49 protein-coding genes, 1 tRNA gene and 1 riboswitch (2 of these 51 only partly in view) are annotated in these 57,671 nt (G+C 72.6%); of the genes, 31 read left to right on the plus strand and 19 right to left on the minus strand.

Annotated elements, in window-relative coordinates; translation table 11 throughout:
- Window positions 1-3,096, minus strand: the 5' portion of a protein-coding gene (locus tag ACN27G_RS21055) for an SNF2-related protein (protein ID WP_421494490.1). It extends 477 nt beyond the left edge of the window; the window shows 3,096 of its 3,573 coding nt (coding positions 1-3,096); its start codon is at window positions 3,094-3,096; its stop codon lies off the left edge, out of view.
- Between the two features lie 249 nt (window positions 3,097-3,345).
- Here ACN27G_RS21055 and ACN27G_RS21060 point away from each other — a divergent pair, with 249 nt between their 5' ends.
- The 4 genes from ACN27G_RS21060 (at window position 3,346) to ACN27G_RS21075 (ending at window position 5,317) form a co-directional block, all read left to right on the plus strand.
- Window positions 3,346-3,486 carry a zinc ribbon domain-containing protein gene (locus ACN27G_RS21060; RefSeq protein WP_421494491.1) on the plus strand — a complete coding sequence of 47 codons (141 nt, stop codon included), beginning with the start codon at window positions 3,346-3,348 and terminating at the stop codon, window positions 3,484-3,486.
- A 134-nt stretch (window positions 3,487-3,620) separates the two neighbouring features.
- Window positions 3,621-4,811: an ISAs1 family transposase gene (locus tag ACN27G_RS21065; RefSeq protein ID WP_421492187.1), complete on the plus strand. Its 1,191-nt coding sequence runs from the start codon at window positions 3,621-3,623 to the stop codon at window positions 4,809-4,811.
- Between the two features lie 46 nt (window positions 4,812-4,857).
- Window positions 4,858-5,025, plus strand: coding sequence for a hypothetical protein (locus ACN27G_RS21070; protein ID WP_421494492.1), 168 nt, complete (start codon window positions 4,858-4,860; stop codon window positions 5,023-5,025).
- Window positions 5,026-5,107: 82 nt separating this feature from the next.
- Complete coding sequence (locus ACN27G_RS21075; RefSeq protein ID WP_421494493.1) at window positions 5,108-5,317, plus strand: hypothetical protein; 210 nt, start codon at window positions 5,108-5,110, stop codon at window positions 5,315-5,317.
- Between the two features lie 59 nt (window positions 5,318-5,376).
- Here ACN27G_RS21075 and ACN27G_RS21080 read toward each other — a convergent pair whose 3' ends face one another.
- From ACN27G_RS21080 to ACN27G_RS21100, 5 genes are all read right to left on the minus strand, one after another.
- Window positions 5,377-6,075: a DUF4142 domain-containing protein gene (locus tag ACN27G_RS21080; RefSeq protein ID WP_421494494.1), complete on the minus strand. Its 699-nt coding sequence runs from the start codon at window positions 6,073-6,075 to the stop codon at window positions 5,377-5,379.
- A gap of 335 nt (window positions 6,076-6,410) precedes the next feature.
- Window positions 6,411-6,482, minus strand: a tRNA-Val gene (locus ACN27G_RS21085).
- A 74-nt stretch (window positions 6,483-6,556) separates the two neighbouring features.
- On the minus strand, window positions 6,557-7,021 hold the full coding sequence (locus tag ACN27G_RS21090; protein WP_421494495.1) for a peroxiredoxin: 465 nt from the start codon (window positions 7,019-7,021) through the stop codon (window positions 6,557-6,559).
- Between the two features lie 34 nt (window positions 7,022-7,055).
- Window positions 7,056-7,493 carry a DUF3052 domain-containing protein gene (locus ACN27G_RS21095; RefSeq protein WP_421494496.1) on the minus strand — a complete coding sequence of 146 codons (438 nt, stop codon included), beginning with the start codon at window positions 7,491-7,493 and terminating at the stop codon, window positions 7,056-7,058.
- A 111-nt stretch (window positions 7,494-7,604) separates the two neighbouring features.
- The gene (locus tag ACN27G_RS21100) at window positions 7,605-10,007 is read right to left on the minus strand and encodes a transketolase C-terminal domain-containing protein (RefSeq protein WP_421497409.1); all 2,403 of its coding nucleotides are present in this window, start codon (window positions 10,005-10,007) and stop codon (window positions 7,605-7,607) included.
- Window positions 10,008-10,192: 185 nt separating this feature from the next.
- Here ACN27G_RS21100 and ACN27G_RS21105 point away from each other — a divergent pair, with 185 nt between their 5' ends.
- From ACN27G_RS21105 to ACN27G_RS21120, 4 genes are all read left to right on the plus strand, one after another.
- The gene (locus ACN27G_RS21105) at window positions 10,193-10,675 is read left to right on the plus strand and encodes a GbsR/MarR family transcriptional regulator (RefSeq protein WP_421494497.1); all 483 of its coding nucleotides are present in this window, start codon (window positions 10,193-10,195) and stop codon (window positions 10,673-10,675) included.
- On the plus strand, window positions 10,668-11,579 hold the full coding sequence (locus tag ACN27G_RS21110; protein ID WP_421494498.1) for an ATP-binding cassette domain-containing protein: 912 nt from the start codon (window positions 10,668-10,670) through the stop codon (window positions 11,577-11,579). The genes ACN27G_RS21105 and ACN27G_RS21110 overlap by 8 nt, the downstream gene beginning before the upstream one ends.
- Window positions 11,566-12,363, plus strand: coding sequence for an ABC transporter permease (locus ACN27G_RS21115; protein ID WP_421494499.1), 798 nt, complete (start codon window positions 11,566-11,568; stop codon window positions 12,361-12,363). Before ACN27G_RS21110 ends, ACN27G_RS21115 begins: the two co-directional genes overlap by 14 nt.
- Before the next feature lie 123 nt (window positions 12,364-12,486).
- Entirely contained in the window at window positions 12,487-14,139 is a 1,653-nt protein-coding gene (locus ACN27G_RS21120; protein WP_421494500.1) for an alkaline phosphatase D family protein, read from the plus strand.
- 143 nt (window positions 14,140-14,282) lie between these two features.
- Here the strand turns inward: ACN27G_RS21120 and ACN27G_RS21125 are convergent, their stop codons facing one another.
- The gene (locus ACN27G_RS21125) at window positions 14,283-15,974 is read right to left on the minus strand and encodes a mucoidy inhibitor MuiA family protein (protein WP_421494501.1); all 1,692 of its coding nucleotides are present in this window, start codon (window positions 15,972-15,974) and stop codon (window positions 14,283-14,285) included.
- 96 nt (window positions 15,975-16,070) lie between these two features.
- Complete coding sequence (locus ACN27G_RS21130) at window positions 16,071-16,475, minus strand: YjbQ family protein (protein WP_421494502.1); 405 nt, start codon at window positions 16,473-16,475, stop codon at window positions 16,071-16,073.
- Window positions 16,476-16,711: 236 nt separating this feature from the next.
- Here ACN27G_RS21130 and aceE point away from each other — a divergent pair, with 236 nt between their 5' ends.
- The gene (aceE, locus tag ACN27G_RS21135) at window positions 16,712-19,468 is read left to right on the plus strand and encodes a pyruvate dehydrogenase (acetyl-transferring), homodimeric type (protein WP_421494503.1); all 2,757 of its coding nucleotides are present in this window, start codon (window positions 16,712-16,714) and stop codon (window positions 19,466-19,468) included.
- 89 nt (window positions 19,469-19,557) lie between these two features.
- Here aceE and ACN27G_RS21140 read toward each other — a convergent pair whose 3' ends face one another.
- Window positions 19,558-19,995, minus strand: a complete 438-nt coding sequence (locus ACN27G_RS21140) for an SRPBCC family protein (protein ID WP_421494504.1) — start codon at window positions 19,993-19,995, stop codon at window positions 19,558-19,560.
- Between the two features lie 275 nt (window positions 19,996-20,270).
- Here ACN27G_RS21140 and gltX point away from each other — a divergent pair, with 275 nt between their 5' ends.
- Together gltX and ACN27G_RS21150 are read left to right on the plus strand one after the other, a co-directional pair.
- Complete coding sequence (gene gltX, locus ACN27G_RS21145) at window positions 20,271-21,680, plus strand: glutamate--tRNA ligase (RefSeq protein ID WP_421494505.1); 1,410 nt, start codon at window positions 20,271-20,273, stop codon at window positions 21,678-21,680.
- Between the two features lie 406 nt (window positions 21,681-22,086).
- The gene (locus tag ACN27G_RS21150; RefSeq protein ID WP_421494506.1) at window positions 22,087-22,740 is read left to right on the plus strand and encodes a hypothetical protein; all 654 of its coding nucleotides are present in this window, start codon (window positions 22,087-22,089) and stop codon (window positions 22,738-22,740) included.
- Window positions 22,741-23,798: 1,058 nt separating this feature from the next.
- Here ACN27G_RS21150 and ACN27G_RS21155 read toward each other — a convergent pair.
- Entirely contained in the window at window positions 23,799-24,380 is a 582-nt protein-coding gene (locus ACN27G_RS21155; protein ID WP_421494507.1) for a hypothetical protein, read from the minus strand.
- A 239-nt stretch (window positions 24,381-24,619) separates the two neighbouring features.
- Between ACN27G_RS21155 and ACN27G_RS21160 the strand changes: the two genes are divergently transcribed.
- Both ACN27G_RS21160 and ACN27G_RS21165 read left to right on the plus strand, forming a co-directional pair.
- On the plus strand, window positions 24,620-26,020 hold the full coding sequence (locus ACN27G_RS21160) for a sensor histidine kinase (RefSeq protein WP_421494508.1): 1,401 nt from the start codon (window positions 24,620-24,622) through the stop codon (window positions 26,018-26,020).
- Complete coding sequence (locus ACN27G_RS21165; RefSeq protein ID WP_421494509.1) at window positions 26,017-26,667, plus strand: response regulator; 651 nt, start codon at window positions 26,017-26,019, stop codon at window positions 26,665-26,667. Before ACN27G_RS21160 ends, ACN27G_RS21165 begins: the two co-directional genes overlap by 4 nt.
- A 131-nt stretch (window positions 26,668-26,798) precedes the next feature.
- Here the strand turns inward: ACN27G_RS21165 and ACN27G_RS21170 are convergent, their stop codons facing one another.
- Window positions 26,799-27,461 carry a phosphatase PAP2 family protein gene (locus tag ACN27G_RS21170; RefSeq protein WP_421494510.1) on the minus strand — a complete coding sequence of 221 codons (663 nt, stop codon included), beginning with the start codon at window positions 27,459-27,461 and terminating at the stop codon, window positions 26,799-26,801.
- Between the two features lie 59 nt (window positions 27,462-27,520).
- On the opposite strand from ACN27G_RS21170, the gene ACN27G_RS21175 reads away from it, so the two are divergent.
- From ACN27G_RS21175 to ACN27G_RS21200, 6 genes are all read left to right on the plus strand, one after another.
- The gene (locus ACN27G_RS21175; RefSeq protein WP_421494511.1) at window positions 27,521-28,741 is read left to right on the plus strand and encodes a PucR family transcriptional regulator; all 1,221 of its coding nucleotides are present in this window, start codon (window positions 27,521-27,523) and stop codon (window positions 28,739-28,741) included.
- Window positions 28,742-28,875: 134 nt separating this feature from the next.
- Window positions 28,876-30,051, plus strand: coding sequence for an acyltransferase domain-containing protein (locus ACN27G_RS21180; RefSeq protein WP_421494512.1), 1,176 nt, complete (start codon window positions 28,876-28,878; stop codon window positions 30,049-30,051).
- 52 nt (window positions 30,052-30,103) lie between these two features.
- Window positions 30,104-31,033, plus strand: coding sequence for a beta-ketoacyl-ACP synthase III (locus ACN27G_RS21185; RefSeq protein ID WP_421497410.1), 930 nt, complete (start codon window positions 30,104-30,106; stop codon window positions 31,031-31,033).
- A 170-nt stretch (window positions 31,034-31,203) separates the two neighbouring features.
- Window positions 31,204-31,443 carry an acyl carrier protein gene (locus tag ACN27G_RS21190; protein WP_107261778.1) on the plus strand — a complete coding sequence of 80 codons (240 nt, stop codon included), beginning with the start codon at window positions 31,204-31,206 and terminating at the stop codon, window positions 31,441-31,443.
- Window positions 31,444-31,445: 2 nt separating this feature from the next.
- Complete coding sequence (gene fabF / locus ACN27G_RS21195; protein ID WP_421494513.1) at window positions 31,446-32,672, plus strand: beta-ketoacyl-ACP synthase II; 1,227 nt, start codon at window positions 31,446-31,448, stop codon at window positions 32,670-32,672.
- A gap of 152 nt (window positions 32,673-32,824) precedes the next feature.
- Window positions 32,825-33,541, plus strand: coding sequence for a class I SAM-dependent methyltransferase (locus tag ACN27G_RS21200; protein ID WP_421494514.1), 717 nt, complete (start codon window positions 32,825-32,827; stop codon window positions 33,539-33,541).
- Window positions 33,542-33,595: 54 nt separating this feature from the next.
- Here ACN27G_RS21200 and ACN27G_RS21205 read toward each other — a convergent pair whose 3' ends face one another.
- The gene (locus ACN27G_RS21205) at window positions 33,596-37,165 is read right to left on the minus strand and encodes a hypothetical protein (protein WP_421494515.1); all 3,570 of its coding nucleotides are present in this window, start codon (window positions 37,163-37,165) and stop codon (window positions 33,596-33,598) included.
- 411 nt (window positions 37,166-37,576) lie between these two features.
- On the opposite strand from ACN27G_RS21205, the gene ACN27G_RS21210 reads away from it, so the two are divergent.
- Both ACN27G_RS21210 and ACN27G_RS21215 read left to right on the plus strand, forming a co-directional pair.
- Window positions 37,577-38,095, plus strand: coding sequence for an RICIN domain-containing protein (locus ACN27G_RS21210; RefSeq protein ID WP_421494516.1), 519 nt, complete (start codon window positions 37,577-37,579; stop codon window positions 38,093-38,095).
- A 225-nt stretch (window positions 38,096-38,320) separates the two neighbouring features.
- Window positions 38,321-39,601 (plus strand): D-arabinono-1,4-lactone oxidase, encoded by a 1,281-nt coding sequence (locus tag ACN27G_RS21215; protein WP_421494517.1) that lies wholly within the window; start codon window positions 38,321-38,323, stop codon window positions 39,599-39,601.
- Between the two features lie 27 nt (window positions 39,602-39,628).
- Here the strand turns inward: ACN27G_RS21215 and ACN27G_RS21220 are convergent, their stop codons facing one another.
- The 4 genes from ACN27G_RS21220 to ACN27G_RS21235 form a co-directional block, all read right to left on the minus strand.
- The gene (locus ACN27G_RS21220; RefSeq protein ID WP_421494518.1) at window positions 39,629-41,887 is read right to left on the minus strand and encodes a hypothetical protein; all 2,259 of its coding nucleotides are present in this window, start codon (window positions 41,885-41,887) and stop codon (window positions 39,629-39,631) included.
- A gap of 17 nt (window positions 41,888-41,904) precedes the next feature.
- Window positions 41,905-43,050 carry a glycosyltransferase family 2 protein gene (locus ACN27G_RS21225; RefSeq protein ID WP_421494519.1) on the minus strand — a complete coding sequence of 382 codons (1,146 nt, stop codon included), beginning with the start codon at window positions 43,048-43,050 and terminating at the stop codon, window positions 41,905-41,907.
- A 129-nt stretch (window positions 43,051-43,179) separates the two neighbouring features.
- The gene (locus tag ACN27G_RS21230; RefSeq protein WP_421494520.1) at window positions 43,180-44,928 is read right to left on the minus strand and encodes a glycoside hydrolase family 3 protein; all 1,749 of its coding nucleotides are present in this window, start codon (window positions 44,926-44,928) and stop codon (window positions 43,180-43,182) included.
- Between the two features lie 125 nt (window positions 44,929-45,053).
- The gene (locus tag ACN27G_RS21235) at window positions 45,054-45,545 is read right to left on the minus strand and encodes a DUF3145 domain-containing protein (protein WP_421494521.1); all 492 of its coding nucleotides are present in this window, start codon (window positions 45,543-45,545) and stop codon (window positions 45,054-45,056) included.
- A 335-nt stretch (window positions 45,546-45,880) separates the two neighbouring features.
- Here ACN27G_RS21235 and ACN27G_RS21240 point away from each other — a divergent pair, with 335 nt between their 5' ends.
- From ACN27G_RS21240 to ACN27G_RS21255, 4 genes are all read left to right on the plus strand, one after another.
- A complete protein-coding gene (locus ACN27G_RS21240) occupies window positions 45,881-46,210 on the plus strand; it encodes a hypothetical protein (protein ID WP_421494522.1) in 330 nt (109 codons plus the stop codon).
- Window positions 46,211-46,435: 225 nt separating this feature from the next.
- Window positions 46,436-47,485 (plus strand): alpha/beta fold hydrolase, encoded by a 1,050-nt coding sequence (locus ACN27G_RS21245; RefSeq protein WP_421494523.1) that lies wholly within the window; start codon window positions 46,436-46,438, stop codon window positions 47,483-47,485.
- Window positions 47,486-47,639: 154 nt separating this feature from the next.
- Complete coding sequence (locus ACN27G_RS21250; protein WP_421494524.1) at window positions 47,640-49,775, plus strand: HelD family protein; 2,136 nt, start codon at window positions 47,640-47,642, stop codon at window positions 49,773-49,775.
- Window positions 49,776-50,025: 250 nt separating this feature from the next.
- Window positions 50,026-50,153, plus strand: a riboswitch (cyclic di-AMP (ydaO/yuaA leader).
- Window positions 50,154-50,261: 108 nt separating this feature from the next.
- Window positions 50,262-51,284, plus strand: coding sequence for a coiled-coil domain-containing protein (locus ACN27G_RS21255; RefSeq protein WP_421494525.1), 1,023 nt, complete (start codon window positions 50,262-50,264; stop codon window positions 51,282-51,284).
- 94 nt (window positions 51,285-51,378) lie between these two features.
- Here the strand turns inward: ACN27G_RS21255 and ACN27G_RS21260 are convergent, their stop codons facing one another.
- A complete protein-coding gene (locus ACN27G_RS21260) occupies window positions 51,379-52,593 on the minus strand; it encodes a cellulose-binding domain-containing protein (RefSeq protein WP_421494526.1) in 1,215 nt (404 codons plus the stop codon).
- A gap of 375 nt (window positions 52,594-52,968) precedes the next feature.
- Between ACN27G_RS21260 and ACN27G_RS21265 the strand changes: the two genes are divergently transcribed.
- From ACN27G_RS21265 to surE, 4 genes are all read left to right on the plus strand, one after another.
- Complete coding sequence (locus ACN27G_RS21265) at window positions 52,969-53,301, plus strand: YnfA family protein (RefSeq protein ID WP_421494527.1); 333 nt, start codon at window positions 52,969-52,971, stop codon at window positions 53,299-53,301.
- Window positions 53,302-53,434: 133 nt separating this feature from the next.
- Window positions 53,435-53,911, plus strand: coding sequence for a hypothetical protein (locus ACN27G_RS21270; protein ID WP_421494528.1), 477 nt, complete (start codon window positions 53,435-53,437; stop codon window positions 53,909-53,911).
- A gap of 28 nt (window positions 53,912-53,939) precedes the next feature.
- Window positions 53,940-54,917: a 1-phosphofructokinase family hexose kinase gene (locus ACN27G_RS21275; protein ID WP_421494529.1), complete on the plus strand. Its 978-nt coding sequence runs from the start codon at window positions 53,940-53,942 to the stop codon at window positions 54,915-54,917.
- Entirely contained in the window at window positions 54,914-55,741 is an 828-nt protein-coding gene (surE, locus tag ACN27G_RS21280; protein ID WP_421494530.1) for a 5'/3'-nucleotidase SurE, read from the plus strand. Before ACN27G_RS21275 ends, surE begins: the two co-directional genes overlap by 4 nt.
- Window positions 55,742-55,751: 10 nt before the next feature.
- Here surE and ACN27G_RS21285 read toward each other — a convergent pair whose 3' ends face one another.
- Entirely contained in the window at window positions 55,752-56,123 is a 372-nt protein-coding gene (locus ACN27G_RS21285; protein WP_421494531.1) for an STAS domain-containing protein, read from the minus strand.
- Window positions 56,124-56,565: 442 nt separating this feature from the next.
- On the opposite strand from ACN27G_RS21285, the gene ACN27G_RS21290 reads away from it, so the two are divergent.
- Together ACN27G_RS21290 and ACN27G_RS21295 are read left to right on the plus strand one after the other, a co-directional pair.
- Entirely contained in the window at window positions 56,566-56,709 is a 144-nt protein-coding gene (locus ACN27G_RS21290) for a hypothetical protein (RefSeq protein ID WP_421494532.1), read from the plus strand.
- A 198-nt stretch (window positions 56,710-56,907) separates the two neighbouring features.
- Entirely contained in the window at window positions 56,908-57,339 is a 432-nt protein-coding gene (locus tag ACN27G_RS21295) for a hypothetical protein (RefSeq protein WP_421494533.1), read from the plus strand.
- Window positions 57,340-57,452: 113 nt separating this feature from the next.
- Here ACN27G_RS21295 and ACN27G_RS21300 read toward each other — a convergent pair whose 3' ends face one another.
- A protein-coding gene (locus tag ACN27G_RS21300; protein ID WP_421494534.1) for a hypothetical protein crosses the window boundary here: on the minus strand, window positions 57,453-57,671 show its end. Its footprint extends 1,941 nt past the window's final position; 219 of the gene's 2,160 nt are visible here — the last part of the coding sequence; its start codon lies beyond the right edge, outside the window; it ends in the stop codon at window positions 57,453-57,455.

A 57,671-nucleotide genomic window follows, 5' to 3' on the forward strand; every position in this document is an offset into this window, starting at 1 on the left:
CTGGGTGAAGATCAGGGCCTTCTCCCCGGCCGCCAGCGCCTCGTCCAGGATCTCCTCCAGCCGGGCGAGCTTGCCGGAGCGGCCGGGCAGCGCCGAGCCGTCCCGGAGCACCTGCGCGGGGTGGTTGCAGACCTGCTTGAGCCGGGTCATGGTGGCCAGCACCAGCCCGCGCCGCTCGATGCCCTCGCTGGACTCGATCCTGGCCATCATGTCGTCGACCACGGCCTGGTAGAGCGACGCCTGCTCGCGGGTGAGGTTGCAGAGCACCTCCATCTCCAGTTTCTCCGGCAGGTCGGTGATGATCGACCTATCGGTCTTGACCCGGCGCAGCACGAAGGGACCGGTGATCCGGCGCAGCCGGGCGGCGGCCTCGTCGTCGCCGTGCCGCTCGATCGGCTCGGCGTAGCGCTTCTTGAAGGCCGAGGCGGCGCCGAGCAGGCCGGGGTTGGCGAACTCCATGATGGACCAGAGGTCGGCGAGGCGGTTCTCCACCGGCGTACCGGTGACCGCCACCCGGTGCCGGGCCGGCAGTGACCGGACCGCGGCGGCCTGCCGGGTCGCGGCGTTCTTGATCGACTGTGCCTCGTCGACCACGATCCGGTGCCAGTCGACCTCGCCGAGCGCGGCGGCGTCCCGGGCCGCCAGCGAGTAGGTGGTGAGCACCAGGTCCGCGTCCCGGACCGCCGCGGCGAACTCCGCCCCGCGCGGCCGCTCGGCACCATGGTGTACGTGCACCCGCAGCTCCGGCACGAACCGGGCCGCCTCCCGCTGCCAGTTGCCGACCAGCGACATCGGGCAGACCAGCAGGGTCGGGCCGCTGTCGGCGGGGTCACCGGCGAGCAGGGCGAGCAGCATGATCGTCTTGCCCAGCCCCATGTCGTCGGCGAGGATGCCGCCGAGGCCGAGCGACTGCAGGAACGCCAGCCAGGCCAGCCCACGCCGCTGGTACGGCCGCAGCGTCCCCCGGAACGACTCCGGCGCGTCCCGCGGGGTGAGGTGCCGCTCGGCCTGGCCGGCGAGCAGGTCCCCGAGCGGGCCGTCGGCACCGACCCCGAGCACCGGCAGCGCCTCCGGGTCGTCCTGGGCGGCCAGTCCCAGCCGGAGCAGGTCGCCCACGGTCAGCTCGCCGCCGCCGCGCAGCAGCTTGAGCCCGGCGGCGAGACGTTTCGCGTCCAACTCCACCCACTGCCCGCGGAGCCGGACCAGCGGCGTCTTCAGCCTGGCCAGCGCCCGCAGCTCGTCGGCGGAGAGCCGCTGGTCGCCGAGGGCCAGCTCCCACTCGTAGTCGACAAGCGCCTCCATGCCCAGCGCGCTGCGCGAGGCGACCGTCCCCGGCGCGGTCCGGGTCTTCGCCTGCAACCTGGCCCCGAGCCGGGCGCCGGGCCGCTGCCACCAGGAGGGCAGCAGCACCCCGAAGCCGGCGGAGTGCAGCACCGGTGCGCCCTCCCGGAGGAACCGGTGCGCTCCCTCGGTCTCCAGTTCCAGCGCCTCCGGCGCCGCCGTGCGCAGCGCGTCGTCCAGGTCCGGCCAGAGCCGGCTGGCCCGGCCCAGCTCGGTCAGGAGCGTCTCCTGCGGCGCCGCCAGGTGCCGGGCCAACGCCCGCAGCTCACCCCGGGCCGCCCAGATCCGGTCCGCCCCGACCACCAGGCTCGGCTCGTCGGCGGCCTGGAGCGCGAACTCCACCCGCCAGCGCCGCTGCGCCCCCGCCAGGCCGTCGGCGGCGTCCGGGGCGTCCAGGCGGTCGGCGGCCTCTGGTGCGCCCCGAGCGTCAACGGCGTCCGGATCGAGTACCACGGCGACGTCGGCCGGCACGGGCGGCTCGACCAGCCGGAAGCAGGCCCGTACCGGGCTGCCGACGGCATCCCGCTGCCAGGCGCGCAACTCGCGCTCCAGTTCGGCGACGGCCGCCGGCTCGGCGGTGAAGTCTCGCTGCCGCCCGGTCAGCGCCCGGAGCCAGGCTCGCACGGCGGCGTCTCCGGCGCCGGCCCCGATCAGGCGTACGCCCTCCAGGGGCGTCCGGGCGGCGGCGTCGGTGAGCGCGTCCAGGGCGTCGGCGACGGTGGCTGCCGCCGAGCCGCTCGCTCCGGCAGCGTCAACCGGCGGCGCCGCTCCCGGTCCGGTACGGGCGTTCTCCGGCCGGGTGGTTGCCGAGCCGCTGTCGGAGTCCGGGGCGGATGCCCCGGCCGCAGGCGGATCGAGCGCGGCGCGGGCCGCCGGCGGCAGTGCCATCGCCAGCGCTCGGGCCCAGCCGGCATCGGCCCCGGTGAGCAGCGGACGCCACACCGCCCGAACCGACCGCGCCGAGCCGCCGGGTCGGGCGGAGCCGCGCGTGCCACGGGAGCCGGCCGGAGCGCCGGGGCCGGCCAGGGCGGCACCCGACCTGCCGGCGGCATCGCCGGGCGTGGTCGGCAGGGCGAGGCCGGGCAGGGTGCGGCCACGCCGGACGAGCTCGACCGCGAACTCCGCCAGCCCGGCGAGGTGCCGCAGCGACGCACCCGGAACCGGCGGCCCCGACCCGTCGGCTTCGCTGCCACCGGCCGGCTCGCTGCCACCGAGCGGCTCACGGTCGGCAGCCGCTCCGCCGCCGACAGCCGCTCCGCCGCCGGCTGGCTGTTCGCGATCGGCAACCCGGCCGGCGGGTGACCGGCGCCGGCCGCGCCGATCCCGGCCGGACGGCTCCGGGCCGGACCGATCCCGGCCGGTGGGCGCCTCCCGGCCGCCGAACGACTCACCCCCGCCGAACGCGAGCAGCACCGGCAGCGCATGGTCGGCGTCGTACTCCAGGACCGGCACCCGCCACGCCGCGAGACCGACCGGTCCGCGGGCCGGCTCGACCGGCTCCGTCCGGACCAGTTCCGCCGAGTCGACCGGAGCACCGTCCCTGGTGGGCAGGGCGAGCAGGGCGCTGCCGGTGGTCGCCTTCGCGGCGAGTTCGCCGAGCGCGCCGGCCAGCGCGGGATGTCCGGCCGCGAACGGGTGCGGCCGGTGCCGGGGCGGGCGACCGGGCCGGCGCGGCGGCCGGGCGGGCAGCGCGGAGTCCTCCCCCCACACCGCGAGCCGACCGCCGGCCAGCCACATCCCGTGGACGACCAGCACGCACAGATCCCTTCTCGGCGGGAGACGTCAGCAGGCGGCTCCCTTTCTAGCACTCCCTCCGGCACCGCCGCCGGTCTCCTCGCCCGCGTCGCCGGTACGGCAGATAACCGCGAACGCCCGGCGAGCTTTCTGGCAATCTTTTTGCCTTTACCCAGTCACGAATCGAACAGTTGCGCCCCGGCGGCCGTACTAACGGTCAAGATGACGATAGGCATGGATGTGTCGGCGCCATGAGGCGAGGTGGTGATCATGGAGTTTCCCATCGTGCAGCGTGCCACGCCAGGGCGCTACCTGCTCCGCGGACTGCTCTCCTGCGGGCCGTGCGGCGAACTGCTGATCCCGTCCTTCTCCTCCAGCGGGCGGCGATACTACGGCAGGGTCTTTGCGTAGTCGATCGAGGTGCGTCTGACCTGGCTGTACGCGGTGCCGTGACCTGTGTGGAGGGTGATGCGGTACGGGTGCGGCCCGTCGGTGATCATCGTGTTGCTGAGACAACATGACACCGAGAAGGACCACACCCGCGCATGTCATCATCGCTGATCGACGTGATCCGCCGGCACGCCCCTACCCCGTCCGACAGCACGGCTGCCGGTCATGAGGCGTTTGGCCTGCTGGAGGCCCTGGCGCGGGTTCCTGACCCGCGTGACCCGCGAGGGATCCGCTATCCCCTGACCAGCGTGCTCGCGGTCGCGGTGTGCGCGGTGATGGCCGGGGCTTGCACGTTCGCCGCGATCGTCGACTGGGTTGATGATCTCGATGCGCCGGCGTGGGGCCGGCTCGGGTTCACCGGCCGGATACCGGTGCTGACCACGGTGTGGCGGCTGCTGGTCCGCGTCGACGCCGAGATGTTGACGGCGGTCCTGGCCGACTGGCTGTGCTCGCGGGTGTCGGCGCCGCCGCCGGTGCGGCGGGTCATCGCCGTTGATGGCAAGGTGCTGCGGGGCGCGGTTCTGCCCGAGGGACGGGTCCATCTGCTGTCGGCCTACGACACCTCGACCGGTGTGGTCCTGGCGCAGGTGCAGGTCGCGGCGAAGTCGAACGAAATCCCGGCGTTCGCCCCGCTGCTGGAACAGGTCACGGCACGGCTGGGCAGCCTGGCCGGGGTGGTGATCGTCGCGGACGCCCTGCACACACAGCTCGCCCACGCCCGAGCTGTCGCCGCTGCCGGCGGGGACCTGTACGTGTCGGTCAAGGCCAACCAGCCGACCTTGTACGCCCAGCTCAAGCAGTTGCCGTGGGCGCAGGTGCCGGTCGGGGACCAGCACCGCGACACCGGACACAGCCGCCACGAAACCCGCACCGTCAAGGCGCTGACCCTGCAGACTCCCGGCGGCATCGGCTTTCCTCATGCTCAGCAGGCGGTCCGGATCACCCGTACCCGCACCGTGGCTGGCAAGCGAACGCGGGAGACGGTCTATCTGGTGGCATCGTTACCCGCCGTCCACGCCCAGCCTGCTGACCTGCAGGAATGGGCCCGGCTGGAATGGCATATCGAGAACCGGCTGCACTGGGTCCGCGATGTGACTTTCGGCGAGGACTCCCACCGAGCCCGCACCGGCACCGGACCCGCCGTCGCGGCGGTCCTGCGAAACACCGCGATCGGATTCCATCGCGGCAACGGCGAGACCAACATCGCCCGAGCCACCCGACGCGCCAACCGCCGACCCCACGACCTCATCACCACCGTCACCAGCAGCTACCCGACTACGCAATGACCCTGGATACTACGGCTGCCCCCGCCGGCAGTGCCCGCGCCCCTGGGTGCCGGCCGAGCAGACCGAGCAGACCGTCTGGGCGCACGTCGCGTCGACGTACGGTCCGGCCGCCCGCGACGTCCCTCAGGAGCAGCGGCAGGCCCTGCTCACCACCGTACTGGCCCGGGTCAGCATCGGCGTCGGGCTCGCCGACCTGCACTACCAGTGGCGGTGACCCTGCACTACCGGTGGCGGTGACCGGGCGACGGCAACGGCGATCGGCTGCGCCGGGACCGCTCCGGCGGCAGGATGGCGACATGGAGGCCACCACGGAGATCCCGTTGGTCGGTGGTGCGGGCGACGGCGGCAGCGTGATCGTCGACCTCGACGTACACGGCCGGCCGCCGCTCACCCACCACCACCTGGCCGACGGCGGGCTCGCCCGCGCCGACATCTACGAACTGGAGGCGGTCCTCGGCGAGGGGCCGCCGTGGCTGTACCGGTGGCGGGGGCCGGCCCCCGCCTGAAGGCTCCTCGGATGGCCGGCCCCGCCCTGAGAAGGGGGCCCTTCGACGGCCGGGCCCGGCTACTTGCCCCGGAACACCCGGACGGTGGCGATGCCGCCGAGCGCCAGCGCACCGAGCAGTACCGCCCAGATGACCGTCGTGTTCAGGCCGACGCCGAACTCCGCGTTCGCCTTGGCGTTGGCGGCGAGCGAGTTGTCCACCGGCGCGGGGACCACCACCGGGGGCAGTTCGGCGTACCGGACCAGACCGGTGCTCTCCAGCAGGATCATGTGGTTCATCACGAAGTCGTTGGCCTGCTCGGCGAGCTTGCGGACGATCTCGTTCCGGGTGCCCGACCGGACCGCGCCGATGACCGGGAAGATCGCGCCGTGCGCCGCGCGCAGCCGGTCCACGAAGATCCGGTCGAACCGCGCCCCGGACGCGTTCGTCATCTCCGTGATCCAGCCCTTCTGCTGGTCGGTCGGCTCGGTGGGCAACTGGACGCCCAACTTGTTGGCCGCCTCGACGGTGAGCTGGTCCAACTCCACGTGCTGCTTGGCGATCTCGTCGCCGATCTGCCGGACGCGTTCGCTGTCGCCCTTCTCGGCCGCCATCTGCCCGGCCGGCATCTCCCAGAGCCCGGCCAGGCGGACGCCGCTCAGCAGCGCCATGTCGGCGGCGCCGAGCTGGGTCGGCCCGGCCGGCGCGGCTACCGCCACCCCGGGCAGCGCGAGCAATCCGACCACCAGGCCGGCCAGCAGAGCAGCCGTCCGGCGCATTGCCTTTACCGCAGATCGGGCCGTGGCCACGTAGTCAACCTCCCATAAAGCGACGCCAAAGTGGCAATGGAGTCATCGATCAGGACCGTATGGGTAGGCGCGCTTATGAGTCAATCTCGGACGGCCGAGGAGAGCGAAGCTTAGGCCACACTTAAAGGAAACCTATACCGGCGGGTAGCGACGGTCCGGGCGGAGCCCGCGGCGCGGGCGGGAAACCGGCCGACGGCGCGGTGGTGGGGGCGGCGTGGTGATGTGGGTCGGCGGCTCCCGTCCGGCCCGGAGGCGGCGGGGCGGGGTCGCACGCCAGGGTGGGACGACCTGTCGGGGTCGGTCGGTGGGCGCGGCAGGTTTCGAACCTGCGACCCCTCGCTTGTAAGGCGAGTGCTCTCCCACTGAGCTACGCGCCCGGAGTGCCCGCGCGGAGCCTACCGGCGGCGGCAAGCTTACCCTGCCGCCCCGGTGCCTGCTCCACCCAGTTCGCTCAGGTTAGCGCCGCGACCAGGGCCTTACGCCATCCTGCCTGGTCGCGCGGCTCGCCGGGCGGGTTCAGCTCGGCGAAGCGCACCGTACCGGCCCGGTCGACGACGAACGTGCCCCGGTCGGCAACCCCGGCGGCCTCGTTGAAGACGCCGTACGCCCGGGCCACCGCCCCGTGCGGCCAGAAGTCGGCCAGCAGCGGGAACGCGTAGCCCTCCCGGTCGGCCCACACCCTGTGCACGTAGACCGAGTCGACGCTGACCGTCAACACCTGCACGTCGCCGTTCTGGTATTCGTGGAGGTTCTCCTGCAGCTCACCCAGCTCGCCCTGGCAGGTGCCGGTGAACGCCAGCGGATAGAAGACCAGCAGCACGACCCGGCGCCCCCGCAGCTCCGCCAGGCGTACGAGTTGGTTGTTCTGGTCCTTCAGCACGAAGTCCGGCGCTTGCGCGCCGACGTCGATCGGCATGCGGGGCTCCCTGGTCGTGCGGCACCGGACCCGGCTACTTCTTGGCCTTGGCCCCCCGGCGGAGGACAAGTCGGGCTCCGCTCCAGTCCTTGCCGGCGTTCAGGGTCGACGTCTGCTGGAGGCCGGCGGTTACCGCCGTCTCGCTGACCTCGCTCGGCTCGACGTGCCCCTCCCGCCCGGCCTTGGGCGTCAGCAGCCACACCACACCGTTGTCGGCCAGCGGGCCGAGGGCGTCGACCAACAGTTCGAACAGGTCACCGTCGCCGTCCCGATACCAGAGCAGGACCGAGTCCACGACCTCGTCGGTGTCCTCGTCCACCAGCTCTCCGCAGCGATCGGTCAGGGCGTCCCGGAGATCCTGGTCGACGTCGTCGTCGTAGCCCATCTCCATGACGACCATCCCCGGCTCGATGCCGAACCGGTCCGCCAGACTCCGTACGCCGTCGGCGGCCTGACCAGCGGTCGCGCTCACTGTCACGTGCCTCCTCATCTCCACTGCCAGCGGCGCCGGTGCGACGCCGATGACGCAAAGTCCACACAGTTGTCCCGCCGCGCGCAAGTGGCGCACCGAGTCGAAGGGAATTTACCGTGCCAGCAGCGTCCGGGCACCCTGGGTAATGGCCTCCTCGGAGACCAGGACATGCCGGGCGGCCGGACCCAACGGGACGAAGGTATCGATAGAAGCTACCCTACGGGCAGAACCGACAAAACCGGCATCAACCAGCGCCGCCACCACGCCCTCACCGACCCCGCCGGAGCGGCGCGTCTCGTCCACGACCAGCACCCGGCCGGTCGCCTGGGCCTCCCGGATGATGTCCGCGACCGGCAGCGGGGCCAGCCAGCGCAGGTCCAGCACGCGGGTGCCGATCTCCTCCTCGGCCAGCTTGGCGGCGGCGCGCAGCGACATCCGTACGCCGTTACCGAACGTGATGATCGTGACGTCCTCGGCCGAGCCGACGCCGTAGACCCGGCCCCGGCCGATCGGCACGTGGCTCGCCGTCCAGCCGCCCGGACCGAGATAGGGCGCCAGCCACTCGTCGTCGCCGTCGGCGTGCAGGTCGCGGGTGTGGTAGAGCGCGATCGGCTCCAGGAAGACGCAGACGCTCCCGTCGACCGCCGCGCCCGCCAGGCAGGAACGCAGCATCGGCGCGGCGTCGTCGGCCCGGGACGGCACCGCGAGCACCAGGCCCGGCACGTCCCGGAGAACGGCGAGCGAGTTGTCGTTGTGGAAGTGCCCGCCGAACCCGTCCTGGTACGCCAGCCCGGCGATCCGGACCACCATCGGGTTGCGGTAGGCGCCCCGGGAGAAGTACTGCATGGTCGCCGCCTCGCCCCGGAGCTGGTCCTCGGCGTTGTGCAGGTAGGCCAGGTACTGGATCTCCGGCACCGGCAGCATCCCGCTCAGCCCGGCGCCGAGGCCGAGCCCGAGGATCGAGGTCTCGTCCAGCAGCGTGTCGAAGACCCGGGGAGCGCCGAACCGGTCCCGCAGGCCCTTGGTGACCCCGTAGACGCCGCCCTTGGCCGCCACGTCCTCGCCGAAGACGGTCATCTGCGGATAGTCGAGCAACCCGTCGGCGAGCGCGGCGTTGATGGTCTGGGCCAGGGTGAGCGGGCCGGCCTGCTCCGGCAGCTTGCCGTCGAAGGCGGCGCTCCGGGCCGCGGCGGCCGGCCCGGCGGCCCGGCCGGCGGCGTCGGTGACCGCCCGGGCGACCCGGACCGGGCGCCTCGGCGCCAGCGGCGCCACGACGTCCGCCGCGCTGGCCAGCTTGCGCTCGCCGAGCACCTCCTCGGCGACCTTGCGCACCTGCCAGCCGACCTCGTCGTAGCGGGCGATCAGCTCCTCCGGGGTGACCAGGCCGGCCCCGGCGAGCAGCCGGGCGGTGGCGACCAGCGGGTCGCGTTGCACGTCCCGGGCGATCTCGGCGGCGGTCCGGTACGCCACCTCGGCGTCCGCCCCCGCGTGCCCCATCAGCCGCACCATGGAGAGGTGCAGCACGGCCGGTCGCCGGTGCCGGCGCACCCAGGCGGCCGCCTCGACCGCCACGTCGTACGTCTCGACCAGGTCGCAGCCGTCGGCGGCGAAGTACCGGATGCCGGGCCTGGCGCGCAGCGTCTGCGCCACCCAGCCCTCCGGGGACTTGACGCTGATGCCGAGCCCGTTGTCCTCGCAGACGAAGAGCACCGGGATGCGCAGCCCGGTGTGGTCGCACCAGCCGGCGGTGTTGAACGCGGCGGCGGCGCTGGCGTGGTTGACCGAGGCGTCGCCGAAGGAGCAGACCACTATCGCGTCGCTCGGCCAGGGCGACTCGGCCTCGCCGCGCTGCCGCGCCGCACCGCCGGCCGCCCGGCGCCCGCCCGGCCGGCCCCGCCCGTCGCCGAGCCGGCGCAGCCGCTCGACCGCGAAGCCGATCCCGACCGCCCGGGGCAGGTGCGAGGCGATGGTCGAGGTGGTCGGCACGACCGCGACGGCGGCGTTGCCGAAGACCTTGTGCCGGCCGCCGGCGATCGGCTCGTCGGCGGAGGCCACCACCCCGCGCAGGACGTCCCGGGCCGCGCCGAGGACGGCGTCGGAGGCGCCCGCCCCGTCGGGGTCGCCCCGGTGCCCGTCCGCGCTCCCGTTGCCGTCGGGAGCCCGCATCGCCTCGGCCACCCGTTCGGTGACCCCGACCCGGTGCGCCGGGTCGTCGGTCCCGCCGGCGCCTCCGGACCCGGGCTGTGCCACCCGGGCGCAGTAGAAGGCGCCCGACCGGTAGTGCAGCAGGGCCGGGTCGGTGGGCCGGAGCGCCAGCGCGACCGCGGCGTTGCCCTCGTGTCCGGCGGAGCCGATGGTGTAGAACCCCTCACCGAAGCTGCGCAGCCAGCGGGCCGCAAGATCCAGGTGCCGGCTAACGAGTTGGGCGTCGAACAGATCCAGGGCGGTACGGCCGTCGAGGGTGCCGCCGTCCCGGACCGGTTCGTCGGCCGCACGCCCGGACGACGCCGGCACCTCGATGGCGCCGACCGCCTCCCGGAACCGCTCGTCGAGATCTTGGGGGGTGGTCACGTCCGACAGCATTACCGACGCCGGCCACCCGTGACCACTCAGACACCCGTAACCCCTTCTGTCACCCGGGCGAGCCGGTATAGACTGAAAGTTCAGAACTCCTTGAACGTTCGAACAGAAGAGGATCATTGGTACCCGAACTCTCCCCGGAGCGGCGCTACGCCGAGGAGGCAGCGGTCGTCCTGGCGGCCATCGGCCTGACCCCGGCCTACGGCAAGCTGCTCGGCTGGCTGCTGATCTGCGACCCGCCGCAGCAGACCAGCGGCGAGCTGGCCGCCGCGCTCGACCTCTCCAAGGGCTCGATCAGCACCGGGATGCGGATGCTGGAGCGCGGCGGTTTCGTCCGCCGGGTGCCGGTGCCGGGCCGGCGCGGGCATGCCTACGAGGTCGCGCCGGACGCCATCATCCGCAGCGTCGTCGAGCCGACGAGGTTCCGGATGTTCCGCGAGCTGATGGACCGGGGCGTGACCGTGGCCGGCGGCCCGGACTCGTCCCGGGCCGACCGGGTGCGGATCACCCGGGACTTCTACGCGTACGTGGAGCGGGAACTGCCCGTCATGGTCGAACGCTTCAAGGCCGAACACCTCGGGAAGGGAGAGGCCGATGGCTGACCCGGCCATCAGCACCGAGCAACTCGTCAAGCGGTACGGCCGCAACCGCGGCCTGGCCGGACTCGACCTGCGGGTCGAGCCCGGCGAGGTGTACGGCTTCCTCGGCCCGAACGGCGCCGGCAAGTCCACCACGATCCGGCTGCTGCTCGACCTGATCCGCCCGACCAGCGGCCGGGTCAGCGTGCTCGGCCACGATCCGCGGCGGCACGGGGTGGCGCTGCGGCGCCGGATCGGCTATCTCGCCGGCGACTTCGTCGTCGACGGCCGGCAGACCGGACGGGAGCTTCTCGGCTACCTGGCGAACCTGCGCGGCGGTGTGCCGCGTGGCCGGATCGAGGAGCTGGCCGAGCGGCTCGACCTCGACCTCGGCCGGCGGATCCGGAGCCTCTCCCGGGGCAACCGGCAGAAGGTCGGGGTGGTGCAGGCCTTCATGCACTCCCCCGAGCTGTTGATCCTCGACGAGCCGACCAGCGGGCTCGACCCGTTCCTGCAGCAGGAGTTCGTCGCGCTGGTCCGCCAGGCCCGCGACGCCGGGCAGACGGTCTTCATGTCGTCGCACGTGATGAGCGAGGTGCAGCAGACCGCCGACCGGGTCGGCATCGTCCGGGAGGGCCGGCTGGTCACCGTGGAACGGGTGGAGGAGCTGCGCGAACGCGCGGTCCGGCGAGTGGAGATCCACTTCGACGGTCCGGTCGAGCTGGCCGAGTTCGCCGCCCTCCCGGGGGTCAGCGACGCGACCCTGGAGCGTGGCACCCTGCGCTGCCGGCTGGACGGCCGGGCGGATGCGCTGGTCAAGGCGGCCGCCCGGCACTCCGTGGTGAGCCTGCTGTCGGAGGAGCCCGACCTGGAGGAGCTCTTCTTCGGCTACTACGCGACCGGGGAGGTCGAGCATGCTGCCGCGTAACCCGTTCACCAAGGCTCTCGTCGACACCCGGCGGTCCCTGCTGGGCTGGACCGTGGCGATCGCCGCCGTCGCCGCCATGTACGCCGCCTTCTGGCCGTCCATGCAGGCCCCGGAGATGCAGGAGGCGCTGGAAGCCTATCCGGAAGGGCTGATGGAGGCGTTCAACTACAGCGACCTGACCAGCGCCGCCGGCTATCTCGGCAGCGCGGTCTACGGGCTGCTGGTGCCGCTGCTGGTCACCGTCTTCGCGATCGCCGCCGGCACCAGGGTGGTGGCCGGGGACGAGGAGGCCGGCACCCTCGACCTGATCCTCGCGCATCCGGTCGGGCGGGTCAGGCTCGCCGTGCAGCGCTTCGCCGCGCTGCTGGTCGGGCTCGCCGTCATCACCGTGCTGCTCTGGCTGGTGATGCTGGCGCTGACCGGCCCGGCCCAGTTCGACGGGGTGAGCGCGGGCGAGTTCGGCGCGGCCAGCCTCCAGCTCGCACTGCTCGGCACGACCTTCGGCGCCCTGGCGTACGCGGTCGGCGCGGCAACCGGCAGGCGGGCCGTCGCGCTCGGCGTCAGCGCCGGGGTGGCCGTGCTGGCATACCTGGCCAACTCGGTCTTCCCGCAGGTCGAGGGGGCGGAGTGGGCAGCGGAACTCTCCCCGTTCCACTGGTACATGGGCGGTCAACCGCTGGTCAACGGGGTGCAGGCCGGCGGCTCGCTGCTGCTGCTCGGCACCTCGGCCCTGCTGGTCGCCGCCGGCACCTGGGCGTTCAGCCGGCGCGACGTCGCGGTCTGAACCGGGCAAGCCAGCTCTTTCTTTACTTTCTGTTCGGCAGGTGGCTATCGGGACGATCGACCCGGGGAACCGGTGCTCGCCAGGCTGCTCCCAGCCTGTCCACCGGATCCCCGGGAGATCTCGATGGCCCTGTCCCGCCGTACCCTCCTGCTCACCGGCGCCGCCGTCGGAGCCGCCGGCGCGGTGACCGGCCTGCCGGCCGCGGCCGCCGCCGCCCGCCCGCTGACCGCCGACCCGTTCACCCTCGGCGTCGCCTCCGGTGACCCGGACCCCGACGGCTTCGTCCTCTGGACCCGGCTGGCACCGACCCCGCTCGCCGAGGACGGCCTGGGCGGGATGCCGGACCGCATCGTGCCGGTGCGCTGGGAACTCGCCGCCGACGAACGGTTCCGGCACGTCGTACGCCGGGGCACCGCGCTGGCCCGGCCGCAGTCCGGGCACGCCGTGCACGTCGAACTGAACGGCCTGCTCCCCGGACGCGAGTACTTCTACCGGTTCCACGCCGAGCGGCACACGTCGCCGGTCGGCCGGACCCGCACCGCACCGCCGCTCTGGACGCTGGGCGGCGCCCTGACCATGGCCTTCGCCTCCTGCTCGCAGTTCGAGCACGGCTACTTCACCGCCTACCGGCGCCTGGCCGAGGAGCACCCGGACCTCGTCCTGCACCTCGGCGACTACCAGTACGAGTACGCGAAGGACTCGTACACGATCCCGGGCGGGAACCCGCGCGACCACGAGGGGCCGGAGACCGTCACCCTGGCCAACTACCGGCAGCGGCACGCCCAGTACAAGTCCGACCCGGACCTGCAGGCCGCGCACCAGGTCGCGCCCTGGGTGGTGGTCTGGGACGACCACGAGCTCGACAACAACTGGGCCGACGAGGTGTACGAGCGGCCCGAGACCCCGCAGCCGGACTTCCTGGCCCGGCGGGCGGCGGCCTTCCAGGCGTACTACGAGAACATGCCGCTGCGCCGCACCTCGATCCCGCACGGCATCGACATGCAGCTCTACCGCCGGCTCCGCTGGGGCCGGTTGGTCACCTTCCACATGCTCGACACCCGGCAGTACCGGGACGACCAGGCCTGCGGGGACGGCAACCGGGACTGCCCGGCCGCCTTCGACCCGGCCCGCTCGATCACCGGGGCGGAGCAGGAGCGCTGGCTGATCGACGGCTTCCGCCGCTCCGACGCCCGCTGGGACGTCCTCGGCCAGCAGGTCTTCTTCGGCCAGCGGGACAGCGACGCCGGCCCGGCCCGGTTCGGCTCGATGGACGCCTGGGACGGGTACGTCGCCTCCCGGGACCGGGTCACCCGGGGCTGGGTCGAGGCGAAGGTGCGCAACACCGTCGTGCTCACCGGTGACGTGCACGCGCACTGGGCCGACGACCTGTTGCTCGACTACGCCGACCCGACCTCCCGGACGGTCGGCAGCGAGCTGGTCTGCTCGTCGATCACCTCCGGCGGCAACGGCGCCGACTCGGTGACCGGCAGCCACCCGTACTTCCCGCACAACCCGCACCTGCGGTTCCACAACAACCAGCGGGGCTACGTGCTGACCAGGTTCACTCCCCGGGAACTGCGGGCCGACTTCAAGGTGCTGCCGTACGTGACCACGCCGGGCGCACCGGCGTACACCCGGGCGTCGTTCGTGGTCGAGGACCGGGTGCCGGGGCTGCACCAGACGTACGACCGGCCGGTGGACCCCGCCACCGCCACCACCCGGGCGACGGTGGACCTGGCCGCCGAGACCGCGGCCCGGGAGCACGCCCGGCCCTGAGCCCTCCCACCGCACCGGCCCGATGGTCCCGTCGGGTCGGCGGCGGTCCTGGCCGGCCCGGTTCGGGTCCGGGCCGGCCGGGACCGCGAGCCCCGTCTCCGGTTACGGGTGCAGGCTTCTCCGCCGTCGGTCGCCCGCCGGCCCTACTCGCGCCAGCCGAGCAGCTCGACCCCCTTGGCCAGCTCGACCCGCAGGCCGGTGACGATCTCCCGCGACCCGCCCGGTGGCAGCTCCATCCGCCAGATCAGCTCGCCGAGCGCGGCCCGCTCGTCCGGCTGCGGGTCCAGCCGCAGCTCCCGGACGGTGATGCCGTCGCTCTGCGAGACCGGAAGCTGGTCGAGCACGGTCAACCGGGCCGGCCGCGGGGTGTGGTTGGCCACGCTGATCCGGTACTCGACCTCGCGACGCCGGGTCGAGCCCAGCGTGGCCTTCGTGTCACTGCGCCGGATCAGTTCCCGCTTCACCCGGATCCGGTCGTCGAGGCCGAGGGCCACCTCGACCTCCTCGCCCGGCGCCCAGGTCGGCAGTTGCGTGCCGCCGACGAAGTCACCGCCGTGGAAGACCGACGCGGGACCGGGCAGCAGGGTGTGCGCGGAGCCGTTGACGGCGGTGGCCCGCAGGTGCACCCCTGCCGCGCGGACCGGCGCGGTGACGTGGTCGAGGGTGGCCGGGAGCTCCAGTACGGCGACGACGGCCCGGTGCGCGCCCCCGTCCGCCGGTACGGCCACCGGGCGGGCCGGCTCGTAGGTGGCGGCCTGCGCGCCCTGGGTCAGGGTCGCGGCCGGCTGCGCCACCCTGGGTCTCGGGCGGGGCGCGGCGGCGAACGCCGGGCCGCTGCCGGAGGCACCCGATGACCGCGGGGGGCCGCCCGCCGGGCTCGCGGCGACCGGCCCGGCGGCACGCATCCGGCCGACCTCCCGCTCCGCCACCGGGACCACCGGCTCCGCCTGCCGGAGATACCACGGGTCCAGTTCCGGCAGCGTGGTGCCGGTCGCCGGGCGGGCGGTGGAGAGCCGCAGCTCGCACTCGGGCCAGTCCTCCCCGGTCCGCTGGGTGACCAGCCCGAACCAGGTGAGCGTCAGGGTCTCGTCGACGAGCCGGAGGTCGTACGAGGAGGTCCAACCCGCGCCCTCCACCACGTACGACAGTTCGAGCTGGACCTCGGCGTCCCCGGCCTCCCCGCCGGAACCCCCGACCGGGCCGGCCTCCCCGACCGGACCGGCGGCACCGCCGGGCTCCGACGCGTCCGGCGCGACCCGCAGGGTCACCTCGGCGATCACCCGGTCCGGCGACCGCTGGGCGGCCAGTGCGGCGATCTCCCGCTCGAGCGCGGCCAGCCGCTCCTGGGCCTCCTCCTGGCGGCGGCCCAGCTCCCGACGCCGGGCCTGGCTCGCGGCGGTCTGCTCGGCCACCGACTCGGCGAATCCGGCGACGTCGCCCGGCGACGCCTCGCCGGCCGCCAGCGCCCGCGCGTAGCTGGCGCCGGCCCGCTGGGTGAGCATCGTCAGGAAGTCGGCGCGCTGCCCCTCGACCGTCTCCGCGTCGGCCAGCTCCGCCAGCTCGGCGTGCAGGTCACGGCGCCGCTGCGCGAGCTCGGCGGCAGCTCCGTCGATGACCCGGGGCCGCACCTCGGTCGAGGAGTCCACGCCGAGCACCGTCGCCGGGCCGTGCCCGCCGACCCGCAGCGAGTCGCGGAGCAGGCCGAGCGGCAACGGTCCGATCCGGACCCGGTGCTCCCCGGGCGGCAGGCGGAGTGCGGTCCGGCGGGTCACCCTGGCCCGGTCCGGGTAGACCGTCACGGCGACGATCGGCGCGTCGATCTGGGATGGCGTCATCGGGCGAGGCTATCGATCCTCCGCCACCGCGGCCCTGCCGGTTCAGCCGGGGAGAAGGGCCCTGCCGGTTCAGCCGGGGAGAAGGGCCCTGCCGGTTCAGCCGGGCAGGAAGGAGAACCGGACCTGGCGGGTCGAGTTGTCGCCGTTCGGGTCGACCAGGCAGATCGACTGCCAGGTGCCGAGCGCGAGCCGGCTCCCCAGCACCGGCAGTGTCGCGTACGGCGGCAGGAAGGCGGGAAGCACGTGGTCCCGCCCGTGCCCCGGCGAGCCGTGCCGGTGCCGCCACCGGTCGTCGGTGGGGAGCAGCTCGTCCACCGCGGTCAACAGGTCGTCGTCCGAGCCGGCACCCGTCTCGATGATCGCGAGTCCCGCGGTGGCGTGCGGCACGAAGACGTGCAGCAGCCCGTCGCCCCGGTCCGCGAGGAACCGCTCGGCCTCCCGGGTGATGTCCCGGACCACCGGCCGCGACCCGGTCCGGATCGTGATCACCTCACTCTGCATGCCGCCCAGTCTGCCGGAAGTGGCAAGGAAGGGCCCCTTCTTATCGCTTTCGGTATATGAAGGGCCCCCTGTTAACGCCTGGCCGTCGCCGGGCCGGAAACGGCGCGTTGCCGCGAAGTTACCGATTGGTACCTGTGTCGCGCATCGCCTCTGCGCGCCCTAGACGTGACGGAGCCCGGCATGAGGGGGCAGGATGGCGCTAGAGACCTATCCCACACACAACCTAGGGAACGCCTGTGGCCACGGAACGCAAGCGCCCGGTGATCAGCGACGGCCTGCCGAGCCAGCTTCCGGACATCGACCCCGAAGAAACCAGCGAGTGGGTCGAGTCACTCGACGGTGTCATTGACGAGCGCGGTGCCAAACGCGCCCGCTACGTCATGCTGCGCCTGCTGGAGCGGGCCAGGGAGCGCCAGGTCGGGGTGCCGCCCCTGACCACCACCGACTACCTCAACACCATCACTCCGGAGCAGGAACCCTGGTTCCCGGGCGACGAGCACATAGAGCGCCGGATCCGGGCGTACATCCGGTGGAACGCCGCGATGCTGGTGCACCGCGCGCAGCGGCCGGAGATCGGTGTGGGCGGGCACATCTCCACCTACGCCAGCTCGGCCTCGCTCTACGAGGTCGGCTTCAACCACTTCTTCCGGGGCAAGAACCACCCGGGCGGTGGCGACCAGATCTACTACCAGGGCCACGGCTCCCCGGGGATGTACGCGCGGGCGTTCCTGGAGGGACGGCTGACCGAGGACCAGCTCGACGGCTTCCGGCAGGAGCTGTCCCATCCGGGCGGCGGGCTGCCGTCGTACCCGCACCCACGGCTGATGCCGGACTTCTGGGAGTTCCCGACCGTCTCGATGGGGCTCGGCGGGATCAACGCCATCTACCAGGCCCGGTTCAACCGCTACCTGCACCACCGGGGCATCAAGGACACCTCCGACCAGCACGTCTGGGCATTCCTCGGCGACGGCGAGATGGACGAGCCGGAGTCGCTCGGCGCCATCGGCGCGGCCGCCCGCGAGGAGCTCGACAACCTCACCTTCGTGATCAACTGCAACCTGCAGCGGCTGGACGGTCCGGTACGCGGCAACGGCAAGGTGATCCAGGAGCTGGAGGCGTTCTTCCGGGGTGCCGGCTGGAACGTGATCAAGGTCGTCTGGGGCCGGGAGTGGGACCCGCTGCTCGCCGCCGACACCGACGGCGCGCTTGTCAACCTGATGAACACCACGCCGGACGGCGACTACCAGACCTACAAGGCGGAGTCCGGGGCGTACGTCCGGGAGCACTTCTTCGGCCGCGACCCGCGTACCCGGAAAATGGTCGAGGGGCTCAGCGACGACGAGATCTGGAACCTCAAGCGGGGCGGTCACGACTACCGCAAGCTCTACGCGGCCTACAAGGCGGCGGTCGAGCACACCGGGCAGCCGACCGTCATCCTGGCCAAGACGATCAAGGGCTGGACGCTCGGTTCGAGCTTCGAGGCGCGCAACGCCACGCACCAGATGAAAAAGCTCACCCTGGACGACCTGAAGAGCTTCCGCGACCGGCTCTACCTGGACATCCCGGACGAGACGCTGGAGGCAAACCCCTACCTCCCGCCCTACTACCACCCGGGCGAGAAGTCCGAGGAGATGGAATACCTGCGGGAGCGGCGGCAGCAGCTCGGCGGCTACCTGCCGAGCCGGCGCACCGAGTGGGCACCGCTGCCGGTGCCCGGCAGCGAGCGCTTCGCCGACGTCAAGAAGGGCTCCGGCAAGCAGAAGGTCGCCACCACCATGGCCTTCGTCCGGCTGCTCAAGGACGTCATGAAGGACCGCGAGTTCGGCAAGCGGTTCGTGCCGATCATCCCGGACGAGGCGCGTACCTTCGGGATGGACTCGCTCTTCCCGACCCAGAAGATCTACTCGCCGCACGGTCAGAAGTACACCTCGGTGGACCGGGAGCTCTTCCTCTCCTACAAGGAGGCGACCAGCGGGCAGATCCTGCACGAGGGGATCAACGAGGCCGGCTCGGTCGCCTCGTTCACCGCCGCCGGCTCGTCGTACGCCACGCACGGCGAGCCGATGATCCCGCTCTACATCTTCTACTCGATGTTCGGCTTCCAGCGCACCGGTGACGCGTTCTGGGCGGCGGCCGACCAGATGGCCCGGGGCTTCGTGCTCGGCGCCACCGCCGGCCGGACCACGCTCAACGGCGAGGGGCTGCAGCACGAGGACGGCCACTCGCACCTGCTCGCCGCGACCAACCCGGCCGTGGTGGCGTACGACCCGGCGTTCGCCTTCGAGATCGCGCACATCTTCGAGAGCGGCCTGCACCGGATGTACGGCGAGCGGCCGGAGAACGTCTTCTACTACCTGACCGTCTACAACGAGCCGATCCTGCAGCCCGTGGAGCCGCAGGATCTCGACGTGGACGGGCTGGTCAGGGGGATCTACCGGTATTCGCCGGCCCCCTCGGTCTCCGGCCCGGACGGCGGCACCGCACCCCGGGCCGCCATCCTCGCCTCCGGCACCGGCATGCAGTGGGCGCTGAAGGCACAGCACCTGCTGGCCCAGGACTGGGGCGTGGCGGCGGACGTCTGGTCGGTCACCTCCTGGACGGAACTGCGCCGGGACGCGGTGGAGTGCGAGCAGTACAACCTCCTGCACCCCGGCGACGAGCCCCGGGTGCCGTACGTCCAGCGGAAGCTGGCCGACGTCGGCGGGCCGGTGGTGGCGGTCAGCGACTGGATGCGCGCGGTGCCCGACCTGATCTCCCGGTGGATTCCCGGCGACTACACCTCGCTCGGCACCGACGGGTTCGGGCTGTCGGACACCCGGCACGCGCTGCGCCGGCACTTCCACGTGGACGCCGAGTCGGTGACCGTCGCGGCGCTGCGCCAGTTGGCCCGGGGTGGCGCGGTGCCGCCGTCGGTGCCGACCGAGGCCGCCAAGAAGTACGCGATCGACGACATCGCGGCGGCCCCGGTGGGCGAGACCGGCGGGGACTCCTGACCGTCCCGGTCTGATCGATCCGGGCCCGTGCGCGGGCCGATCCGCCAGCCGCAGGGGCGGGACCGTCGCGGTCGCGACGATCCCGCCCCTCAGCCGACCGTGGCCAGCCCGGTGAGGCGGGCGAGCGAGCCCTCCAGGTCGGCGCCGACCCGACGCATCCCCCAGCGCAGCAGCGCGCCGCTGACCGGGCCGGCCGGCCAGCGGACCATGATCAGGCGTACGCAGGTGCCGTCCTCCTCCGGCGCGAGTTCGACGTAGACCTCGGTGCGGGCCTCGGCCCGCGCACCCGCGCCCTCGGCCCGCTCCCGCCAGGCGATCAGGGTCGGCTCCTGGTACGCGATCACCTCGGCGTCCAGCGGGCCCCCCGCCGCGTGCACCCGCTGGCGCCGGCCGATGCCCTCGCCGGAAAGCACCTCCGCCTGTCGTACCCCGGCCAGCCAGCCCGGCAGGTGTTCGGCCCGCTGAACCAGGTCCCACACCGCGTCGATCGGGGCGGAGACCCGCGTGCTGCGTTCGATGAGCATCATCCTTCAGTCGCCTCCATTGCGGACAACCTTGACCTTTTGCAGCTTATTCACGATTGCGGACGAAAACGGACGATTGCCCATCGACACGCCGGAAGAAACTACCGCCGTGGAATTCGGGCCTTTCCGGGCGACGACCGGCGCGCTCGACGTCGACGGCCAGCGCGACTCGACACCGCTGAACGGCCCGCCCACCGAACGGGCCGCCCACCTAACGGGCCAGCGGGGCCGGAAACCTGGTGGCGGACGCACCGGGACGCCTGCGTAGGCTGGAGGCCGTGACGGTACGCGTACGCTTTGCCCCCTCCCCGACTGGTATGTTCCACGTCGGCGGTGCCCGCTCGGCCCTACAGAACTGGATCTTCGCCAAGCAGCAGGGCGGCGTCTTCGTGCTGCGGATCGAGGACACCGACGCGGCGCGGAACCGGCCGGAGTGGACCGAGGGCATCCTCTCCGCACTGGACTGGATCGGGATCCAGCGGGGCAGCTACGAGGGACCGTACTTCCAGTCCGCGAACGCGGGCGAGCACCGTGACGCCGCGACCCGGCTGCACGCCGCCGGCCGGGCGTACTACTGCGACTGCACCCGGGAGGCGATCCAGGCCCGCACCGGCTCGCAGTACCAGGGCTACGACGGCTTCTGCCGGGACCGCGGCCTTGGAGCCGGGCCGGGGCGCGCGCTGCGGTTCCGCACTCCGGACGAGGGCGAGACCGTGGTGGTCGACCTGGTCCGCGGCGAGCCGACCTTCGAGAACAAGCTGATCGAGGACTTCGTGATCGCCCGCGCTGACGGATCGGCGGTCTTCCTGCTGGCCAACGTCGTCGACGACATGGTCATGGGGATCACGCACGTGATCCGGGCCGAGGAGCACCTGCCCAACACACCCAAGCAGCAGCTTCTCTGGGACGCGCTCGGGGTCAAGCCGCCGGTCTGGGCGCACGTCCCGGTGGTGGTCAACGAGAAGCGCCAGAAGCTCTCCAAGCGGCGCGACAAGGTGGCGCTGGAGGCGTACCGGGACGAGGGTTATCTCGCCGACGCGATGCGCAACTACCTCATGCTGCTCGGCTGGGCACCCACCGGCGACCGGGAGATCGTGCCGTGGTCGGTGATCGAGGCGGAGTTCCGCCTCGCCGAGGTGAACCCGTCACCGGCGTTCTTCGACGAGAAGAAGCTGCGGGCCTTCAACGGCGAATATATCAGGGCACTGCCGGTCGACGATTTCGTCGCCGCCTGCCAGCCCTGGCTGACCGGCACCGGCACCGTCGCGCCGCCGCCCTGGCAGCCGGCCGAGTTCGACGCGGCCGCCTTCGCCGCCGTCGCGCCGCTGGCCCAGACCCGGATCGCGGTGCTCGGCGAGATCGTGCCGAACGTCGACTTCCTCTTCCTCTCCTCGCCGCTGATCGACGAGGCCGCCTGGGCGAAAGCGATGAAGGAAGGTGCCGCCGACCTGCTGGACGAGGCGATCGCCGCCTTCGAGGCGCTGCCGGAGTGGTCGGCGGAGCCGCTGAAGGCGACGCTGGAGGAGGTGGGTGCCCGCCGGGGCCTGAAGCTCGGCAAGGCGCAGGCACCGGTCCGGGTGGCCGTGACCGGGCGCAGTGTCGGACTGCCGCTCTTCGAGTCGCTGGCCGTCCTCGGCCGGGAGCGCACCCTCACCCGATTGCGCGCCGCCCGGCTCCGGCTGGTCTGATCGCCCCGGCCAGCAGCCCGGAGTCTCGCCCCGGCCAGCAGCCCGGAGTCGACGTTCGGTTCCGGCCAGCAGCGGTCACACCCCGGCCGGGCCGGCGGGCAGCGGTACGCAGAGCGCCGCCACCGCGACGATCAGCAGCGGTGTCCCGGCACGGGCGACCCGGGGTCTCATGCCCGCCCTTCTACCGCTACGATTTCGCGCAACTGATCAACGGCTCGCCACTTGGTCGACTCTAGATCGCAGATAGTTTCAATTACCGCTCTTCCAGGTGCAACCGAGCGGCGTTCTGCGGAGTCTCTGTAGTGAGCGCGGCGCGTCCATCCGGGACGCTGTCGTGCATTTTACCGACCAACCAGCGCGTGACCTGCATCATGGCCACCATCGAGACGGGGCGAGGAGGTCGGCGATGGCCGGAGAGGTGAGTCGTCGACTTGTCGGCGTGGCCACGTTGTTGATCGCGGCGGGCAGTTGGCTCGGGATCGCCGGTGCCGCCCACGCCAAGCCGGCAGCCAAGCCGACATCGGTCGTGATCAGCAGCAAGAGCCTGCCGGACGAGCTCACCGTCACGGTCGAGGACGACGCCGAGCTCTTCGCCGCCCTCCTCGACCAGGTGGGCTTCGTCAAGAGCGGCCACGGCAACACCGGCGCCCCGAAGACCGCCGACCTTGGGCCGAAATACACCCTCGTGGTGCACGTCGGCGACGCCGCCAAGCAGTCCTACGACCTCTATCCGCTGGCCAAGGGCGGTCCACGCGTCTATCGTCCGGCCCGGCAGCCGGACAAGACCCGTCCCGGCGCCGCCTGGTTCTTCGGGCGACTCACGATGTCGGAGACGCTGCTGGCGGCGGGTGCTCCGCTGCCTGAGCAACAGACCACCCTGCACGGCGGGATCGGCGGTGGCGAACGGGTGATCCCGGACGAGGCTATCGGCACCGGCGACGAGGTCGACCGTCTCTTCGGGGAGTTGCGGCAGTTGATGCTGCTCAACGGTGCCGTGCTGGTCGCGATCACCCTCGGCCTGGCCGGGATAGCCCTACTGGTCCGGCGCCGCACCCGCTGACACGCTCACCACCCCTGTCCTGTCGAGGGCGCCAGGCCGGCATCCTCGCCGCCGCCCGCAGCGGCAGGATCAGCACCAGCGGCGCGGCGGGCGGTCGCGCCGGACGGAACGGCGCGACGGGCGTACGGCGCCGTGCCGATGGGCCCCGGCCCAACCGGGAAGATCGGTCTGACACCCCGGGGTACGTCGACCTCCCGACTCGGTCGGCACCTCCGGCGTGGCACCCGGCCCGTCGACCAGGGCCGATCCGTCGACCAAGGCCGATCCGTCGATTAGGTCCGATCCGTCGACCAGGTCCGGCCCGTCGACCAGGGCCGATCCGTCGACCAGGTCCGGTCTGTCGGCCGGGGCGGTGCCGGAATCATGCGGGCTCCGGTCGTCGGCCTCCTCCCCGCCCCGGCGAGGCCGGGGAACCAACCTCGACCGGCCGCCGATCGGACCCGCATTCCGCCCGCCGCGGTCGGATCCGTCCGGGCCGACGTCGGGCGCGGCCCTCTCGGGCGCCTCCCCAGGCCGAGGCTTCCCCGCCTGGTCAGGCCGAGGCTTCCCCGCCTGGTCAGGCCGAGGCTTCCCCGCCTGGTCAGGCCGAGGCTTCCCCGCCTGGTCACCCGACGGTACCGCCGGGCGTGCCGTCACGGACGTCTCCGCCGGGTCGGCAGGTCGCGGGTCCGGCGGGTCGGCACCGGGCCGGGATGGCGCTCCGTCGATCGGGCCGGCCGGAAGCCCGGTCGTGGCACCGCAGACCCAGCGCAGCCGGGCAGCCGGGCCGAGCGGCGGCAGCGACCGATGATCGCCAAGCAGCGAATCCTGCTCGTCCTCCGAACAGCCGCGCTCGGCGTCATGCGCCATCCAGGCCTCCTCACACTCGCCGCCGGGTGGGCGGTCGCCCCGGCACACGGTGGCAGCGCCCACGCCGTCGACTGTTGGCCAGTGTGGGAAAGCGCCTCACCGGGACGTTGTCACCGTACTGGTCCGAGGTGAGAAGCTCGACGCCGCCGTGGCGAGAAACCCACGCGTACCCGCCGCGGACTCCAGCTCGCGGGGGGTCCGGCGCTCGCTCAGCGCTCGGCCGGCGCTCGACCTGGGGCCAGCTTCGGGCCGTCGTCCGGGTCGGCGGGCTTGGGAAAGAGGGTCATCCAGAGCGGGAAGGCGATCAGCCAGATCACGATGGCGGCGGTCAACCGTCCGATCCAGGCGAGCAGTTCGGCCGTCCGGTCCAGGTCACCCACCATGAGGATGCCGAGGCCGAGCAGCCCGCAGGCCACCGCCCAGCCCAACAGTCCCTTGCCCCACTCCCGCCACTCGTACCGGGTCCGGGCCCAGCCGCCGGCGGGGGGCTTCGCCGGCGGCGGTCCGCCCGCGAACCGGTGGGCGAACCGCTGGTCGGCCCAGCGGATCATGCTGTGCCCGAAGGCGACCGAGAATCCGAGGTACGCCGCGGCCAGCCCGTGCGTGAAGTCCGCCGTCGCCCCGGCCCGCAGGTCGATCACCGTGGCGACCAGGATGGCGAGATCGATCAGCGGCGTACCGAGCAGCAGCGCCGCGCCGAGGCGGGGTCTCCGGAGCGGATAGCGGGCGATCAGACCGGCGCCGAGCAGTACCCAGAACCCGATCTCGCCCGCGGCGATCACCGCCACCATCGCGTACCCCCCGCTCCACGTCGCCGGCCGCTGCTCGCGGCCTGGCGCCGTCTCCCCGGCTCCCGGCCCGGTCGCCACCATCGAGTCTGGCCGGAGCGGCCGGCCGCGACGTCGCCGCCGGTGCCGATATCCGGGTCCCTCGAAAGAGGTACGGCTACATCCTTCGACGGACGCCGGCCGGGACCCGTCTCGTCGTGCGGGCCGACGGGAACACGGCGCCGGTGTGATGTGATCGAGCGGTGACCGCACGGCTGAGCCTGGAGCGCGGGACTCTCTCCCGGGACATCGCGCTGGCGTCCGCGTCCCTGCTGGGCGGGCTGTTGATGATGGCCCTCGGGGTCTACCACCCGCTCAATCCCGGCCTGCTGGACGTCCCACCGGGCCTCTACGTCGGCACCCTCGCGCTCACCTGCCTGGCCGTGGCGCTGCGCCGGGTGGCGACCCGGTCGGGCCTGGCGCTGGGCACCGTCGCCGTCGCCGTCGACCTCGCGCACGGTTCGTCGCTGGCCACCAGTTTGGTCTACACCCAGGTGCTCTTCGACTCCTGCGTCTACGGGCCGCCCAGACTCCGGCGCCGACTGCTCTGGATCACGCTGGCGCTCAGCGGCATCGCCGCGCTGATCGGGGTGTTCCTCGCCACCCCGGCCTGGCAGGGCATCGGGCTGGCGATTCCGGTGGTGTTGATCGGCGTCCTGCCGGTGGTCAGCGGGATCAGCGTCCGGCAGTACCGCGACCAGGCCGCCGCCGAGCGGACGCGGGCGGAACAGACCGCGCGGTTGGCCGAACTCGACCGGCGCCAGGCGGTGACGGCGGAGCGGAGCCGGATGGCCCGGGAGCTGCACGACGTGATCGCCAACCATCTGAGTGCGGTCGCCATCCACGCCACCGCGGCGCTCTCCGTCTCCGGACTCGACCGTGCGCAACTCGACCAGGCGCTGCGGGTGATCAGGGAGAACAGCGTGCAGGGGCTGGCCGAGATGCGGCAGATGATCGGCCTGCTCCGGGAACCCGCCCACGGCGGACCGGCCCCGGCCGGCGCCGCGTCGTCTCCCCCGCCGGACCCACTCGACCTGCCCGGCGGTCCGTGGCGGGGCGGGGAGGCCCTGCCGCCGGGCCGGCTGGGCGCCGCCGAGGGCCCCGTCCGGGCCCGGCTGGCCGAGGTGGGTCGGCTGGTCGGTCAGGCCCGGAACGCCGGCCTGACCGTACGCTTCGAGACGACCGGCGAGGTACGACCGCTGCCGGTCGGCGTGGACCTGGCGGCGTACCGGATCGTGCAGGAGTCGCTGACCAATGCGCTCAAGCACGGCGCCGGCCCGACGAACCTGACCATCTGCCACGAACGCAGCTCGGTGAGCGTCACCATCGAGAACCCGCTCGCCCGCTCCGGGGGTGCCGGCGCTCCCGGCGGTGCCGGCGTCTCGGCCGGGGTCGGGCTGCCCGGGGCGAGGGCCGGGCTGATCGGGATGCGCGAGCGTGTCACCCTGCTGGGCGGCCGGTTCGAGGCCGGACCCCGGGGATCGAACTGGCGGGTGCATGCCGAGCTGCCGAACGCCGAACCCGTCGCCACAGCGCCCGCGCCCATCGGGGCGGCACGTCCGCCCGCGTCCGGAGCGGTGGAGCGTGCGGACGGGCACCGGTGATCCGGGTCGTTGTCGCCGACGACCAGGACGCGGTCCGGGCCGGCCTGGTGCTGATCCTCGCCGGAACGCCCGGCCTGGAGGTGGTCGGCGAGGCCGCCGACGGCGAGGAGGCGGTGGCGCTCTGCCGGCGGCTCCGGCCGGACGTGGCGGTGCTGGACGTCCGGATGCCCCGGCTCGACGGTGTCTCCGCGACCGGCGCGATCGTCGCCGAGCGGCTGGCCGACGTCCTGGTGCTGACAACGTTCGACCTGGACGAGTACGTCTTCGGTGCGCTCCGGGCCGGCGCCTCCGGCTTCCTGCTCAAGGACACCGATGCGACAGGGTTGGTCGAGGCGGTGCGTACCGTCGCGCGGGGCGAGGGGATAATCGCTCCGGCGGTGACCCGGCGGTTGATCACCGCTTTCGCCACCGCCGCGCCGGCCACCCCGGCGACCACCCGGGACGCGCTGGCCGAGCTCACCCCGCGCGAGCGGGACGTGCTGGCCTGTCTCGGTCTGGGGCTCTCCAACCAGCAGATCGCCGACCGGTTGTCGATGGCGGAGAGCACCACCAAGACCCACGTCAGCCGCATCCTCGGCAAGCTGGGACTGCGCAGCCGGGTACAGGCGGCCATCCTCGCCCAGGAAATCGGCCTGCCGCCGCCCTGACGTCGACACCGTCGGCCCTGCCCTGACGGCGACACCGTCGGCCCTGCCCTGACGGCGACACCATCGGTGCCGCCCTGACCCCGATACCGTCGGCCGCCACCCGACCGGGGCGGCGTGGACGCACGACACCGCTACCGGGCGGCCCGCTCCGGGTGGCCGGGGTCCGCGATCGCGGAACGGCCCGGGCGCTCCGCCGCCCTGGCGGCCAACGGAACGACGGCGAGCGCCAGCAGCCAGCCGCCCAGGACGTCGGTCGGCCAGTGCGCCAGCAGTGCCATCCGGGTGAGCCCGACGAAGACCGCGAACGCCACGGCCAGCCCGACGGTGAACGCCCGGGCCCGCGTGCCCAGGCGGTGCCAGAGCAGGAGTACGGCCACCAGCGCCGCCGCCGCAGCGTTGCTGGTGTGCCCGCTCGGGAACCCGTTGCTGGTGATCACGACGAACCCGTCCTCGGGTCGGGGATGGTGGACCAGCCGGTGCATCAGCCCCCAGAGCACCGGCACCAGCACCGTCACCGTGGCGCAGAACCCGGCCAGGCGACGCCGGCCCCGGACGGCCAGCGCCACGGTGCCGGCCAGGCCGGCGGCGAGGAACGGCACCGTCGCCGCCACGTCGGTGGCGACCCGGAGCACGCCGACCACGCCGGGACTGGCGTCGCCGTACCCCCGGAAGGTGTCGCTGGCCGCGGCGTCGAAGCGGTCCAGCGGCGCCCAGCCGGCCAGGGTCAGCACGAGCAGGACCAGGAAGGCGGCGAGCGCGAGCAGCGGCACGACCAGCGGCAGGCGGGCGATCATCGAAGCATGATGCCACGGCCGGTGGCCGCGCCCGGCGTTCCGCGTGGCACGCTGGGCCGATGGCGACCGAGGCGGGCGACGGCGAGCTGGCGGCCACGCTGCGCCGGATCGAACGGGCCGCGGGCACGCTGGCCAGCGCCAGCGTGACCCGGATGGACGAGACGCTGCCCTGGTTCCGCGACCTGCCGGCCGAGCAGCGCTCCTGGGTGATGCTGGTCGCCCAGGCCGGGGTGCGGTCCCTGGTCGAATGGCTGCGGTCGCTGCCCTCCGGCGGCGACCGGGGCGGCGCCGACACGGTGACTGACACCCCCGACGAGGTCTTCGCCGCCGCACCCCGGGCGCTGGCCCGGTCGATCAGCCTCCAGCAGACGGTCGCCCTGATCAAGGTGACCATCGACGTGGTGGAGGAGCAGGTGCCGCACCTGGCCGCGCCGGGCGAGGAGCGGCTGCTGCACGAGGCCGTCCTCAAGTTCTCCCGGGAGATCGCCTTCGCCGCCGCCCGGGTCTACGCGCGGGCCGCCGAGTCGCGCGGCGCCTGGGACGCCCGGTTGCAGGCGCTGCTGGTCGACGCGCTGCTCCGCGGCGACTCCCCCGACGTGCTGGCCAGCCGGGCGGCGGCGCTGGGCTGGTCGGACGCCCCGCCGGTGGCGGTGGCGGTGGGCCGCTCCCCGGGCGGCGAGGTCGCGGCGGTGCTGCACACGATCTACCGGGTCACCCGCCGGCTCGGCCTGGAGATGATCGGCGGGGTGCACGGCGACCGCCTCGTCCTGGTGCTCGGTGGCACCGCCGACCCGTTGGACGCCACCGCGAAGATGCTCGCCGGGTTCGGCCCCGGGCCGGTGGTGGTAGGACCGGCGGTGCCGAGCCTGGACGCGGCGACCGACTCGGCCCGGGCGGCGCTGGCCGGTTTCCGGGCCGCGCCCGCCTGGCCGGCGGCCCCCCGCCCGGTGGCCGCCGCCGACCTGCTGCCGGAGCGTGCCCTGGCCGGCGACCCGGAGGCGCGACGGAGCCTGCGCCAGGACGTCTACGCCGCGCTGGTGCGGGCCGGTGGCGAGCTGTTGGAGACGCTGGACGCGTTCTTCGCCGCCGGCGGGGTGCTGGAGAGCGCTGCCCGGGCGCTCTTTGTGCACCCGAACACGGTCCGGTACCGGCTGCGGCGGGTGGCGGACGTCACGGGATTCTCCCCGCTCACCGCCAGGGATGCCTTCGCGTTGCGGATGGCGCTCACGATCGGGCGGCTGGACCCGTCCCCTCCGCTCGGGCCGGGCCCGGTACATTAACGTGTGTTTAGGACAGACGTAACGTCAAGTCCGTGATCACCATGGATTTTTGTAGGTATCCCACAAAGTCGATAGTGTGGTTTGGTGCATCACGGCACCCGCGCCGAGCCCGATGATCCAGGAGAGTCGTAGGCGTGCTCGCTGTACTCTCTCCGGGCCAGGGCGCCCAGAAGCCCGGCTTCCTGACCCCGTGGCTCGACCTGCCCGGCGCCGGGGCGCGGCTGCGCTGGTGGTCGGCGCTGGCCGGCCTCGACCTCGTCCGGCTCGGCACCGAGGGTGACGCCGACGAGATCCGGGACACCGCGCGGACCCAGCCGCTGCTGGTCGCCGCCGCCCTGCTCGCCGCCGAGCACCTGCCGATGTACGACGTGACCGCCACCGCCGGACACAGCGTCGGCGAACTGGCCGCGGTGGCGCTGGCCGGCGTAGTGGCCCCGGAGACGGCGGTCACCCTGGCCGGCGTACGTGGCCGGGAGATGGCCGCCGCCTGCGCGCTCGAACCGACCGGGATGTCGGCGGTGATGGGCGGCGACCGTGACGAGGTGCTGGCGGCGGTCGAGGCACACGAACTGCACCCGGCCAACCTCAACGGCGCCGGCCAGATCGTGGTGGCCGGCGCGCTCGACCGGCTGGCCAAGTTCGCCGCGGACCGGCCGGCCGGCACCAAGGTGATCACCCTCCAGGTCGCCGGGGCGTTCCACACCCCCTACATGGCACCGGCCGAGCGGGCCCTCACCGCCGTCGCGGCCGGCATCGTCCCGGCCGACCCGAGCCGGATCCTGCTCTCCAACGCCGACGGCGCCGCCGTCGACCACGGGCGGGAGATGCTGCAACGCCTGATCCGCCAGGTCACCGCCCCGGTCCGTTGGGACCTCTGCGTGCGCGGCCTGGCCGGCCTCGGCGTGACCGCCGTGATCGAGCTGCCGCCGGCCGGCACCCTGGCCGGGCTGATCAAGCGCGAGCTGAAGGGCAGCGGGGCCGTACCGGAAATCGTCACCCTGAACACCCCTGACGACCTGGCCGCCGCACGTGACCTGATCGCCCGGCACGGCGGTCCCGCCCGGCCGGCACCCGCGACGCGGTTCCGGGTGGTGGTGGCCGGCGGCGCCGGCACCTTCGCTCCCCGCGGGGAGCTGGCCGAGGGCACCGTCGTGGCGGCCGGACAGGTCATCGGCCATGTCGTCACCCGGAAGGGCGCCGTCGAGGTCACCGCGCGCGGCTCCGGCGTACTCACCGAATGGCTCGCCCAGCACGACGACCCGGTAGCCCCGGGCCAGCCCCTCGCCCGCATCGGAGGACAACTCTCATGACCGGTTCCCGGGAAACCCCGGACCACCGCGGGGCGGTGGTCCGGTGAGCAGGATGATCGCCCTGGGTCACTACCAGCCGTCGCGGGTGGTCACCAACGACGACCTCGCCCAGATCGTGGACACCAACGACACCTGGATCCGGGAGCGGGTCGGCATCGTCACCCGGCGCATCGCCGACACCGAGACCGTCGCCGACATGGCCGCCGCGGCGGCCGACAAGGCGCTGGCCAACTCGGGGCTCGCCGCCTCCGACATCGACCTGGTCGTGGTGGCCACCTGCTCGGCCGTGGACCGCAGCCCGAACACCGCCTGCCGGGTCGCCGCGAAGCTCGGCATCGACGCCCCCGGCGCCTTCGACGTCAACACCGCCTGCTCCGGCTTCTCGTACGCGCTCGGCACCGTCGACCACGCCCTGCGGGCCGGCGCCGCCCGCAACGCCATCGTGATCGGCGCGGAGAAGCTCTCCGACTTCACCGACTGGACCGACCGGTCGACCTGCATCCTCTTCGGTGACGCCGCCGGGGCGGCCGTGGTCACCGCCACCGGCGACGACGAGCCGGGCGGCATCGGGCCGGTGGTCTGGGGCTCGGTCCCGGAGCGCAGCGAGGCGGTCCGCATCGAGGGCTGGCGCCCGTACATCCAGCAGGAGGGGCAGTCGGTCTTCCGGTGGGCCACCACCGCGCTCGCCCCGCTGGCGCTGCAGGCCTGCGAGCGGGCCGGGGTCGCCCCGTCGGAGATCGCCGCCTTCGTGCCCCACCAGGCCAACCTGCGGATCATCGAGGGGATCGCCAAGCGGCTCGACATGCCGCAGGCGGTGATCGCCAAGGACATCGTCGAGTCCGGCAACACCTCGGCGGCGAGCGTGCCACTGGCCCTGTCCAAGCTGGTCGAGCGCCGGGAGGTGCCGTCCGGCGCCCCCGTGCTGCTCTTCGGCTTCGGCGGCGGCCTCACCTACGCCGGCCAGGTCGTCCGGTGCCCCTGACCGCTGCCCCGGCCACCCGGCACGCCCGTCCGGGAGGCGCCGGGACACCGGGAGGGTCGTACCCGCCGAACCGGCCGCACCACCCCACCACCACGGAACGGTCGAACGCCGACCGGTGACGGCGGAGCCATCCGGCCCGCACATCCATCCATGGAGAGGAAACAACCGCAATGACCCGTGACGAGATCACCGCCGGCCTCGCCGAGATCCTCGAAGAGGTCGCCGGGGTGAGCCCGGACGACGTCGCCGAGGAGAAGTCGTTCACCGACGACCTCGACGTCGACTCGCTCTCCATGGTCGAGGTCGTGGTGGCCGCCGAGGAGAAGTTCGGCGTGAAGATCCCGGACAACGACGTGCAGAACCTCAAGACCGTCGGCGACGCCGTCGCCTACATCGAGGCACAGTCCTGATCATGAGTCGTCCCGACGTCGTCGTCACCGGGCTCGGCGCGACGACCCCGCTCGGCGGGGACGTCGCGTCGACCTGGGAAGCCATGCTGGCCGGCCGCTCCGGGGTGGGTCCGCTCACCCAGGAGTGGGCCGGTCAACTGCCCGTACGCATCGCCGCCCAGCTCGCGGTCGAGCCGACCGAGAAGCTGGACCGGGTCAAGCTGCGCCGGCTGGACCGGTCGGAGGCGATCGCGCTGATCGCCGCGCACGAGGCCTGGGCCGACGCCGGCCTGGCGGATGCCCCGCCGGAGCCGGAGCGGCTGGCGGTGAGCGTCGGCTCCGGCATCGGCGGCGCGCAGACGCTGCTCGCCCAGGACGACATCCTGGAGGCGTCGGGGCCGCGGCGGGTCTCCCCGCACACGGTCCCGATGCTGATGCCGAACGGACCGGCCGCCTGGATCGGGCTGGAACTCGGCGCCCAGGCCGGGGTCCACTCCGTGGCCAGCGCCTGCGCCACCGGGGCCGAGGCGATCGCCCTCGGGCTCGACATGATCCGCTCCGGCCGCGCCGACGTGGTGCTGGCCGGCGGCACCGAGGCGGTCGTCCACCCGCTGCCGATCGCCGGCTTCGCCTCGATGCGGGCGATGTCGACCCGCAACGACGACCCGGAGCGCGCCTCCCGGCCGTGGGACAAGGCCCGGGACGGCTTCGTCCTCGGCGAGGGCGCCGGCGCCGTCGTCCTGGAGCGCGCCGACCACGCCGCCGCGCGCGGCGCCCGGGTGTATGCCCGGCTGGCCGGCGCCGCGCTCACCTCCGACGGGTACGACATCGTGCAGCCGCACCCCGAGGGGCGTGGCGTGATCCGGGCGATCAACATGGCGATCGCCGACGCCGGGATCGACCGCGCGGAGATCGTGCACGTCAACGCGCACGCCACCTCGACCCCGGTCGGTGACCTGGCGGAGGTCGTCGCGCTGCGCACGGCGCTCGGCACCCACCCGGTGCTGACCGCGACCAAGTCGATGACCGGGCACCTGCTGGGCGCGGCCGGCGCGCTGGAGTCGATCGCCACCATCCTGGCCATCCGGGACGGCGTCATCCCGCCGACGGTCAACCTCGACGACCCGGACGACGCCCTCGACCTGGACGTCGCCGCGCACAAGCCCCGGCACATGGAGATTCCGGCGGCGCTGAACAACGGTTTCGGCTTCGGCGGCCACAACGCGGTCCTCGTCTTCGCCCGGGTCTGACCGCCTTCACCCGGGTCTGACCAACTCCACCTCGGCTCTGACCGTCCTCGCCGGGTCTGACCCGACGTCTCGCCCTGGGCCGGAGGAGCGTGATGCCCTGACGGCGCGGTGATCTCGTGGGGTAGGGTCCCTCGGACTGCGGAGGAGCAGAGGTGGAAGCAACGGAGATCCACAAACTCGCCGCGCTCGAGGACACCCACTGGTGGTACCGCGAGCGGCGCGCCCTGCTGGCCCGGGCGCTGCGCCGGCTCGCCGCCGGCGGGCGGCCGGCCGGGCGAGCCCTCGACATCGGCGCCGCCGGTGGCGGCAACACCCGCGTGCTCCGGGCGCACGGCTGGCAGCCGGTGGCCCTGGAATACAGCCAGGAGGGCGCCCGGATCGCGGGCGAGCGCGGCCTGGCCACCATCCGGGCCGACGCCCGGCACCTCCCCTTCGGCTCCGCCGGCCTCGACCTGGTCGTCGCCTTCGACATCCTGGAGCACATCGAGGAGGACCACCTGGCGGTGGCGGAGATCCGGCGGGTCCTCCGCCCCGGCGGCACCGCGCTGATCGCCGTACCGTGTGACATGCGGTTGTGGTCGGCGCACGACGTGGCGGTCGGGCACGTCCGCCGGTACGACCGGCAGTCCCTGCCCGCCGTCTTCGCCAAGGCCGGCCTGGTGGTCGACGAGCTGTGGAGCTGGAACGTCCTGCTGCGCCCGGTCGCGGCGTGGCGGCGGCGCCGCTCCACCGGCAGCGACCTCGACGACCTGCCCGGGGTGGTGAACCTCGGCCTGCGTGCGGTGATCACGGCCGAGCGCTACCTGCCGGTCGGGCGGCTGCCCGGCGTGTCGTTGATGCTCCGGGCGCACCGTCCCAGCGTCGACTGATACCGGGGCCCCGGTCTTCGGTGAGGCGTGCCGGTTGCGCCGCCGTGTGCTCCCTCATCGAGTTGGTACCGCAGACGGATTGGCGAAGGAGCCCGCCATCTCGAGGAGGTGGTCGACCGGGCCACAGACCTCACAGCGCCAGACACGTACGGTGCCGTCCCCATGTGCTGTGACCAGTCTCTGGCTGTCGGGACTGAACGCAACGGTCTCCACAGAGGCGCCAAATCCGCGGAATGTGACGCCCGAGCTGGCGGAATCGGCCGGCCAAATTCGCACTGTACCGTCCTGTCCGGCGCTAGCCACCCAGTTCCCGTCAGGACTGAACGTCACGTGCCACACAAAGCTCTGATGTCCGCGCAGAATCAGCGGCCCGTCACCTCCGCTGATCGGCCAGATTCGCACCGTTCCATCCTTGCCGGCGCTCGCCACGGTACGCCCGTCCGGACTGAACGCTACAGACCAGACGAGTCCCTCATGCCCATCAAGCACGAGCGGTTCGGCAACGCCCGTGGTGTCCCAGATCCGCACGGTCCCGTCCGAGCCCCCAGTCACCAGCCGGGTTCCATCCGGACTGAATGCTACATATCGGATCTGATCAGCATCGGCACGGCGGACCAGTGGTGTGCCGTCGCCGGTGGTGCGCCACACGCGCAGGGTGCCGTCTTTGCCGGCAGTGGCTACCTGTCGGCCATCTGGGCTGAACGCCGCCACCCAGACCGGTCCTTCATGACCGCGCAATTCGGACGACGTTCCAGCGCCAGCCCAGTCCCAGACCCGTACAGTTCCATCCCGGCTGGCGGTAGCGACAAGTCGGTCGCCAGGACCGACCCCGAGTCCCAGGATTTCGTCTTCGTGACCGGGCAGCACAAGCGGTCCGGTATGATCAGCCAGGTCCCAGACCCGCAGGGCACGGTCCGCACCGCCGCTGAAAACCTTCTTTCCGGACGGGCTGAATGCCGCCGTCCAGGCCGCACCGTCATGGCCCCGCAGCATGACCGGCTCGCCTGCGCCTCGCGGATCCCAGATCCGGATCGTGCCGTCTTCCCCCGCACTGGCCAGCCGGGATCCGTCCGAGCTGAACGATACGGAGAATACGGTGCCCTTGTGTCCTCTTAACACGAGCGGTTCCCCGTCGCCCGTTCGGCTCCAGACCCGGACCGTCGTGTCGTCACTCGTGGTGGCTATCCACCAGCCGTCAGGGCTGTAGGCAAGCCCTTCCAGAGTGCCCTGGTGCCTGCGGAGCACTAGAGGCGTCCCGCTGCCGCTTGCGTCCCACACCCGCGCGGTGCCGTCAATGCTCGTACTGGCCAAGGATTCTCCATCCGGGCTGAAGGAGAGAGTCTTCGTCGCGTCCTCATGACCGCGCAGTACGACCGGCTCCCCACCGCCGACCAGGTCCCATATCCGCACGGTGTGGTCGTGACCGCTGCTCGCCACTCGTCGGCCGTCCGGGCTGAACGCAACGCCAACCGCGGTGCCACGATGTCCCCGGAGCACCACCGGAGCCTTCCTGCCCTTCACGTCCCAGATCCGCACCGTCCCGTCGTCGCCGACGCTCGCCACCTGTTGTCCGTCTGGACCGAAGTCCACACTCCACACCGCTCCGGTATGCCCTCGCAACACCAGAGGCGCACCGCCACCGTGCACCTCCCAGATCCGCACCGTCCCGTCGAAACCCGCGGTCGCCAGCCGCCCGCCGTCAGGACTGAACGTGGGGCTCCACGCCTCGCCGTGATGACCTCGCAGCGTCAACGGGTCGCTAACGGACACACCGTCGCCCGACCACGTCCAGATCAGCACCACCCCATCGGCTCCAGTGCCCGCCAACCGTTGGCCATCTGGGCTGAATGCCACCCCCAGCGCCCGACCGCCGGGGACCGGTATGACTGCGCGCGCCCGGTAATCGGCGACAGCCTGACGCAGCACCATCTCCGCCTCCCTGGTTGGTTCGGCAAGCATCGCCTGCCGGGCCAGCGACAACGCCGCCTTCGGATCAAGCTCGAGTTGGCTACGTGCCTCTACCGTCAACTGACGGGACAACGCCAGCATGCGCTTGCCATCAGCTCGATCCGCCTGAACAAGCGCCATCGCTGCCAGTACACTCACCACGGCTACAGTCACCCCAAGCCCGATCAACGCACGACGGCTCCGCCGCCGACTCACCATCTGCTCGCGCGTCGCGAGCCTCCTGCTGGCGGCAAGGAAATCCCGTTCCAGGCCGTTGAGCCGGTCCGGCGCATAGTGCTCCCATAAGGCAAGACGCGTACCCCGATAGAGCAGGCTTTCCTCTCGATCGTGCTCGTTCCAATCGATGGCGGCTTCCGTCAACCGCCGGTGTGCCCGTAGCCTGTCCCGATCGTCGTTCAGCCAACCGCGCAAGCGCGGCCAACCTCGGATGAGCGCCTCGTGGGCGACCGTGACACTTTCCTCGTCCCGTGTGATCAATCGTTCCGCCGTCAGCCGTTCGAGTACGGACGCCACGGCCTGACCATCGGGTCCGCCCAGTAGTTCGGCCGGCGCGACACGACGTCGCGTGTCCTCGGTACCTTCACCGAACACGGTCAAACGAAGAAAAATATCCCTGACCAGTTGTCGGTCGCCTTCTCCGAACTCGCCATACAGCCGCTCAGCCGTCTGCGCGATCGCACCCTGCACACCCCCGGCTTCCAGGTAAGCCGCCAGCGTGAGCGCCTTGCCTTGCCGCCGCCGCCACGTCTCGCGCAGCGCATGAGACAGGAGTGGTAATGCTCCGGGCTGGCCACGGGCGTCGCTGGCCGCGAGTTCGACAAGCGCCGGCTCGACCGCCAATCCCGCGCGCTCGGCGGGCCCGCTAATCACTCGCCGGAGATCGGTCTCATCCATCACGCCTACCAGAATTTGGCGATCCCGCAACGCAGTCACCAGCTCAGGAAAGGTCGCACACTGAGCGTAGAAGTCTGCCCGAATCCCGAGTACGACTCGCGTTCCCGACTCGGCGGAAGCGGCCAAAAGAATGCTCACAAAGGTTGACCGGAGGCGCTCGTCTCTACAGAGCGTGAACAGCTCCTCGAACTGATCGACCACGACCAACAACCGGTCCGCATCAACTCTGGCGGCAAGCACCTGGCGAATCGTGAGGCCGACGCTGGCAGGGTCACCGCGAAGGGCGTCAGATACCGGCCCCGCCGCGATTTTATTGAGATTAGCAAGATGAATTGCTAATTCGTCGACGGGCCGCTCACCGGGGGTAATCAGGACAACCAGCCACCCGCTCCCTTCCTGAGCGGATCCTCCGGTAAGTCCGGGGATCAGACCCGCCCGCAGCAAGGACGACTTGCCGGAACCGGAAGGCGCAAACACTGCAAGAAACGGCCACCCTGCCACCCTTTCAGACAAATCGTGAATCAGCCGATCACGACCGAAAAACCATTTTGCATCGCTTGATTCAAAGGTCGAGAGACCTCGATAGGGCGCCCTCGAGTCCTCGTCCTCGAGCATGCGTGTCGGTGGCGCCAGGTCTGACGCCAGCTTTCGCCATCGCGCTTCCCATTCCTGCGGATCACCCCCACACGCCTTCACATAGGCCAGCAGGACGGCAAGGCTCGGCGTCACCCGCCCCCCGGCTGCCTCGGACAGGGCGGTCACAGAGAAGTGTGCCCGTCTGGACAACTCACGGTAACTCGGCCGCCCCGCTGCCTCTCTCAATTCGCGAAGCTCCGAGGCAAACCGCTGGAGCGGACCCCGGTCCGGATCGATCCTGCGCTCAGGTCGTCCCACGCCTCCCCCACGGAGTTGTTTGTCCAGCACAAGAAATCGGAGCTGGACAATCCCATCTCGACTATACACAACAGGTAGTTCAGACAACACAGGAGCCGGCAGCCATCGAGAGCCGTCGCCCTGGCCAGCAGAAGGGAACCGTACGGGAAACTCTCCGCTCGCCACCGAAGCCAACGGACCGACATCAACCATTTGTCCGTTATGCCCTTGACGCTCGCCCCTAAGAGCGGTACGGGAATCGCAAGCGGACCCCTTCACTCCAACCCAAGGAGAACCCCAGTGACCCGTCACATCAAGGTAATACTTGCCGTTCTGGCCGCAGCCACGCTCGCCGTACTGGGCACGCCAGCACCGGCGAGCGCGAACGGCGTCGGCACGTCCGTGGCTGACGAAGTCGTCACTTTCACCAATTTGAACAGCAACAAGTGTCTGACCATTGCCGGAGGCAGCACCGCAAATCTCGCTCGGGCCGTCCAGTACAACTGCGACGGGCATCCCTCACGACTCTGGCTCATCGATGGATCGCTCACAGGTAATTTCAGAATTGTCAACGTCAACAGCGGGCGTTGTCTGACTATTGACGGCGGAAGCACCGCAAACATCGCTCCTGCCGTCCAATACACCTGCGACACTCATCGGGCACGTTACTGGACCGCCGTGAACGCGACCACGAGTTCGGTCCAGATCAGGAACCTCAACAGCGGGAAGTGTCTCACTATCGACGGAGGAAGCACTGCGAACAACGCCCCCGTCGTCCAGTACAACTGCGACACCCATCCGTCGCGCCGCTGGTACTGACCAGATGCCTCCGGGACGGAGCGGGTTGACGAACGCCAGGGCCTGAGTTGCCGAAGGTCCGTGTGGTGCCGGTCGGGCAGACCTGACCGGCACCACCCCACGGGCGGCAGTGCTGCCCGTCACTCACCGTCTCACCGGAGATGAGGCGATATGGTGCACAAGACAACTCGGACGACCCAGCCTGAGCAAACGGGTTCTCCACTCAACCACCCCCGAAGGTTGTGCATGACCGGACGACTGGTCAACTGGGCCGGCAACATCGACTTCCGGGCGCGGCGGCTGCTCCGGCCCCGCTCCGTGCCGGAGCTGCGGTCGCTGGTTGCCGGTAGCGACCGGATCCGGGCCCTCGGCACCGGCCACTCGTTCAACCGGATCGCCGACACCACCGGTGACCTCGTATCGCTCGCCGACCTGCCGCCGACGGTCGAGATCGACTCCGCCTCGGCCACCGTCACGGTCTCGGCGGCGACCCGCTACGGCGAGCTGGTCGCTCCCCTGCACCGGGCCGGCTTCGCCCTGCACAACCTCGGCTCGCTGCCGCACATCTCGGTCGCCGGCGCCTGCGCCACCGGCACCCACGGCTCCGGGCCCGGCAACGGCAGCCTCTCCACCGCCGTCGCCGGGCTGGAGCTGGTCACCGCCGACGGTGACCTGGTGGCCCTGCGCCGGGCCGACGGTGGGGACTTCCTCGGCGCCGTGGTCGGGCTCGGCGCGCTCGGCGTGGTCACCCGGCTCACCCTCGATCTCGTTCCGGCCTTCGATATCGCCCAGTACGTCTACGACGACCTGCCCCGCGACCAGCTCGACGCGCATCCGGCCGAGATCCTGGATGCCGGCTACAGCGTCAGCCTCTTCACCGACTGGACCGGCCCCCGGATCAACCAGGTCTGGGTGAAACGCCGGGTCGACCCCGACGGCGAGCCACATCGGCACAGCGGCGCCGAGCCGCACTGGTACGGTGCCACCCCTGCCGCCGAGCCCCGGCATCCGGTGCCGGGCATGTCAGCGGTGCACTGCACCGAGCAGCTCGGCGTGCCGGGGCCGTGGCATGCCCGGCTGCCGCACTTCCGGCTGGAGTTCACCCCGAGCAGCGGCGAGGAGCTCCAGTCGGAGTTCTTCGTGCCGCGCGAGCGTCTGGTCGACGCGCTCGCGGCACTGGACGGGATCGCCGACCGGATCGCCCCCGTGCTGCAGATCTCGGAGATCCGCACGATCGCCGCCGACGAGCTGTGGCTGAGCCCCTGCTACCGGCGGGACAGCGCGGCGCTGCACTTCACCTGGGTCAAGGAGACCGAGGCGGTGCTGCCGGTGGTGGCGGCGGTCGAGCAGCGGCTCGCGCCGTTCGCGCCCCGCCCGCACTGGGGCAAGCTCTTCGTCACCCCGCCCGAGCAGCTCCGCGACAGTTACGACCGGTACGCCGACTTCGCCAAGCTGATCCGCCGGTACGACCCGGCCGGCACGTTCCGCAACGAGATGCTGGACCGCTGTTTTCCGGCCACCGGTTAGGTCGGCCAGGGCCTGCCGCCAGCCGCCTCAGGACAGCTCGTAGACGGCCATCCGGCCGTTGTCGAAACGGAGCCGGGCGAGCCGGCCCAGTGCCGGCGACTCCTCCCCCACCGACCGGTCCACCACCAGCCACCGCACGTCGTGCCGGTCCCGCAGCTCGCGGAGCCCGGCCCCGGTCGGCTCGGTGAACGCCGCGTCGTTGCGGCGCAGCAGGTCCTGGTCCCAGAACGGCGTGTACGAGCCCGACGATGCCACCCGCGGCGCGAAGCCCCACCCCTCGACCAGCACCCGGCGCTCGGCGTACGCGCTGAGCCAGAACGAGCGGGCGTCGCACCAGCCGTTCACCACCGCCAGGCAGTGCACGTTGGTCGCCAGCACGTCGTCGGGGTCGCTGTGGTCCCGGGCCCACCGGGCGGCCTCGATCCGCGACTTCGGCAGCGGGATGTTGGCGTACGCGCCGCCGTTTGGCGAGCGTTCCGACTTGCGCATGTCCATCAGCAGCCCCGGTGCCCCGACCACCAGCACGGCGGTGAGCAGGACGATCGCGCCCCGGCCCCGGAGCGTGGCGACGCCCGAGGTGGCCGGCCGCCAGAGCCCTGCGGCAAGCAGCGCCAGCACGGCGAGCCCGGCCGACCACCAGAGCAGCGGGCGCAGCCAGTCGAACATGATCTCGCCGGTGGCCGGGCCGGCGTACCGGAACTGGACGGCGACCAGCGTGCCGGCGAGGGCGAGCGCGCCGGCCCCGAGCACGGCCGTGGCGCGCCGCGTCAGCCTGGCACGCTCGGCGAGCAGCACGTAGCCCCAGGCGGAGAGGACGACCGCGAAGGGGAAACCGGCCCGGATGAAGTACTGGTTGCCGCTGCCCGGTTGATAGAGCGCCAGGTAGAACGCCAGGCCGGCCAGGGCGCCGCCGAGCAGGAACCACTGCACGGGTTCCAGCCGCCCCCGGCGCAGCCAGAGCAGCGGGCCGATCCCCACGACCCGGAGCTGCATGTTCACCAGGAAAACGGCGACGACGGCCAGCACCACCACGGGGCCGGGCCAGTCGTCCGGCGGTGGCGTCCAGTACGGCTCCAGGCTGCTGGCCAGCGGATCGACCGCGACGCCGTACGCCTTGAAGCGGTAGAGCACGGCGGTGGCGAAGAGCTGGGCGGCGGCGGTGGCGGCGCCCACCGCGACCACCGCCCACGGGATCCGCCGGGTGGCGATCAGCAGCGCGACCGCGGTGAACGCCAGCGCCAGCCCGACCACCGGCAGCGAGCTGGCCTTGGCCCCGCTGGAGGCGAGCATCAGCAGCGGGGCGAGGACGAACGCTCCGCGACCGATCGGGGCGACCGGCCGGTCCGCGCGCCGGTCCACCACGTCGGCGAGTACGGCGATCAGTGCGATCAGCAGCACCCAGCTGTAGATCATCGACATGCCGTGCCAGATCACGAACGACGCCTGGGTGCCGAACGGCATGGTCACCGGGTCGGTGAAGTTGGTCTCGCCGATCACGAAGAAGAGCACGGCGGCGATCGCGCCGACCCACGGCCGGCCGCTGACCCGCCAGCCCAGCACGGCGGTGAGCACGATCGCGGCGGCGCAGAGCGCCGGGATGGTGAGCCGCAGCGCCACCACCGGCAGGTCGATCCCGCCGATCAGGCTGGTCGCGGCCATGTGCGCGTAGCCGAACCAGTGGTAGTCGAGCCGTTCGGCGGCGACCTGGGGAAGGTGGATCGGAAACTGGTGCTTCGCCTCGCCGGCCAGCGAGAGTTGGTAGGCGAGGTCCAGGTACTGCCGGGTGCCCTCGGATGTCGGCAGGATCGGGTTGCGTTCCAGGAAGGTGCTGGAGAGGTAGGTGGTGAAGAACGCCACCGCACCGGCCACCGACCACGACCAGCCGACGGGAGCGGGCCGGTAGTCCCGGACCAGCCAGTGCCGACGCAGCCCGGGCACGGCCAGGAAGAGCCCGACGATCGCGGCCGGCCAGGTCCAGAGCCAGTTGGCGAGACCGAGCCAGGCGTAGAGCGCCCAGGCGGGCAGTTCCAGCACCAGCCCGACGGCGGCGCCCATCGCCACGTCCTCGACCAGGGTGTGCGGCCGGCGCCGCAGCGCCCGGTAGACCAGGGTGCCCGGCAGGACCAGTGCCAGCAGCAGGTAGCCCGCGTAGCGGGCGAGGTCGGTCGGGGCGGTGTCGGCGGCCATCAGCACCACGGCGACGTAGCCGGTTCCGACCAGCAGCGGCGCCCAGCGCAGCAGCGCGGCGGGCGGTGGGGGCGCGGCCGGGGCGGCGGACCCCGCCACCCCCGGTACGGTGGCGGTCACCTCGCCCGGTCTCGCGTCCGGCGGGTCCTCGGCTCGGAGCCGTTGCGGGCGACCGGCGCGGTGGTGGCCACCACGGCTCCCTGGGCCGGCTCCTCGACCGCCTCCACCGCGCCCGGCCCGGAACTGGCCGCCTCCAGCCCGGACCCGGCCGGGCGCGGGCCACCCTCGACCTCGTCCGGGCCACCCTCGATCTCGTCCGGGCCGACCTGCAGTGTGTCGGAGCCGACGAAGTAGCTGGGCCGGCCCTGCACCGCCGCGTAGATCCGGGCGATGTACTCGCCGAGCAGCCCGAGGCAGAGCAACTGGACGGCGCCGAGGAAGAGCACCGCGACGTAGAGCGAGGCCCAACCGGTGGCGGTGGAGTCCAGGAAGTAGGCGACGATCGCGAAGACCACCATGAGGCCGCAGAGCAGCATGCCGGTGGCGCCGAGCCAGGTCGCCACCCGCAACGGTGCGGCGGAGAAGCTGGTGATGCTGTCGGTGGCGAGCCGGAACATCCGGGACAGCGGGTACTTGCTGGTGCCGGCCGCCCGCGGCTCGCGGACGTAGCTCACCTCGCCGCTGGGAAAGCCCAGCCACGGCACGACCAGCCGGAGCACCGGGCGGCGTTCGGGCAGTTCCCGCAGGGCCTCGACGGTCGCCCGGCTGAGCAGCCGGAAGTCACCCGCCTGGGCCGGCACGGTCTTGCCGACCAGCCGGCGCACCAGCCGGTAGTAGATGCCCGCCGTCGACCGCTTGAACCTGGTGTCGGTGGAGCGGTCGGCGCGTATCCCGTAGACGATGTCCAGGGACCCGTCGCGGGCCAGTCGCAGCATCTCGACAAGTGTCTCCGGCGGATCCTGGAGGTCGGCGTCGATGCTGGCGACGTAGCCGCCCCGGGCCCGGAACAGGCCGGCGATCAGCGCCGCCTGGTGGCCGCTGTTGCGGCGCAGCCGGATGATCCGCAGTTCCGGCCAGCCGCGCCGCATCCCGGCCAGCACCACCGGGGTCGCGTCGGTGCTGCCGTCGTCGACGGCGACCACCTCGTACGGCTCGCCGAGCCCGTCGAGCACCGGCCGGAGCCGTTCGACAAGTAACGGCAGGACGCTTTCCTCGTTGTAGATCGGTACGACGACGGAGAGGGTCGGTTCCCGGCTCGTCACAGCCCGTACACCCCCGTCTCCCGATCCACCGGACAGCCGAACGCTACCAGCCGGTCCGGTGATCGAACTCACGAGCGGCGTGGCCGCACCGTGACGTTCCGTGGGTGTTGTGGGCACGCTGAGCGGCCGTCAGCTCGCCGGGCAGCTCGTCCTGGGCAGGCCGCTGACCGGCACCGGTGACCGGCCGGTCGGCCGGACCTTCCCGGCCAGTACCCGGGCGAGCGCGGTCAGCGAGGCGGTGGTCGACGAGTACGTCGCCAGCAGCACCCCGGAACGGGCCTGCCCGAGCAGGTACGGGGTGTCCATCGCCACCGTCACCGCCGCGTCGGCGCGCAGGTCGGCGGTGCCGTCGCCGTAGCCGACCAGGTGCACCACGGTGCCGCCGGAGGCCGCGACCCTGACCCCGGCCGCCCGCAACGCCCGGCTGAGCCGGTCCCGGCTCTGCTTCCGGCCGCCCGCCGAGGTGACCGTCACCGTCCCGGTCACCAGCGGCCCGCCGCACCGGCCGCGCAGCATCGTGATCGACGACTCCGCCGCACGGCGGGCGGCCTCCTGGTGGCCGGCGCTGTTCAGCGTGCCCATCTCCGGCGTCGCCTGCCCGGCCAGCCGGAACCTCAGCGTCAGCACCCGGGTCACCGCCTCCACCAGCCGGGTCCGGGGCAGCGAGCCGTCGCGGAGCGCGGCCAGCACCCCGTCGTACGCCTCGGTCACGTTCGGTGGCATCAGCACCAGGTCGTTGCCGGCGTTGAGGGCCCGTACCGCCGTCCTGCCCGGCGGCTCCTTCGCCACCGCCGCCATGTCCATCGCATCGGTCACCAGCACACCGGTGAAGCCGAGCTGCTCCCGGAGCACGTCGGTGAGGAGCTTGCGGGAAAAGGTCGCCGGCACTCCGGGGTCCACGGCGCGCACGTCCAGGTGCCCGGCCATCACCAGCCAGGCTCCGGCGGAGATCCCGGCCGAGAACGGCGGCAGGGCGGTGGCCTCCAGCTTCTTGCGGTCCACGGTCACCACCGGCAGTCCCTTGTGCGAGTCGGCGGCGGTCTGGCCGTGCCCGGGGAAGTGCTTGAGGGTGGCCGCGACGCCCGCGCCCTGCAGACCCCGGACGGCGGCGCCGACCTGCGCCCCGGCCGCCTTCGGATCCGAGCCGTACGAGCGGGAGCCGATCACGTGGCTCCGCGCGTCCAGGACGTCGGCGCTCGGCGCGAAGTCGACGTTCACCCCGAGTGCGGCGAGCTCGCTGCCGGCGGCCCGCCAGGCGTTCTCGGTCAGCGCCGGGTCACCGGCAGCGCCGAAGGCCATCGCGCTGGGCAGGTTGGTCACCCCCTCGGAGATCCGGGTGACCACGCCGAACTCCTGGTCGATGCCGATCAGGGCCGGGGCGGCGCCGGCCGGCAGTTTGCCGGCCGCCGCCTGGATCCCGGCGGTCAGCTCCCGCACCTGGGCCGGGTTGTCGACGTTGGTGGTCGGCTGGGTGTCGCTGGTGGGGTCGTCGGCGGAGAAGCCGACCAGGATCAGCCCGCCGAGCCGGTACTTGGCGATCATCTCGGCCGGGGTGTCGACTCCGGCGAGCTTCCGGTTGCCGGCCGCCGACCCGCCCGAGACCCTGGTGGCCGAGTTGCCGTAGGCGTACGGCATCAGCACCTGCCCGACCAGGTCCTCGTCGGCGAGGGTGCCGGCGAGCTGGGCCGCCCGGGCTGCCGGGTCCGGCGGTGCCGTCGGTGCGGTGGCGGAGGGCGACGGGGCGGGCGTACCGGTGCCGGGGCCCGCCGCCGGCTTCCGGGAGCCGGCGCAGCCGGCGACGATCAGGGCGGTGACGAGGGTGAGCACGAGCGGGACGCGGGTGAGCACGAGCGGGACGCGCCGGAGGGGAGTCGACACGCCCGCTATCCCACCAGCCCGCCACCACCCGGGCAACTTGACCATCGCTCTCCGTCGCGGCTCGCCCCCCGGCCCGCCCGGAGCCGACCCCGCCGGGCCGCCCGCGAACGGACCCGGCGGAGCATTCAGCCGACCCTGGTGAGCAGGGTGACCGGCGCGCCGTCCCCGGCGTACCGGTACGGCTCGAGTTCGGCGTCCCAGGCGGTACCCATCGCCTTGTCGAGGGCGTGCGCGAGCGCCTCCGGCGCCCGGGCCGACTCCATGATCGACCGCAGCCGGTCCTCGCCGAGCTGGATGTCGCCGGCCGCGCCGGTGGTGGCCCGGAAGAGCCCTCGGCCGGGCACGTACATGAACCGCTCGCCGTCCGCCCCGGGACTGGGCTCCTCGGTCACCTCGAACCGGATCATGGGCCACTGTTTCAGGGCAGCGGCAAGCTCCGCGCCGGTCCCAGGCCGGCCGGACCACCCGCACTCCGCCCTACGGGCGCCCGGATCGACCGGCTGGGCCGTCCAGTGCAGGGTGACCGGCGCGGTGAGGACGCGCGCGATCGCCCACTCGACGTGCTGGCACACGGCGAGTGGGGTCGAGTGGACGTATACGACGCCACGCGTTGGCACGGTGACCTCCCGGAGAGCGAGGTGCGTCTTCCCCTACGACCTCGACCTCGGCGAGCAGAGCCTCACCGCGCGATTGCTGGAACACATGATGACCGCTGTGACGGATGGTACGCCAGGGATTCACGAAACTGCCCCGAGGGAATAGCCGTACCGGTGACCGTGGTTGGACCCCACGTCAGCGGCGGTAGCCGTCCGGCCATCACCGCTGTCGTGTAAAATTTGCCCGGCGGCGTCTGCCGCACAGGCTGTCCACTCGGACCTGCTGTCCCCTGTCCACCCGGACTTGCTGTCCCCCGGGCTTCCAGTCCTCCCGTACGTCTTCAAGGAGTCCCTCCGTGGCGAGCAACACCTCCAAGACCGCGCGCGCATCCGTCCGTGCCGGCCAGGCAGGCCAGGGTGGCGCCCTGAGCGTGCTCGGCGAGTTCAAGTACCTCATCCCGCTCAACGGCGGCAAGCACGCCTACGTGCGGAACCTGACCAACGGCAAGACCTCGCACCTGCGCACCGACTCCGACGCCTTCGTGGAGGAGATCCGGGTGCTGGCCGGTGCCGGCCACGCCACCAAGATCCGGGCCGAGCTCAACTACCTGGCCTCCGAATTCCCGGGTGACGGCTGGGACACCACCGAGAAGCGGCTGGTCGAGGCCGGCGTCTTCGAGGGCTGAGTTCCCCGGAACAGCACGTTCCCGGAACAGCACGTCAGTTCCCGGCACCGCACGTCGCACACCTCCGTAACGCCCCGATCCAGGTCCGCCCGGGATCGGGGCGTTACGCGTACCTGGCGGGGGTACGCCCCGCCGGGGAGCACCGGGGATGGTTCGCCGGCACCGCGGGCGGGTAGTTCCTCTCCAGTCCCGGCAGCACGCTCCCGGCCCGATGCGGAGGTGACCATGGCCGAGCCGGTTCAGGTACGGCTCAGCGACGGTGTCCGGCTGCACGCCGACGTCGCCGGCCCGGAGACCGCCCCGCTCACCGTGGTGCTGCTGCACGGCTGGACCCTGGACCGGCGTACCTGGCACCGGCAGGTCGCCGGGCTGCGCGAGGCGTACGGCGACACCCTCCGGGTGGTCCGCTACGACGCGCGGGGGCACGGGCGGTCCGATCCGACCAGCCTGCGCTCGGCCACCCTGGACCGGCTCGGTGACGACCTGGCCGAGGTGCTCGCCCGGGTGGCGCCGAGCGGGCGGGTGGTGCTGGTCGGGCACTCGATGGGCGGCATGACCGTGATGGAGTACGCCCACCGGCACCCCGCCGACTTCGCCCGCCGGGTCGCCGGAGTCGTCTTCGTGGCCACCACCGCCGAGGGGCACGCGCACACCGCGTACGGCGTGCCGGCCCCACTCGCCCGGCTGATCCGGATCGCCGAGACCACCGGGGCCGGGCTGCTGGCCCGGTGCCGCGGATGGCGCACCCCGGGTCCACTGCTCCAGGCACTCCGCCCGACCCTGCGCTGGCTGCTCTTCGGCGACACCTGCGACCCGGCCGACATCCGGCTCACCACCTCGGCGGTGGCCCGGGCCTCGCTCGTCTCCGTCGGCGGGTTCCGGCCCTCCATCGGCGCACAGCACCGGCTGGAGACGCTCAGCACCCTCAGGGAGGTGCCGACCGCCGCCCTGGTCGGGGACCGGGACCGGCTCACCCCGCCGCCGTGCACGGAGTCGATCGCCGCGGCGCTGCCCTCGGCCGAGCTGACGGTCTGCCCGGGGGGCGGGCACATGCTGATGCTGGAGCGCCCCGAGGAGGTCACCGCCGCGCTGCGCGCCGTCGTCGACCGCGCCCTGGCGGCAACGAAGATCACCCGCAGGGCGTCGGCACCGGCCGGAGTCAGGCGTGCCGGTGCCCGGCAGGCCGGGACCAGGCGCGCCGGGGCGAGGCGGACGGGGACCATCGTCGTGCAGCCCGGGCGGCTCGCCGCCGGCCGCGGCGCGGCATGCCGCTGAACCGGACGGAGACGCTCCGGGACGGACGTGGCCGAGTCGCGGCGGGCGGGCACGGCGTACCCTCGCTACCTGGCAAGTGCGCGGCGCGCGGCCGCCCGGACCACCGGTCCCGGGCGGCGGTGGCGCCGCACGTCGATCTCCGGGAGCAGACGCGTTGACCGACCACACCACGCCGCGGCAGGAGATCGAGGCCGAGCAGCGCCACCTGGACCGGGTCTACGCCCGGCTGGCGCAGTTGCGGCACTCGGCCGTGCTGGCCGAGCGGGACGGCTACCAGCTCGCCCGGGTCGGCACCTTCGGCGCGCTTGTGGAACGGGACGCGATGGTCTTCCACGCCGCCCGGCGGCGACACACCCTGGACGCCGAGCACGAGGGGCTGGTCTTCGGCCGGCTCGACCTGCGCTCCGGGCAGGTGCTGCACGTCGGCCGGCTCGGCGTACGCGGCGAGCACGCCGAGCCGCTGGTGGTGGACTGGCGGGCCCCGGCGGCGGCCGCCTTCTACCAGGCGACGGCGGCGGAACCGCGCGGGGTGGTCCGGCGCCGGGTGATCACGTCGAGCGGCGAGCGGGTGACCCGGATCTCCGACGACCTGCTCGACCCGGCCGCGGCGCCGGACGGGATGCGGGTGGTCGGCGACGGCGCCATGCTCGCCTCCCTCTCCCGGACCACCGGTCACGAGATGCGGGACATCGTCGCCACCATCCAGCGGGAGCAGGACGAGGCGATCCGCTCCCCGGCCGGCGGGGTGACGGTGGTCTCCGGCGGCCCGGGCACCGGCAAGACGGCGGTCGCCCTGCACCGCGCCGCCTACCTGCTCTACTCCGACCGCAACCGGTTCGCCGGCGGCGGGGTGCTGGTGGTGGGCCCGTCGGCGGTCTTCGTCGACTACATCGCCTCGGTGCTGCCGTCGCTGGGCGAGAACGCCGCCACCCTGCACTCGCTCGGCTCGCTCTTCGAGGGGGTCGCGGCGACCCGCACCGACCCGGCGCCGGTCGCCGCGATCAAGGGGTCGCTGCGGATGCGCCGGGTACTGGAGCGGGCGGTACGCGACCAGGTCCCGGACGCCCCCGGCGAGCTGCGACTGCTCTACCGGGGCGAGCTGCTCCGGCTCTCCGGCGCCGAGTTGGAGCGGATCCGGAGCCGGGCGCTGCCGCCGGGGGCCCGCCGCAACGAGGTCCGCCGGGCCGGCTTCGACGGCATCTTCGCCGCGCTCTGGGCGCAGGCCCAGCAGTTGCGGGTGGGCCGCCTGCCGGACCAGCGCGGCTTCGAGGACGAGATCGCCGAGCGCCCCGAGTTCCGGGACTTCCTGCGTGCCTGGTGGCCCCGGCTGCACCCCCGGCACGTGCTGCCCTGGCTGGCCGAGCCGGAGCGGCTGCGCCGGTACACCGCCGGCATCCTCTCCGGGGCGGAGACCCGGCTGCTCGCCGAGGCGTACCGGGGGGCGGGCGATGCCGGGCCCGATGCCGGCGGGCCGAGCGTCGCCGACGTCGCGCTCCTCGACGAGCTCGACCACCTGCTCGGCCGGCCGCCGCAGCCGGCCCGGCGCCGGCGTGACCCGTACCAGCTCCCGGGTGGGGTCCGGGAGGTGACCACGCACGCGGACCGGCAGCGGGCGGCCCGCCGGGAGGCCGCACCGGACCGGCCGGAGGACTACCGCGAGTACGCGCACGTGGTCGTCGACGAGTCCCAGGACGTCTCCCCGATGCAGTGGCGGATGCTGGGCCGGCGCGGCCGGCTCGCCTCCTGGACCGTTGTCGGTGACCCGGCACAGACGGCCTGGACCGGCGACCCGGCGGAGCTGACCCGGGCCCGGGAGAAGGCTCTCGGGCGGCGCCCCCGGCACGAATTCGTGCTCACCACCAACTACCGCAACTCGGCGGAGATCTTCGCGGCGGCGGCAGAGGTGATCCGGGAGGTCTCCCCCGACCTGCCGCTGCCGGTCGCGGTCCGGGCCACCGGGGTGCCCCCGGTCGAGCTGGTGGTGCCGGCGGCCGAGCTGCCGGACGCGGTCCGGGAGGCGGCGGCGAAGCTGCTCACCGAGGTCGATGGGACGGTCGGCGTGATCACCCCGCCCGCCCGCCGCGCAGAGGTCGTCGGCTGGCTGGCGCCCGCCCCCGACCCGCGCCTCCAGGTGGTGGACACCATGCAGGCCAAGGGCATGGAGTACGACGGCGTCGTGCTGGTCGGTCCGGCGGAGATCCGGGCGGACTCGGTCGCCGGGGTACGCACCCTCTACGTCGCCCTCTCCCGGGCCACCCAGCGGCTGACCGTCATCGCCGTCGAGGGGTGACCGTCATCGCCGTCGCAAGCTGACCGTCATCGCCGTTCGAGAGCTGAACCACACGCCCGGCGGGCGTCGAGGCTCACCGATAGTTAGCGGCATCTTAAGTTTCGGACGAGAACCGGAGAACTTTGTCCGGATACATCCCCGCGAATGGGGAGAATCGCGAATTCAACTCCGGCAACGCCACGTATCCCCGGCGGGCAACTGCCGGTAGGCTCGGCTCCGGTCTCCGCCGGGCGGCGCCCTCCGGCGCCTGCGGGGGCCGTCGCCTAATCGCACCAGCGAGCCGGGGAACCACGTACCAGGGGTGTATCCGCGCCAGCGGTAGGGATCTTCCGTCCCGAACCCGTCAGCTAACCCGGTCGGCGGCTGACGGAAGGACATTGTCATATGCCGTTCCTGGCACCCATCCGAATGGCTCCGGCGTCCGCGCGGAGAGCCGGCGGACGACCGCCCCGGAAGGTCGCGACACGGCCGAGCACGACGGCGACCATGGCGGTCGCCGTGGGCATGATCCTCGCGGTACTCGGCGGCGCACCCGCCGCCGCGGCCCCGGAGTACGCCCCACCCGGGGCGTTGGCCGCGGCACCCGGCGGGGACGACATCGACGGCGGCACCGACAACCTGCGCGAGCAACTGGAAGCCGCCAGCAAGGGCTACCTGACCGCCAAGAACAAGTTGGACAACTCCGTCAAGCGGCAGAAGGACCTCAACACCGAGCTGGCCGCCCTGCGCACCGAGGTGGCGACCCGGAGCGAGCGGGTCGCCGAGATGGCCAGCATGGCGTACCGGACGGGCCGGCTCGGGCAGGTCTCCGCGCTGCTCAACAGCGGCTCGCCCACCAGCCTGGTGGACCGGGCCGCCGCGCTCGACACCATCTCGGCGAACGAGAACCGCGAACTGCGCGGGTTGCAGGAGACCCTGGACCGGGAGACCCGGGCCAAGGCGGCGCTCGACAAGGAGGTCGGCGAGCAGCGCAAGCAGGTCGAGGTGATGGAGACCCGCAAGAAGCAGGCCGAACGGGCCCTGGCGGCGGCGAACAACAGCGGCGGCGCCAGCGCGGGGATCAGCGGCAGCGGCGGCGGATCGGCGCGGCCGGCACCCCGCAACCCCGACGGCTCCTTCCCGAACGAGTCGTGCAGCGTCGACGACCCGACCACCAGCGGCTGCATCACCCCGCGCACCCTGCACGCGCTCAACCAGGCCAAGGCGGCCGGCTTCACCCGCTTCGTCTCCTGCTTCCGCAGCGGCGGCAGCGGCGAGCACCCCAAGGGGCAGGCGTGCGACTTCGCCGCCCAGAAGAACGGGTTCGGCGGGGTGGCCACCGGCGGCGACCGGACGTACGGCAACAACCTGGCGGCGTACTTCGTGCGCAACGCCAACCGGCTCGGTGTGCTCTACGTGATCTGGTTCAAGCAGATCTGGCTGCCGAGCAGCGGGTGGAAGGCGTACAACGGGGGCAACGGTGACCCGTCCAGCGACCACACCAACCACGTACACCTGTCGATGAACTGACCGGGACCGCCCGGACGCCGGCCGGCACCGCCCACCACCCCTGGGCAGTGCCGGCCGGTATCGCGGTGCCGGCCGGTGTCGTTGGGGGCGGCCGTCAGCAGCCGATGCGGCTCGACCCCAGCGCCACGTCGTCGAACCAGAGCGTGTCGGCGCCCTCGCCGTAGCTCTCCCAGCCCAGCCGCAGGTCGGTCAGGTTCGGCCGCCAGTTCGCCCGGTTGTACCACTGTCCGTCGACGTCGTGCGTCGGCGTGCCGTCGGCGGTCAGGCCCGTCACCGCCGCGCCGTCGACCCAGGTGGAGAGCCGACCCTGTGCCCCGTCCACCATGAACTCCAGGCAGGTCCACCGGTTGACCGGCAGCGGTGCGCTGAGCGCGACACCGCTCGGGCTCTGCTCCGGGAGGGTGGCGTCGTCCGAGGCCCGGTTCCACTGCAGGGCACCGTTCTGCCCGCCCATCCGCAGGTCACGGTTGCCGTCGGCGGCGTCCCGCATGGCCAGGAAGGTCACGTGCGAGGTGGGCAGTGCGGTGGTGTGCCGCACCCAGAGCCGGGCGTAGCGCACCGCGCCGAGCCCGCCGAGGTTGCGGGTGGAGCCGACGAAGACGTGGTTGCAGTAGCCGACGGCGCCGTTGATCCGCACCGAGCGGCTGCCCTGGTGCGCCACCGAGGTGTCGATGCTGGCGGTGCCGCTCCCGGAGCAGTCCGGGTAGCTCACGTTCCAGTCGCCCGACGGGGTCGCCCCGGTCTGGTTCTCGAAGCCGTCGCAGAGCACCGCTCCACCGCAGCCGCTCGGCGGCGGGGTGGTCGGCGGGGTCGTCGGCGGCGGGGTGACCGTCGGCGGTGCGGTGGTCGGCGGGGTCGTCGGCGGCCGGGTGGTCGGCGGGGCGGTGGTGGGCGGCGTGGTCGGCTCCGCGCCGTTGCAGGGCTCGCCGTTCAGGGTGAACCCGGTCGGTGCGGCGGAACTCGCGGCGTAGCTGCCCTGGACGCCGAACTCGGTCGAGCCGCCGGCCGGCAACGACCCGTTCCAGGCCGCGTTCCGGGCGGTGACGGCCGCGCCGGACTGGCTGACCTGCGCGTTCCAGCTGTTGGTGATCCGCTGGTCGCCGCCGTAGGTCCAGGTGACGGTCCAGCCGTTGACCGGGGTGTCCCCGGCGGTCACCCGGATGGTGGCGGTGAAGCCACCGGTCCACTGGTTGGCCTGGTAGTCGACCTGGCAGCCGGCGGCGGCCCGGGCGGACGGTACCAGGGTCGAACTGACCACGGCGACGCTGCTCGCGGCGATCGCGGTCACCGCGGCGACGGCCAGTGACACGCGACGGTACGGTGTGGAAACCCTCATCGGAGTTCGATCCTCTCGACAACTGCCGGCTCTCTCACCGCCTCCGGCGGCGCCGGCACTGCTGCTGACGACGACGGGCGGCACACGCCTGCCGCGTGCCCGCCCCGCCCTGCGCCCCCGCGATCGGCTCCCGCGAGCTGGTGCGCCGCCGGCACGTCCTCCCCGGGCAGCCCGAGCCCGGTTCGTCCAATGCCGACGCCGGGCTCAGCCTAGAGACAGACATCAATGCCTGCAACCGGCTCGGGCGACCAGTCCAGGCGCCGGTGCCGGCAACCGGCCGGGCGGCGATGCCGGCAGTCGGGCGCCGGTCGGCGCGGGCTGCGCCGGGGTGGCGGCGACAATGGCGGGGTGACTCTCGCCCGCTCGCTGCTGTTGTTCCTGCTCGCCGCCGTCGCCGAGATCGGCGGCGCCTGGCTGGTCTGGCAGGGCGTACGCGAGAACCGGGGGCTGCTCTTCGTCGCCGCCGGCATGCTGGCGCTGGCCGGGTACGGCTTCGTCGCGGCGTTCCAGCCCGACCCGCACTTCGGCCGGGTACTCGCCGCATACGGGGGCGTCTTCGTCGCCGGCTCGCTCGGCTGGGCCGTGCTGGTGGACCGGTTCCGTCCGGACCGCTACGACCTGGCCGGGGCCGCCGTCTGCCTGCTCGGCGTCGCGATCATCATGTACGCCCCGCGCGGCTGACCGCGCCGACCTCGTGCGGCTGCCGGCGAGCCGCCGTACTCGTGCGCCTCCGGCCGGCCTACGTCGAGTTGCGTACCCGGGGCATCCACACCGGCCCGACGCGCCGCGGCCGATGCGCCGGCAGCATGGCGGCATGACGCTCCCCCCGCCATGGCGAAAAGCCCTTCTCACCCTGCACGTCGTCACCGCCGTCGGCTGGCTCGGGGTCGACGCGGTGCTGGTGATCCTCGGCGTGGCCGGTGCGCGCGGTGCGGACCCGGACCTGGTCTACCCGGTGCTGGCCCTGGTCGGGCAGGGCGTCTTCGTGCCACTGAGCGTGCTCGCCTGGCTGGTCGGGGTCGGCAGCGCGCTGCTCACCCCGTGGGGCCTGCTCCGGCACCGGTGGGTGCTGGTCAAACTGGGCATCACCACGGTGATGCTCGGCGCGGTGCTCTTCGCCCTGCTGCCCAACCTCCGGGCCGCCGAACTCGGCGCGGCGACTCCACCGGACGCCCGGCAGGGACTGCTGGCGGCGCCGATCGTCTCCACCACCCTGCTGGTCGTCGCGACCGCGCTCTCCGCCTACAAGCCGTGGGGCCGGATACGGCGCCACCGGCCGGGAGCTGCATGAATAGCGGCTGATCGGGTACCTAACGGGCATGAGCGGACATGTGATGGTCTTTGCTCCCGACCCACAGCTGACGATCACCATCGACCAACCCGCCGACGAGACCGAGATCCACCTGCACCCGGGCGGCCAGGGTGTGTGGCAGGCCAGGATGATCAAATGTCTGGACGTCCCGGTGGTGCTCTGCGCGGGTCTCGGCGGCGAGATCGGCCAGGTGCTCGAACCGTTGCTGGCCGGCGAGGGGGTCGAACTGCGGGCGATTCACCGGGAGTCCAGCAGCGGTGGCTACGTGCACGACCGGCGGGACGGCAAGCGCCACGAGGTCGCGACGGCCACCGGCCATCCGCTGAGCCGGCACGAACTGGACGAACTCTACAACCTGGCGTTGAGCGAGGGGCTCGGCGCCGAGGTCTGCATCCTCAGCGGTCCCGGCCACCCGAGCCTGGTCGCGCCGGAGATCTACCGCCGGCTCGCCGCCGACCTCGGCCGCAACGGCAGCCGGGTGGTCGCCGACCTCTCCGGGCCACACCTGGCGGCCGTCCTGGACAGCGGCGTCTCCGTCCTGAAGGTCAGCTCCGAGGAACTGGTCCGGGACGGCCTGGCCACCGACGACGGCGAGGCGGAGCTGATCCGGGTCATCCAGGCGTTGCACGCCCAGGGGGCCGAGGCGGTGGTGGTCAGCCGGGCCGAGCAGCCGGCCCTGGTGCTGATCGACGGCGAGATGGCCCAGCTCGACATGCCCCGGCTGGAGGTGGCCGACCCGCGCGGTGCCGGCGACTCGATGACCGCCGGGGTGGCCGCGATCCTGGCCCAGGGCGGCGACATTCGGCTCGCGGTCCGCACCGGGGCGGCCGCAGGCGCGCTCAACGTCACCCGGCACGGTCTCGGCACCGGCCGGCCGGACGCGATCGCCGGCCTGGTCGACCGGGTACGGCTCTCCCCCCTCGAGATCGACCGGCAGGACCGGCTGACCCCGGACGAGCTGGCCGCCCGGACGACCCGGTCATGACCATCCGGGTACTGATCACCAACGACGACGGGATCGCGGCTCCCGGACTGCGCTGGCTGGCGCGTACGGCGGCGGAGCGGGGACTGGAGGTGGTCGTCGCCGCCCCGAGCGAGGAGGCCAGCGGTGCGAGTGCCGCGATGAGCGCGGTGGAGCGGGACGGTCGGGTGGTGGTCCAGGAGCACCCGATCGAGGAGCTGCCCGGCGTGCCGGCGTACGGGGTGGCCGGCTCGCCGGCACTGATCACGCTGATCGCCCTGCACGGCGCCTTCGGGCCGGCGCCGGAGCTGGTGCTCTCCGGCGTGAACCGGGGCGCGAACGCCGGCCGGGCGGTGCTGCACTCCGGCACCGTCGGCGCGGCCTTCACCGCCGCCGCCAACGGCTGTCACGGGATCGCGGTCTCGCTCGACGTGCTCTCCGCGCAGGAGGCGAGCGCCGGCACCGGTGGGGCGGCGGTGGCCGTACCACGACCGGAGCGGGACGAGCGGCGGCACTGGTCGACCGCGGCCCGGGTGGCGCTGGACCTGCTGCCCCGGCTGAGCGCGGTGCCGGTGGAGATCGTGCTGAACGTGAACGCCCCCGACCTGCCCTACGAGCGGCTGTCCGGGGTCCGCCGGGGAACGCTCGCCGGGTTCGGGCAGGTGCAGATGACGGTGGCGGAGGCCGGCAAGGGGTTCGTGCGTACCGCCCTGGAGGAGTCCGGCCAACACGTCGAGCCGGGCACGGATGTGGCCTGGCTCGCGGAAGGGTACGCCTCGGTGACAGCGATCCGGGCGATCACCGAGGCAACCGAGGTGGATCTGTCCGGACTGGACGACCCACGGTGACGGGCGCCGGTCAGGCGCCGGGGACCTTGACCTCCTCGGCGGCGCCGGCGGCTCCGCCGTAGTAGGGCTCGGGCGCACCGAAGAGGCCCAGCAGGCCGGTGACCCAGAGCTGCCGGTGGACGAACCGGCTCGGTTCGGTGACCACGAGCTTGACGCCGCTGACCTCCGCGGTCTGGAAGCCGGCGACCATGGCGCTGATGCCGACGGAGTCGATGAAGCTGACAAGTCGCATGTTGAGCTCGATCCTGGACGGCTGCCCCTTGGTCAGAACTCCGGCGATCGCCTCACGGACCTCGTACGCCGTATCGACGTCGATGTCTCCTTTGGGGGCGATCTCCACAACTCCGCCGGGCAGGACCGACTTGACGATCGACAGGCTCACGCGAGCACCTCCACTCGCCCATGTCCGGGCGCCTAATCAGTACGCGGGCCGCGACCGAGAGTATTCCTCTCACGGCCCCGATCGCCACCCTTCCGGCCGGGCAATCTATTCAACGAGCCGACAAACCAGCCCGGTAACGGGGCAAACTACGCTAAATTTTCCCGCGCCTTCAGCTTCGCGACCCTCGTGGTACGTCCTCAGCGTAGCCGCCGACGGCCCCGACACGGACCACCGACGACTGTGTCGTGCCTCGCCCTGGGGCATCAGGTACAAACCTCCACTTATAGCCGCACACCACCCCGAGAATGCCGCGGGTGACCTCCGAAGGTGGCGGTTGCACGGCAGGGCGGTTGCACGGCAGGCGGCCGGCCCGGAAGCCCCTTACCATGAGGTCGTCCGTCCGGCTCGCGACGGACGTGCGGCTCGGGAGGAGAGACACCTGATGCTGAGGAAGCTCATCGGACTGGCGGGGGTCGGTGCACTGCTGGCTCTGGTGCTCGCCTGCGGATTCGGCGGCGGGGGCGATGACGACGACGATGACGACGACGATTTCGCCCAGCGCGCACCGGTTGTCCTGCTCCGCTGAGCGGTCCGCCGACCCGGCCGTCACCTGCCGCGCCCCCGGCACCGGTGGCAGCCGCTTTTCCCGCAGCGGCCGAAGCATGCTCGGCGGGTTTGCCGGGAAAGGCACCTGGGCACCTCCGAGTTAGCAACCCGCAACCGCGCCGAACAGACGCCTCTGTCCGAAGTGGCCGCTTCGTTCGGCAACCGAGGAGGTAGCACGATGCTCGGAAAGAACCTGCTGAAACATCAGAGCAAGCCCGAGCGGGTCGCCGACCAGGCGTGGGAGTACCTGACCAACGCGGTCAACTCGGCGGGCGACTCGGTGAAGCACGCCGCGCGGGGCACCGCCCGCTCGGCGCGCCGGACCGGCTCCCACCTCACCAGCAACGCCGGTGACCGGATGGGCGCCGTGACCGACGAGGCCCGGGTTCGGGCCAGCCGGGCGTACGACGCCCTCGCCGGCCGCAAGCCCGGACTGCCCTGGGCGTGGCTGGTCGGCGCCGGCCTGGTCGGCGCCGCACTGGCCTGGGCCGCCTCCACCGCGTCCCGGGCCGCGCTGGCCCGGGCCGAGCAGGAGCGTTCCGCCGCCGACGAGTTGGAGTACGTGGACGTCGACCGGGCCAACTCACCGGTCCGGGTCGACACCGCCTGATCGCCGGGTGCTCGTCCGGTCGCCCGGCGGGTACCCGGACGGGGCCCGACGCGTCGCCGCGTCGGGCCCCGTCCGTAGCGGGCCCGGGCACCGCCGGCCCGCTCCCGCTCCGGTCAACCGAGCCTGAACACCACCGAGCCGCCGACCTCCTCGCGGGCGATCCCGAGCCCGTCGACGGGCCGGTTCAACACCTCCTGCCAGGGCGTGCCCGGCAGGTACTCCGGCAGCACCACCACGGTGCGTACGCCCAACCGGCGGAGGTGATCGACGCTGGGCCGGTCCGGGAAACTCGCCGTGACGGCGAGGGTCTGCGCCTGCGAGTCCGGGATGAA

Origin of the sequence: Plantactinospora sp. WMMB334, assembly GCF_049179095.1 — a bacterium.
In the GTDB taxonomy this organism is placed as follows: Bacteria; Actinomycetota; Actinomycetes; order Mycobacteriales; family Micromonosporaceae; genus Plantactinospora.

Bases quoted from the DNA above. Each gene is read 5' to 3' on its own strand.
- ACN27G_RS21110 (WP_421494498.1), top strand. From the start codon at position 10,668: ATGGCTGACCCGGCCATCAGCACCGAGCAACTCGTCAAGCGGTACGGC.
- ACN27G_RS21255 (WP_421494525.1), top strand. From the start codon at position 50,262: ATGGCGGTCGCCGTGGGCATGATCCTCGCGGTACTCGGCGGCGCACCC.
- surE (WP_421494530.1), top strand. From the start codon at position 54,914: ATGACCATCCGGGTACTGATCACCAACGACGACGGGATCGCGGCTCCC.
- ACN27G_RS21080 (WP_421494494.1), bottom strand. From the start codon at position 6,075: ATGCGCCGGACGGCTGCTCTGCTGGCCGGCCTGGTGGTCGGATTGCTC.
- ACN27G_RS21295 (WP_421494533.1), top strand. From the start codon at position 56,908: ATGCTCGGAAAGAACCTGCTGAAACATCAGAGCAAGCCCGAGCGGGTC.
- ACN27G_RS21075 (WP_421494493.1), top strand. From the start codon at position 5,108: ATGGAGGCCACCACGGAGATCCCGTTGGTCGGTGGTGCGGGCGACGGC.
- ACN27G_RS21155 (WP_421494507.1), bottom strand. From the start codon at position 24,380: ATGGTGGCGGTGATCGCCGCGGGCGAGATCGGGTTCTGGGTACTGCTC.
- ACN27G_RS21120 (WP_421494500.1), top strand. From the start codon at position 12,487: ATGGCCCTGTCCCGCCGTACCCTCCTGCTCACCGGCGCCGCCGTCGGA.
- ACN27G_RS21215 (WP_421494517.1), top strand. From the start codon at position 38,321: ATGACCGGACGACTGGTCAACTGGGCCGGCAACATCGACTTCCGGGCG.
- ACN27G_RS21170 (WP_421494510.1), bottom strand. From the start codon at position 27,461: ATGATCGCCCGCCTGCCGCTGGTCGTGCCGCTGCTCGCGCTCGCCGCC.
- ACN27G_RS21290 (WP_421494532.1), top strand. From the start codon at position 56,566: ATGCTGAGGAAGCTCATCGGACTGGCGGGGGTCGGTGCACTGCTGGCT.
- ACN27G_RS21090 (WP_421494495.1), bottom strand. From the start codon at position 7,021: ATGCCGATCGACGTCGGCGCGCAAGCGCCGGACTTCGTGCTGAAGGAC.
- ACN27G_RS21150 (WP_421494506.1), top strand. From the start codon at position 22,087: ATGGCCGGAGAGGTGAGTCGTCGACTTGTCGGCGTGGCCACGTTGTTG.
- fabF (WP_421494513.1), top strand. From the start codon at position 31,446: ATGAGTCGTCCCGACGTCGTCGTCACCGGGCTCGGCGCGACGACCCCG.
- ACN27G_RS21275 (WP_421494529.1), top strand. From the start codon at position 53,940: ATGAGCGGACATGTGATGGTCTTTGCTCCCGACCCACAGCTGACGATC.
- ACN27G_RS21245 (WP_421494523.1), top strand. From the start codon at position 46,436: ATGGCCGAGCCGGTTCAGGTACGGCTCAGCGACGGTGTCCGGCTGCAC.
- ACN27G_RS21190 (WP_107261778.1), top strand. From the start codon at position 31,204: ATGACCCGTGACGAGATCACCGCCGGCCTCGCCGAGATCCTCGAAGAG.
- ACN27G_RS21270 (WP_421494528.1), top strand. From the start codon at position 53,435: ATGACGCTCCCCCCGCCATGGCGAAAAGCCCTTCTCACCCTGCACGTC.
- ACN27G_RS21175 (WP_421494511.1), top strand. From the start codon at position 27,521: ATGGCGACCGAGGCGGGCGACGGCGAGCTGGCGGCCACGCTGCGCCGG.
- ACN27G_RS21060 (WP_421494491.1), top strand. From the start codon at position 3,346: ATGGAGTTTCCCATCGTGCAGCGTGCCACGCCAGGGCGCTACCTGCTC.
- ACN27G_RS21115 (WP_421494499.1), top strand. From the start codon at position 11,566: ATGCTGCCGCGTAACCCGTTCACCAAGGCTCTCGTCGACACCCGGCGG.
- ACN27G_RS21140 (WP_421494504.1), bottom strand. From the start codon at position 19,995: ATGATGCTCATCGAACGCAGCACGCGGGTCTCCGCCCCGATCGACGCG.
- ACN27G_RS21130 (WP_421494502.1), bottom strand. From the start codon at position 16,475: ATGCAGAGTGAGGTGATCACGATCCGGACCGGGTCGCGGCCGGTGGTC.
- ACN27G_RS21125 (WP_421494501.1), bottom strand. From the start codon at position 15,974: ATGACGCCATCCCAGATCGACGCGCCGATCGTCGCCGTGACGGTCTAC.
- ACN27G_RS21185 (WP_421497410.1), top strand. From the start codon at position 30,104: ATGATCGCCCTGGGTCACTACCAGCCGTCGCGGGTGGTCACCAACGAC.
- ACN27G_RS21065 (WP_421492187.1), top strand. From the start codon at position 3,621: ATGTCATCATCGCTGATCGACGTGATCCGCCGGCACGCCCCTACCCCG.